The organism is Streptomyces sp. ITFR-16 (assembly GCF_031844705.1).
In the GTDB taxonomy this organism is placed as follows: domain Bacteria; phylum Actinomycetota; class Actinomycetes; order Streptomycetales; family Streptomycetaceae; genus Streptomyces.
Genome location: NZ_CP134611.1, coordinates 1 through 54,025, shown reverse-complemented (window position 1 = coordinate 54,025; position 54,025 = coordinate 1). Strand labels below are relative to the sequence as shown.

At 70.2% G+C, this 54,025-nt stretch carries 65 protein-coding genes and 3 pseudogenes; 22 read left to right on the top strand and 46 right to left on the bottom strand.

Going from position 1 to position 54,025, the window contains the following annotated elements; all coding sequences use genetic code 11:
- Positions 1–348 precede the first annotated feature (348 nt).
- Complete coding sequence (locus tag RLT58_RS36000) at positions 349–792, top strand: hypothetical protein (protein ID WP_311314941.1); 444 nt, start codon at positions 349–351, stop codon at positions 790–792.
- Positions 793–1,011: 219 nt separating this feature from the next.
- Here RLT58_RS36000 and mobF read toward each other — a convergent pair whose 3' ends face one another.
- On the bottom strand, positions 1,012–2,979 hold the full coding sequence (gene mobF, locus RLT58_RS35995) for a MobF family relaxase (protein WP_311314940.1): 1,968 nt from the start codon (positions 2,977–2,979) through the stop codon (positions 1,012–1,014).
- Positions 2,980–3,241: 262 nt separating this feature from the next.
- Between mobF and RLT58_RS35990 the strand changes: the two genes are divergently transcribed.
- The 3 genes from RLT58_RS35990 (at position 3,242) to RLT58_RS35980 (ending at position 5,628) form a co-directional block, all read left to right on the top strand.
- Positions 3,242–3,643: an NUDIX hydrolase gene (locus tag RLT58_RS35990; protein ID WP_311314939.1), complete on the top strand. Its 402-nt coding sequence runs from the start codon at positions 3,242–3,244 to the stop codon at positions 3,641–3,643.
- A 244-nt stretch (positions 3,644–3,887) separates the two neighbouring features.
- Complete coding sequence (locus RLT58_RS35985) at positions 3,888–4,625, top strand: ParA family protein (protein WP_311314938.1); 738 nt, start codon at positions 3,888–3,890, stop codon at positions 4,623–4,625.
- A 1-nt stretch (position 4,626) separates the two neighbouring features.
- Positions 4,627–5,628, top strand: a complete 1,002-nt coding sequence (locus RLT58_RS35980) for a ParB/RepB/Spo0J family partition protein (protein ID WP_311314937.1) — start codon at positions 4,627–4,629, stop codon at positions 5,626–5,628.
- Positions 5,629–5,692: 64 nt separating this feature from the next.
- Here RLT58_RS35980 and RLT58_RS35975 read toward each other — a convergent pair whose 3' ends face one another.
- The 31 genes from RLT58_RS35975 to RLT58_RS35825 all read right to left on the bottom strand — a co-directional run bounded on the left by RLT58_RS35975 (position 5,693) and on the right by RLT58_RS35825 (position 25,784).
- A complete protein-coding gene (locus RLT58_RS35975) occupies positions 5,693–6,163 on the bottom strand; it encodes a hypothetical protein (RefSeq protein WP_311314936.1) in 471 nt (156 codons plus the stop codon).
- Between the two features lie 4 nt (positions 6,164–6,167).
- Entirely contained in the window at positions 6,168–6,536 is a 369-nt protein-coding gene (locus RLT58_RS35970) for a hypothetical protein (RefSeq protein WP_311314935.1), read from the bottom strand.
- Positions 6,533–6,940 carry a ParB N-terminal domain-containing protein gene (locus RLT58_RS35965; RefSeq protein WP_311314934.1) on the bottom strand — a complete coding sequence of 136 codons (408 nt, stop codon included), beginning with the start codon at positions 6,938–6,940 and terminating at the stop codon, positions 6,533–6,535. The genes RLT58_RS35970 and RLT58_RS35965 overlap by 4 nt, the downstream gene beginning before the upstream one ends.
- Positions 6,937–7,533 (bottom strand): hypothetical protein, encoded by a 597-nt coding sequence (locus RLT58_RS35960; RefSeq protein ID WP_311314933.1) that lies wholly within the window; start codon positions 7,531–7,533, stop codon positions 6,937–6,939. The genes RLT58_RS35965 and RLT58_RS35960 overlap by 4 nt, the downstream gene beginning before the upstream one ends.
- 63 nt (positions 7,534–7,596) lie before the next feature.
- The gene (locus RLT58_RS35955; protein ID WP_311314932.1) at positions 7,597–8,313 is read right to left on the bottom strand and encodes a hypothetical protein; all 717 of its coding nucleotides are present in this window, start codon (positions 8,311–8,313) and stop codon (positions 7,597–7,599) included.
- 7 nt (positions 8,314–8,320) lie between these two features.
- Entirely contained in the window at positions 8,321–8,809 is a 489-nt protein-coding gene (locus tag RLT58_RS35950; protein ID WP_311314931.1) for a hypothetical protein, read from the bottom strand.
- A gap of 2 nt (positions 8,810–8,811) precedes the next feature.
- On the bottom strand, positions 8,812–9,618 hold the full coding sequence (locus RLT58_RS35945; protein WP_311314930.1) for an Lsr2 family DNA-binding protein: 807 nt from the start codon (positions 9,616–9,618) through the stop codon (positions 8,812–8,814).
- A gap of 2 nt (positions 9,619–9,620) precedes the next feature.
- Positions 9,621–10,181 carry a WhiB family transcriptional regulator gene (locus RLT58_RS35940; RefSeq protein ID WP_311314929.1) on the bottom strand — a complete coding sequence of 187 codons (561 nt, stop codon included), beginning with the start codon at positions 10,179–10,181 and terminating at the stop codon, positions 9,621–9,623.
- Positions 10,178–10,624 carry an ASCH domain-containing protein gene (locus tag RLT58_RS35935; protein WP_311314928.1) on the bottom strand — a complete coding sequence of 149 codons (447 nt, stop codon included), beginning with the start codon at positions 10,622–10,624 and terminating at the stop codon, positions 10,178–10,180. Before RLT58_RS35935 ends, RLT58_RS35940 begins: the two co-directional genes overlap by 4 nt.
- Entirely contained in the window at positions 10,621–11,295 is a 675-nt protein-coding gene (locus RLT58_RS35930; protein ID WP_311314927.1) for a GGDEF domain-containing protein, read from the bottom strand. Before RLT58_RS35930 ends, RLT58_RS35935 begins: the two co-directional genes overlap by 4 nt.
- 88 nt (positions 11,296–11,383) lie before the next feature.
- Positions 11,384–11,683, bottom strand: coding sequence for a hypothetical protein (locus RLT58_RS35925; protein WP_311314926.1), 300 nt, complete (start codon positions 11,681–11,683; stop codon positions 11,384–11,386).
- A 102-nt stretch (positions 11,684–11,785) separates the two neighbouring features.
- Positions 11,786–12,208 (bottom strand): NUDIX domain-containing protein, encoded by a 423-nt coding sequence (locus RLT58_RS35920; RefSeq protein WP_311314925.1) that lies wholly within the window; start codon positions 12,206–12,208, stop codon positions 11,786–11,788.
- 83 nt (positions 12,209–12,291) lie between these two features.
- Positions 12,292–13,083: a hypothetical protein gene (locus RLT58_RS35915; RefSeq protein ID WP_311314924.1), complete on the bottom strand. Its 792-nt coding sequence runs from the start codon at positions 13,081–13,083 to the stop codon at positions 12,292–12,294.
- Positions 13,084–13,225: 142 nt separating this feature from the next.
- A complete protein-coding gene (locus tag RLT58_RS35910; RefSeq protein WP_311314923.1) occupies positions 13,226–13,795 on the bottom strand; it encodes a hypothetical protein in 570 nt (189 codons plus the stop codon).
- Between the two features lie 94 nt (positions 13,796–13,889).
- Positions 13,890–14,576 carry a hypothetical protein gene (locus RLT58_RS35905; RefSeq protein ID WP_311314922.1) on the bottom strand — a complete coding sequence of 229 codons (687 nt, stop codon included), beginning with the start codon at positions 14,574–14,576 and terminating at the stop codon, positions 13,890–13,892.
- Positions 14,577–14,673: 97 nt separating this feature from the next.
- Complete coding sequence (locus RLT58_RS35900) at positions 14,674–15,057, bottom strand: hypothetical protein (protein WP_311314921.1); 384 nt, start codon at positions 15,055–15,057, stop codon at positions 14,674–14,676.
- Positions 15,058–15,117: 60 nt separating this feature from the next.
- Positions 15,118–15,693 carry a hypothetical protein gene (locus tag RLT58_RS35895; RefSeq protein ID WP_311314920.1) on the bottom strand — a complete coding sequence of 192 codons (576 nt, stop codon included), beginning with the start codon at positions 15,691–15,693 and terminating at the stop codon, positions 15,118–15,120.
- Positions 15,694–15,695: 2 nt separating this feature from the next.
- The gene (locus RLT58_RS35890) at positions 15,696–15,827 is read right to left on the bottom strand and encodes a hypothetical protein (protein ID WP_272924171.1); all 132 of its coding nucleotides are present in this window, start codon (positions 15,825–15,827) and stop codon (positions 15,696–15,698) included.
- Entirely contained in the window at positions 15,824–16,291 is a 468-nt protein-coding gene (locus RLT58_RS35885) for a Pycsar system effector family protein (protein WP_311314919.1), read from the bottom strand. The genes RLT58_RS35890 and RLT58_RS35885 overlap by 4 nt, the downstream gene beginning before the upstream one ends.
- A 94-nt stretch (positions 16,292–16,385) precedes the next feature.
- Entirely contained in the window at positions 16,386–17,078 is a 693-nt protein-coding gene (locus tag RLT58_RS35880; RefSeq protein WP_311314918.1) for an ATP synthase subunit B family protein, read from the bottom strand.
- A gap of 12 nt (positions 17,079–17,090) precedes the next feature.
- On the bottom strand, positions 17,091–17,687 hold the full coding sequence (locus RLT58_RS35875) for a hypothetical protein (RefSeq protein WP_311314917.1): 597 nt from the start codon (positions 17,685–17,687) through the stop codon (positions 17,091–17,093).
- Positions 17,688–17,819: 132 nt separating this feature from the next.
- Positions 17,820–18,257, bottom strand: coding sequence for an RRQRL motif-containing zinc-binding protein (locus RLT58_RS35870; protein ID WP_311314916.1), 438 nt, complete (start codon positions 18,255–18,257; stop codon positions 17,820–17,822).
- Positions 18,244–18,741 (bottom strand): hypothetical protein, encoded by a 498-nt coding sequence (locus RLT58_RS35865; RefSeq protein WP_311314915.1) that lies wholly within the window; start codon positions 18,739–18,741, stop codon positions 18,244–18,246. The genes RLT58_RS35870 and RLT58_RS35865 overlap by 14 nt, the downstream gene beginning before the upstream one ends.
- A gap of 146 nt (positions 18,742–18,887) precedes the next feature.
- Positions 18,888–19,070 (bottom strand): hypothetical protein, encoded by a 183-nt coding sequence (locus RLT58_RS35860; protein ID WP_311314914.1) that lies wholly within the window; start codon positions 19,068–19,070, stop codon positions 18,888–18,890.
- On the bottom strand, positions 19,067–20,566 hold the full coding sequence (locus RLT58_RS35855; RefSeq protein ID WP_311314913.1) for a hypothetical protein: 1,500 nt from the start codon (positions 20,564–20,566) through the stop codon (positions 19,067–19,069). The genes RLT58_RS35860 and RLT58_RS35855 overlap by 4 nt, the downstream gene beginning before the upstream one ends.
- A gap of 170 nt (positions 20,567–20,736) precedes the next feature.
- A complete protein-coding gene (locus RLT58_RS35850; RefSeq protein WP_311314912.1) occupies positions 20,737–22,887 on the bottom strand; it encodes a hypothetical protein in 2,151 nt (716 codons plus the stop codon).
- Positions 22,887–23,348 (bottom strand): TraA-like protein, encoded by a 462-nt coding sequence (locus RLT58_RS35845; RefSeq protein WP_311314911.1) that lies wholly within the window; start codon positions 23,346–23,348, stop codon positions 22,887–22,889. The genes RLT58_RS35850 and RLT58_RS35845 overlap by 1 nt, the downstream gene beginning before the upstream one ends.
- A 107-nt stretch (positions 23,349–23,455) precedes the next feature.
- Positions 23,456–23,668: a hypothetical protein gene (locus RLT58_RS35840; RefSeq protein ID WP_311314910.1), complete on the bottom strand. Its 213-nt coding sequence runs from the start codon at positions 23,666–23,668 to the stop codon at positions 23,456–23,458.
- Between the two features lie 255 nt (positions 23,669–23,923).
- Positions 23,924–24,130: a hypothetical protein gene (locus tag RLT58_RS35835; protein ID WP_311314909.1), complete on the bottom strand. Its 207-nt coding sequence runs from the start codon at positions 24,128–24,130 to the stop codon at positions 23,924–23,926.
- Positions 24,131–24,435: 305 nt separating this feature from the next.
- Entirely contained in the window at positions 24,436–24,681 is a 246-nt protein-coding gene (locus tag RLT58_RS35830; protein WP_311314908.1) for a hypothetical protein, read from the bottom strand.
- A gap of 698 nt (positions 24,682–25,379) precedes the next feature.
- A complete protein-coding gene (locus RLT58_RS35825; protein ID WP_311314907.1) occupies positions 25,380–25,784 on the bottom strand; it encodes a hypothetical protein in 405 nt (134 codons plus the stop codon).
- Positions 25,785–26,042: 258 nt separating this feature from the next.
- Between RLT58_RS35825 and RLT58_RS35820 the strand changes: the two genes are divergently transcribed.
- The 3 genes from RLT58_RS35820 (at position 26,043) to RLT58_RS35810 (ending at position 28,580) form a co-directional block, all read left to right on the top strand.
- Positions 26,043–26,798, top strand: coding sequence for a GntR family transcriptional regulator (locus tag RLT58_RS35820; RefSeq protein WP_311314906.1), 756 nt, complete (start codon positions 26,043–26,045; stop codon positions 26,796–26,798).
- A gap of 202 nt (positions 26,799–27,000) precedes the next feature.
- A complete protein-coding gene (locus RLT58_RS35815) occupies positions 27,001–28,014 on the top strand; it encodes a P-loop nucleotide/nucleoside kinase family protein (protein ID WP_311314905.1) in 1,014 nt (337 codons plus the stop codon).
- Positions 28,011–28,580, top strand: coding sequence for a phosphotransferase-like protein (locus tag RLT58_RS35810; protein ID WP_311314904.1), 570 nt, complete (start codon positions 28,011–28,013; stop codon positions 28,578–28,580). Before RLT58_RS35815 ends, RLT58_RS35810 begins: the two co-directional genes overlap by 4 nt.
- A 7-nt stretch (positions 28,581–28,587) precedes the next feature.
- Here RLT58_RS35810 and RLT58_RS35805 read toward each other — a convergent pair whose 3' ends face one another.
- Both RLT58_RS35805 and RLT58_RS35800 read right to left on the bottom strand, forming a co-directional pair.
- Positions 28,588–29,427 carry a DUF1932 domain-containing protein gene (locus RLT58_RS35805; protein ID WP_311314903.1) on the bottom strand — a complete coding sequence of 280 codons (840 nt, stop codon included), beginning with the start codon at positions 29,425–29,427 and terminating at the stop codon, positions 28,588–28,590.
- 4 nt (positions 29,428–29,431) lie between these two features.
- Entirely contained in the window at positions 29,432–30,085 is a 654-nt protein-coding gene (locus RLT58_RS35800; RefSeq protein WP_311314902.1) for an HAD family hydrolase, read from the bottom strand.
- 606 nt (positions 30,086–30,691) lie between these two features.
- Between RLT58_RS35800 and RLT58_RS35795 the strand changes: the two genes are divergently transcribed.
- The 6 genes from RLT58_RS35795 to RLT58_RS35770 all read left to right on the top strand — a co-directional run bounded on the left by RLT58_RS35795 (position 30,692) and on the right by RLT58_RS35770 (position 37,704).
- The gene (locus tag RLT58_RS35795; RefSeq protein ID WP_311314901.1) at positions 30,692–30,961 is read left to right on the top strand and encodes a helix-turn-helix transcriptional regulator; all 270 of its coding nucleotides are present in this window, start codon (positions 30,692–30,694) and stop codon (positions 30,959–30,961) included.
- A gap of 958 nt (positions 30,962–31,919) precedes the next feature.
- Positions 31,920–34,115, top strand: coding sequence for a hypothetical protein (locus RLT58_RS35790; RefSeq protein ID WP_311314900.1), 2,196 nt, complete (start codon positions 31,920–31,922; stop codon positions 34,113–34,115).
- Entirely contained in the window at positions 34,112–34,924 is an 813-nt protein-coding gene (locus RLT58_RS35785; RefSeq protein WP_311314899.1) for a DciA family protein, read from the top strand. Before RLT58_RS35790 ends, RLT58_RS35785 begins: the two co-directional genes overlap by 4 nt.
- Positions 34,925–35,043: 119 nt before the next feature.
- Positions 35,044–35,670, top strand: a complete 627-nt coding sequence (locus RLT58_RS35780; protein WP_311314898.1) for a hypothetical protein — start codon at positions 35,044–35,046, stop codon at positions 35,668–35,670.
- Positions 35,671–36,325: 655 nt separating this feature from the next.
- Complete coding sequence (locus tag RLT58_RS35775; RefSeq protein ID WP_311314897.1) at positions 36,326–36,553, top strand: hypothetical protein; 228 nt, start codon at positions 36,326–36,328, stop codon at positions 36,551–36,553.
- Positions 36,554–36,627: 74 nt separating this feature from the next.
- Positions 36,628–37,704 (top strand): hypothetical protein, encoded by a 1,077-nt coding sequence (locus RLT58_RS35770; RefSeq protein WP_311314896.1) that lies wholly within the window; start codon positions 36,628–36,630, stop codon positions 37,702–37,704.
- Positions 37,705–37,733: 29 nt separating this feature from the next.
- Here RLT58_RS35770 and RLT58_RS35765 read toward each other — a convergent pair whose 3' ends face one another.
- The gene (locus tag RLT58_RS35765) at positions 37,734–38,174 is read right to left on the bottom strand and encodes a hypothetical protein (protein WP_311314895.1); all 441 of its coding nucleotides are present in this window, start codon (positions 38,172–38,174) and stop codon (positions 37,734–37,736) included.
- Between the two features lie 270 nt (positions 38,175–38,444).
- On the opposite strand from RLT58_RS35765, the gene tap reads away from it, so the two are divergent.
- Both tap and tpg (RLT58_RS35755) read left to right on the top strand, forming a co-directional pair.
- Positions 38,445–40,637 (top strand): telomere-associated protein Tap, encoded by a 2,193-nt coding sequence (tap, locus tag RLT58_RS35760; protein ID WP_311314894.1) that lies wholly within the window; start codon positions 38,445–38,447, stop codon positions 40,635–40,637.
- A 3-nt stretch (positions 40,638–40,640) separates the two neighbouring features.
- A complete protein-coding gene (tpg, locus tag RLT58_RS35755) occupies positions 40,641–41,198 on the top strand; it encodes a telomere-protecting terminal protein Tpg (RefSeq protein WP_311314893.1) in 558 nt (185 codons plus the stop codon).
- Positions 41,199–41,264: 66 nt separating this feature from the next.
- On the opposite strand, the gene RLT58_RS35750 is transcribed toward tpg (RLT58_RS35755), so the two are convergent.
- Entirely contained in the window at positions 41,265–41,759 is a 495-nt protein-coding gene (locus tag RLT58_RS35750) for a hypothetical protein (RefSeq protein WP_311314892.1), read from the bottom strand.
- Between the two features lie 83 nt (positions 41,760–41,842).
- Entirely contained in the window at positions 41,843–42,316 is a 474-nt protein-coding gene (locus RLT58_RS35745; protein WP_311314891.1) for a hypothetical protein, read from the bottom strand.
- Between the two features lie 155 nt (positions 42,317–42,471).
- Here RLT58_RS35745 and tpg (RLT58_RS35740) point away from each other — a divergent pair, with 155 nt between their 5' ends.
- The 5 genes from tpg (RLT58_RS35740) (at position 42,472) to RLT58_RS35720 (ending at position 45,053) form a co-directional block, all read left to right on the top strand.
- Positions 42,472–43,062 (top strand): telomere-protecting terminal protein Tpg, encoded by a 591-nt coding sequence (gene tpg / locus RLT58_RS35740; RefSeq protein WP_311314890.1) that lies wholly within the window; start codon positions 42,472–42,474, stop codon positions 43,060–43,062.
- A 102-nt stretch (positions 43,063–43,164) separates the two neighbouring features.
- Complete coding sequence (locus RLT58_RS35735) at positions 43,165–43,956, top strand: hypothetical protein (protein ID WP_311314889.1); 792 nt, start codon at positions 43,165–43,167, stop codon at positions 43,954–43,956.
- A complete protein-coding gene (locus tag RLT58_RS35730) occupies positions 43,953–44,219 on the top strand; it encodes a hypothetical protein (RefSeq protein WP_311314888.1) in 267 nt (88 codons plus the stop codon). The genes RLT58_RS35735 and RLT58_RS35730 overlap by 4 nt, the downstream gene beginning before the upstream one ends.
- Positions 44,220–44,575: 356 nt before the next feature.
- The gene (locus tag RLT58_RS35725; protein WP_311314887.1) at positions 44,576–44,806 is read left to right on the top strand and encodes a hypothetical protein; all 231 of its coding nucleotides are present in this window, start codon (positions 44,576–44,578) and stop codon (positions 44,804–44,806) included.
- Positions 44,796–45,053, top strand: a complete 258-nt coding sequence (locus RLT58_RS35720; RefSeq protein ID WP_311314886.1) for a hypothetical protein — start codon at positions 44,796–44,798, stop codon at positions 45,051–45,053. The genes RLT58_RS35725 and RLT58_RS35720 overlap by 11 nt, the downstream gene beginning before the upstream one ends.
- A gap of 257 nt (positions 45,054–45,310) precedes the next feature.
- Here RLT58_RS35720 and RLT58_RS35715 read toward each other — a convergent pair whose 3' ends face one another.
- From RLT58_RS35715 to RLT58_RS35690, 6 genes are all read right to left on the bottom strand, one after another.
- Positions 45,311–45,697, bottom strand: a complete 387-nt coding sequence (locus RLT58_RS35715) for a hypothetical protein (RefSeq protein WP_311314885.1) — start codon at positions 45,695–45,697, stop codon at positions 45,311–45,313.
- Positions 45,698–45,724: 27 nt separating this feature from the next.
- Positions 45,725–45,913, bottom strand: coding sequence for a hypothetical protein (locus RLT58_RS35710; protein ID WP_311314884.1), 189 nt, complete (start codon positions 45,911–45,913; stop codon positions 45,725–45,727).
- Positions 45,914–45,956: 43 nt separating this feature from the next.
- Positions 45,957–46,304: a hypothetical protein gene (locus RLT58_RS35705; RefSeq protein ID WP_311314883.1), complete on the bottom strand. Its 348-nt coding sequence runs from the start codon at positions 46,302–46,304 to the stop codon at positions 45,957–45,959.
- A 29-nt stretch (positions 46,305–46,333) separates the two neighbouring features.
- On the bottom strand, positions 46,334–46,816 hold the full coding sequence (locus RLT58_RS35700; RefSeq protein WP_311314882.1) for a plasmid transfer protein KilB: 483 nt from the start codon (positions 46,814–46,816) through the stop codon (positions 46,334–46,336).
- A 528-nt stretch (positions 46,817–47,344) separates the two neighbouring features.
- A complete protein-coding gene (locus RLT58_RS35695; RefSeq protein WP_311314881.1) occupies positions 47,345–47,752 on the bottom strand; it encodes a hypothetical protein in 408 nt (135 codons plus the stop codon).
- Positions 47,746–48,363 (bottom strand): MarR family transcriptional regulator, encoded by a 618-nt coding sequence (locus RLT58_RS35690; protein WP_311314880.1) that lies wholly within the window; start codon positions 48,361–48,363, stop codon positions 47,746–47,748. The genes RLT58_RS35695 and RLT58_RS35690 overlap by 7 nt, the downstream gene beginning before the upstream one ends.
- A 360-nt stretch (positions 48,364–48,723) precedes the next feature.
- On the opposite strand from RLT58_RS35690, the pseudogene RLT58_RS35685 reads away from it, so the two are divergent.
- Positions 48,724–49,925, top strand: a pseudogene (locus tag RLT58_RS35685) (IS3 family transposase).
- A gap of 573 nt (positions 49,926–50,498) precedes the next feature.
- Here RLT58_RS35685 and RLT58_RS35680 read toward each other — a convergent pair.
- Both RLT58_RS35680 and RLT58_RS35675 read right to left on the bottom strand, forming a co-directional pair.
- Positions 50,499–51,302 (bottom strand): annotated as a pseudogene (locus RLT58_RS35680) (IS1380 family transposase); the annotation flags it as partial.
- A pseudogene (locus tag RLT58_RS35675) lies at positions 51,259–51,730 on the bottom strand (transposase family protein); the annotation flags it as partial. The pseudogenes RLT58_RS35680 and RLT58_RS35675, both read right to left, overlap by 44 nt.
- A 106-nt stretch (positions 51,731–51,836) precedes the next feature.
- On the opposite strand from RLT58_RS35675, the gene RLT58_RS35670 reads away from it, so the two are divergent.
- Complete coding sequence (locus tag RLT58_RS35670) at positions 51,837–52,145, top strand: hypothetical protein (RefSeq protein WP_311314879.1); 309 nt, start codon at positions 51,837–51,839, stop codon at positions 52,143–52,145.
- 53 nt (positions 52,146–52,198) lie between these two features.
- On the opposite strand, the gene RLT58_RS35665 is transcribed toward RLT58_RS35670, so the two are convergent.
- The gene (locus tag RLT58_RS35665) at positions 52,199–53,053 is read right to left on the bottom strand and encodes a helicase associated domain-containing protein (protein ID WP_311314948.1); all 855 of its coding nucleotides are present in this window, start codon (positions 53,051–53,053) and stop codon (positions 52,199–52,201) included.
- Positions 53,054–54,025 lie beyond the last annotated feature (972 nt).

Sequence of the window (54,025 nt, the reverse complement as noted above, 5' to 3'; positions counted from 1 at the left end):
TCGTCATCGTCTTCTCTCCTTCGCTGCCCCGGCCGGGGCGTCCGGTCCGAAGGAGCAGCGTGCAGGGGGACCCCTTGTCCGCTGTCTCACGGCGGCCGGTAGCCGGGGTGGTCAAGGAGAAACGTGGTGCTCGCGGCAGTGCGGCCGACCTGGACAAGGGGTCGGCGGCCGGGTTCGCCATCCGAGTCGGCAGGTGGACAAGGGGGCCAGGTTTGCCCCTTGTAGTCTCGTTCGTCCGATCTCGCGGGGTGGGGGAGAAATCTCTGGCCACTGTCCACAGGGCGATCGTCCGAGGCTGTTGGGAGTCGTCGCGATCCGCGCGGCGACCACCCAGTTGAGGAGACCTCCATGCCGTACCTGATCCCGTCCCGTACCCCGCTCACCGCGGAGGAAGTCGACCTCGCTTTCGACTACCTCCTCGCTCTGCAGATGGGCGGCGGGAACTACGCCTCCGGCCGCTCGTCGGCCACTCCAGAGCTGGCCTTCCTGTTGCTGCGGCTCGCCGAGAACATCGTCTTCCCCGTCACGGGGGTCCTGGGCGACGGGGAGCCGCACGCGGACTCCTTCGCCCTGGACGAGGTCGGGTGCATCTTGCTGTCTGCCCTTCGGGACTGGACGCGTGACTCCCCCGCTACGGCCGTGCTGGGCACCGCCCGCAGCATCATCCGCTTCGTCGAAAACGTCATCCCCGACCCCGACGACCACGGAGACACCGCCGCCACCTTGGAGACCGTGCGCGACGAACACCTGGAGTGGGCCCGCACCGTGCAGTCCCTGACCGCGCGCCCGTAGCCACGCGCACGAGGCGCACTGGTGCGGTGGAGTGGGCGCCGCGTTTCCCCTTGACCTGAGCTGAGGTCAAGGGGAAACGCGACGTGTGCGCACCGGGTGGAGTGGCCGGCATCGCCCCCTCGGTGTCGGCCACTCCACTCAGTGGGCTCCACTGGGTGGAGTGGACGCCGGGCATGGTCGGTGCGCACCACCGCCCGGGTGCGCGACATCAAAGTGCGTTCAGTGGCCGACCTCCCGGCCCCGCGGTCCGGGCTCCGGCCGGCGGTGCGCCTGCTGGTCGTCCTCGCGTACCGGGCGTACCGCATCGACGTCGTCCTGTTCGGTGTAGCGGGTCGCACGGGTGCGGGAGTCGTCGGCCGCCTTGGTGAACGTGTCCTGGAGGTGGCGCAACCGCTCGGCAGTGAGATCGAGGGCTTCCACGTCCGTGCGGGACTCCCTCAAGGCCCGCAGCGCCGTCAGGTCGATCGCCTCCCGGGGCCCGGCGTCCGGCTCCTGGTCGTCGTCCTTGGGGTCGACGGCCTCGGGCGCGAGCAGTTGCTCGGGCATCGCCGCCTGTTGGTGCGCGGCGATGTCGTACGCCGGGCCCCGCACGACGGAGGCGCGCAGCTTCTCCCGTACGGCCGCACCGGCGAGAACGGCACGGTCGTAGCTCAGCGGGACACGGGGTATCTCCCGCTCCCCCACCGCCTGACCCGGTGGCCGGGGAGTGGCCAAGGACAACGAGGCCGGTGTGCCCGGCGGCGGCAGTCGGTCCGGGTCGGGGACAGCGGCAGGCGGGCGCCGGGCGGTTACGAGATCGGACAGCGCCCACCGGGCGGTGTAGAGCCGGTAGTCCGCCAGCAGGCCGCGGGTGGACTTCGGCTCGCTGATGTCCACGCAGTACGTGGAGATGGCGGCGCGCACGATGTCCTCGTCCAGGCCGGGGTCGCGGCTGCGGCCGCGCAGGACCAGAGCGAGGTGGCGGCGGGATTCGGCGAGCAGGTGCCGGCGGTGAAACCGGCCGCCGCCGTTCATCACGAACACCACCGCGGCGACGTCGACGGCCGCCAGGGCGACGTCGACCACGGCGGCGACCCGGGCCCGGATCCGGGCGGCTGCGGCGCGGGCGCGCTCGAGGAGCGAGTTGATGACGCCGGCGGCCACCTTCGAGGTGTCGATCGCGCTCTGCTTCCAATCAGCGCGCAGCTGCGCGAGAGAGCGGGCTTTCTTCTGCTTGGGCGGCCGGGTCTTGTGGGCGGCGATCCGCATCAGTTCCACCCGGGCCCGTTCGGAGACCGCGGGCAGGTACTTCAGCTCGCCCTCATCGTCGACGGCGGTGACGTACTCGTGCTCCAGGTCCGCCAGGCAGGCGGCGATCTGCTCCCCGCGGCTGGCGGTCCAGCGGATCAGCTCATGGGGCACACCGGCGATGTCCATGACCGGGCGTCGCCCGGCGGTGACGACGCGCGGCTCGGTCGCCAGGCCCAACTCCTCACAGACCTCAGCAGCCACGATCTCGTTGTAGAGCGCTGACGCGGCGACCGTGTTCTCGAGAACGACCTCCGAGTGGATCGATCCCCACTTCCCGTCCAGGCGCTGCCCCTTCGCCGACAGCAGCACATGGTCGTGAAGCAGCGGCATTCCGGAGCGTGCCTCGTAGTGGCGGAAGCGGGCGGCGACCAGACCGCCGGGCGGCCGGACCTTGTAGATGCCGTCCTTGCCGTACCGGATCACCGCCGACTCGTCCTCAATCCACTCCAGGACCCGCTCGATCGCCCGCTCGTGCGCGGCCTCGATCACCTGCCGGGTTTCCTCATCACCCAGCGCCCACAGCAGGTAGATCGTCGGCTGCGGCCGGAACACGAGATCGAATCCGGTAACCGTCACCCGGCGCCCGAGAGCGCCGGCCTTGAACGCCTGCTTCGGGGACTGCCCCGCGGCGAGCTCTTCGGCCTCGATCCGGTCCGCGTACGGGTGCCGGCCCCGCTCGCCGAACAGGTTCCGCAGCTGCGCCTCGGTGACTTCCTCACCCGCGCTCAGCCCGAGCGCGGCCAGGCCGTGGCCCATCCATCGCCCGGCCGGGACACCGGCCTCCTCCTGAGCCTCGCGCAGCGGCGTGCGGGCCGGGCGGCGGCCGTCGCCGACGACGACCTGGCGCAGGTAGTAGCGGTACATCTGACCGGCTCGAATGATCGCGATATCCATCATGGAGACCACGCCACACGGCCCCGACCTGCAAGAAAAGGCCGGACAGTCGTACGTCCCGCCAGACGGGAGCAGCGGCCGAACTTTCTCCTCAGGTGGCCGCCAGGCGGGAAGCGGCTCCGGTCCGGCAAGCGAATGTCATCGCTCTCTGGCAGCCATCACGTTCTCCCCGGCTCCCCCGCTTCGCTCAATCTCTGCGAGGTGCGAAGCAGCTTCGGGAGCGGTGCAGCACCGTCATGATGGCCCTGTGACAAGCAGGCGGCGGGTGGCAGCGGTGATCATTCGGGACCGACACGTCCTGATGGTGCGTGAGCGAGGCAAGGGCCCCTCGGGTCGCCACGACGGCCAGGAGTACTGGACTCTGCCGGGAGGCGGCATCGAGCCTGGCGAGTCACCGGAGGACGCGGTGGCCCGCGAGGTGGCTGAAGAGACTGGCCTGGTCGGCGTGGCAGTGCAGTACGTATACGACGTGCCGTATCCGTCAGGATGGACCGCCTGTTACCGCATGGACGTAGCACCCGGTGAACCCTGCCTGGGAGTGGATGCCGAGCTCACCTGCGACTGCCCCCGGATGACCGGTCTCAGCTGGGTCCCCCTCCCCGGAAACCCCGCTGAGACCGGCTACATGGTGCCCCCACTACTGATGTCCACCGAACACACCGACTGATCGGCCACCGCACCGATGCGGTTCACCGTGCCCGCAGTACGCCCGCGAACTGGGCGCACAGCTCAGCGGCCAGCTTTCTCTCTCTGGGCCGCCAGGCGACTCGGGACGGTGCGCCCACTGATCGTCCTCTCGCGCCGGGTGTGGCGCGGCGAGGAGAACGACGCGCCGCGTCTGTTGCAGGACTTGGCCTGCTGTCTGGTCTGGGATAGTTGCCCGTGGCCCGGAGTACCGGAGAGTCCGGGAAATGGACGGGCCCGAGGAGTTCAACATGGCACGCGTAATCGCGTTCGTGAACCAGAAGGGCGGCGTGGGGAAGACCACCAATACGGTCAACCTCGCTGCAATCGCTGGTCAGGCGCTCGGTATCCGCTCGGAACAGAGCCAAGTCTTGGTCGTTTCCACTGACCCTCAAGCCTCTGCGGTCTGGTGGTCGGACCGGGTGGATGAAGAGCAGCTCCCCTTTGATTTTCACCAGTGCCACGACAAGCCAGAGGATCTGGCTCGGCTGAAGTCGCTGGAGCAGTACGAGTACGTCTTCGTCGACTCCCCCGGCAACATCGAGGACGAGAAGATCCTCTCGGCCACGCTCGACTCCACTGACGAAGTGGTTGTACCCATGCCCCCAGAGGCGATGGCGTACCCACCGACCAAGCGGACCATCGAGCAGGTGCTGGAGCCGAAGGGCATCCCGTACCGGGTCTTGATCACTGACTGGGACCCGCGGGACGGCACGGTGGACCTGGAGCAGACCCAGGAGTACGTCGACAACAACGGTTGGCCGCGGCTGCAGACTGTCGTTCGGCACTACAAGATTCACACCCGGGCGTCGGCTGAGGGGCTGGTCTGCACCCAGTACCCCAAGGGACGCATCGCTCTGGAAGCCCGGGAGGACTTCTTCCGCCTGGCGATGGAGTTGGGGATCGGCGGTCGTCCGCTGCCCAGACAAACCCGGAACCGCACCACCGCGAAGGGGAAGGTCTGAAATGGGTCGCCGTGTAAATCTGGCGACCATCGACGACAAGCCGGTCGCGGTCGCCGCAGATACGTCTGCAGGCGTACCCCTTGCTCTCCTGGTCGCCAACCCGCGCAACCCGCGCGAAGACCTTGGGGATCTCGAAGACCTCAAGTCCATCGCCAAGCGGCAGCTCCAGCCGTGCCTGGTGGTCACTTCCAAGGGCTATCTCGCACTGTGGCCCGAGGATGCCGAGCGCGTGGGCCACGCGCAGTACGTCGTTGTCAACGGCTGCCGCCGGCTGGCCGCCGCGCACAAGTTCGGGCGCGCTGAGCTCCTCATCGTTCACGATGAGACGGTCGCGGTGTCCCGTGGTGAGCTGCTGGGCGCGGCCGTTGAGGAGAACATCGGCCGCCAAGACTTCGACATCATTGAAGAAGCCCGGGCAGTCGAGGCGGTCGTCGCGGAGTACCCCAGTACCCGTGAAGCCGCGAAGGCCCGCGGCTGGACTCATGGCTGGGTGTCCCAGCGGCGAGCGTTGCTCAAGCTCACTCCCGAGATGCAGGGCATGCTGCGGGCTGGGGATCTGGCCGTTCGGGATGCGCGGCGGCTGGCCCGTGTGCCAGCTGCGGACCAAGTCTCCACTTGGCGTGCCGAGCAGGATGCTGCAGAGCAGCGCAAGAAGGAGCAGGCTGAGCAGCGCAAGCAGCAACCCCCTCAGCAGCGACGGCAGCTGAAGCAGCCGGAGTCTGTGGATCCGGTGGTTACCGCGGTAACCACTCCCGAGGATGGAGGCGATCCGGAGACGGACACCGCCTCCGTCGGCCCGTCAGTGGTTACCGCGGTAACCACTGACGGCGAAGCGGGCAGCGGTATCCCCGAGCCCCGGAATGACTCCACCTCTTCTGCGACTGCGCTGCCCACGGTCACGGTGGAGTGGACTAACCCGCAGGTTGTGGCGGACTTGTGTACGGCCAACATGACTCATGCCGACCTGGAAGCGATGCTCGACATCCTGACCAGCCGCCTCTGAGGCACAACAAAAAAAAGCGGCCCTCCGCCCCGGAACTTGTCCGGGGCGGAGGGCCGCTTCGTGGTCAGGGTGCTTTGGTGGCGAGGGTGTCGTCGATGAGGATCTCGGGGGCTGGGTCGGCGGCGGAGCGCGCGGTGGCGGCCTTGTCGATGGCAGGCGCGAGCCCGTCGTAGACGCGTCCGGAGACGGCTTCCTGGTCGGGGATGTCTGATCCCATCCAGCCGGGGTGTGCGTCCTGGTCCAGCTGATCGAGGTATGTGACGAGCTGGGCACCGGTGAGCGTGATCCGGACCATGCCTCGCTGACCGCGCGGGCCATCGGCGGGGGTGGTCGTGACCTTCTTCAGCCCGTCCGGGCGGGTGCTCTCCCAGATGTCCTTGTTGCAGATGATGGACAGGGAGCCGATGCCGGCGGCCTTCTTCATGCGGCTCTCGTGGTGTGCCGGGGATTGGGTGGTCGCGCCGCACGCGGTGAGCGTCAGGACGACGGCCATGGCGGTGGCGGCGAGAGTTGCGGTGCGGCGGATCTGCTGCACGGGGTCATGCCTCCAGGGTGAGAGCGGGGTCGATGGTGCGCCCGGCGAGGGCGTGGGTGAGGAGCCGGTATGGGTCGGTCCAGGCGCCGTGGATGAGGCTCCGGGCGCAGGGAAGCGTGCCGGTGAAGGTGGCTTCGGTGTCGGGGTGGATGAGGGCCAGGGCGATGGGGTCGGCGTCCGGCCGCTGGTCGGGTAGCGGCCGACCGCGCTCCAGGCCGCGTTCACCGATCCGTACGGCGGCGTCACCGCGGCCGGTCCACGGGGCCGGGTGCTGGCGGGCGGCGAGCATGGCGGTGAACTCCGCGACTGCCTTCTGGTCGCCGGGGTGCATCGGTCCGCTGCCGTGGCCGCATCTGCGGAAGCGGGCCGTCATGGGCGCGCCTCCTGGTGGCTCAGCCACGCCTGTCCGTCCCGGCCCAGCGCGTGGTGCGGGAACGGCTCGTGCTCAACGGCTTGGACGTCCGGGTCCCAGAACCACCGGAAGGGGAAGGCGCGCACCCCCAGTTCGAGGGCGATGACGGCGCGGTGGTGGCCCTCGAAGACGAAGACGAGCCGGTCGGCTGCGCGGACTCCCAGCAGGAGCGGTTCCCGGATGCCGTCCGTGGAGATCGAGGCGCGCAGCTTCTCCAGCACCTGGCGGTCGCGGCTGTGCCGCTCGTGGTACCGGCGGGCACCGGCCCACGTAGAGAACTCGGCAGGCCGGACCAGTCCCTGCCGGAGCGCAGCAGTGCGCATGCGCCCGATCCAGGGCTTGCCGTCGACGATGCGAGCCGTCACGAGCGCATCCCCCCGCGACGCAGCAACGTCCCGAGCCGGAAGCGGATCGAGGCGCGTTCCTCGCGCTCCTCGAGGACGTCGGCGAGCAGTTCCTCCAGCTCCGTCATCTGCTCTTCGGCGAACCACTCGGGCTGATAGTCGTCGCCGCGGCAGACCGGGCACACGTGATCGTGCCCAGCGAACTCGAGCCACGGCGCGCAGCCGACGTCCTGGCAGTCCGGCCGGGTGGGGTCCTCGCCGATGCCGGAGCAGTACGGGCAGCGGGTGAAGCGGTAGTCGATGGGGGCGCCGTGGTGGAGGTCGGAGTGGAGCTGGGCGAGGCCGCGGACTCCGAGCTCGCGCAGCAGGGCGTCGGCGGCGAGGACCTGGCGGTCGATGCCGGTGTGGTGGTGGTCGGCGAGCATCCGGACTGCGGTGCACCAGGCGAGGCTGGAGCGGTCGACCGGGACGGTGTAGTTGCTGGCCCACGGGTCGGCGGGGTCGGCGTCGGCGGGCGGCAGGGCCGGCGCGGTGAGCGGGATGCCCAGGGTGGTGAGCTGGGCGGTGATGTCGGCGGTGCGGCGGGTGAACTGGTCGAAGACGGTGGTGGGCATCGGCCCTCACATTCGGCGGGGCCGCCGGGACCGTGGTGGTCCCGGCGGCCGGAGCGGGTGGGGTCAGCGGGAGGTCGGGGCGAGCGCGGCCTTGTGGCTGTCGCGGTGCACGCTCTGCGCCGGTTCGGCGAGGACGCGGAGGCCGTGTGGCTCACCGACCGGGCCGCAGGTGCTACACACCACGGCGTAGTTGCGGCGGCCGGCGCACCCGGAGTCGGCGTCGCGGGGCTTGCCGGAGGGGCGGACCGCGTGGGTGCATTCGGTGCCGTCGGGGTGAAGCGGGGCGATCTTCACGGTGATGCGGGCCATGGGCTTCTTCTCCTGGTCGGGTTCGGGGAAGGGCAGCTGGTGGAGCGCCGCCGCGCGGGCACGGCCCCGGGTGGGGCGCGGCGGGGTGGGCGGCTCGGTGCGGACGAGCGTGGTCTCGGGGAGGAGCCCGAGCTGTCCGGCGGCGGCCGCGCGGGCGGCGAGGGTGAGCGAGCGGGTGACCCGGTGGTGCCCGTGGTCGATCCGCAGATGGCACAGCTGGCAGGCGGCGAGCAGATTCGTCTCTCGCACGTCTTCGGGGGTGTGGTTGAGGTGAGCGGTGGTGAGGCCGACCACGGAGCCGGTGTCCGGGTGGATCTCCTCGTGAACGGCGGGGCAGCGGCCGCCGGGGTGCGTCAGGCCGCAGTGGCCCGTGCACTCGCAGCGTCCGCCCGCCCGCTCGAACCGGATCCGCGCGCTGATCTGGGGCCAGTCGCGCGGGTAGCGGTGGAGGTTCTCGGGACGGATGGGCACGGCCGGGTCACTCGCCGCCGGTGGCCTGGCGCTGCTCGAACTCCTCGATCAGTTCGCCCAGCGCGCTCGGGTCTCCGGCGTGGCCCACCCACACGCCGGCTTCGGTCCATACCGGCACTTCGCCGCTGTCCTCTGCGTCGAAGTAGCAGATGTAGGGCCCGTACCTCTCCAGCACGGCCGTGGCGACGGCGGCCGGGTCGGACAGCAGGGGCGCGGTCTCCAGTACGGCGAGAGTGGTGACGATCAGCCACATCGGCTCGTCCGGCGTGCGGGGCAGCCGAAGGTAGCCGGTGACGCGCAGCTGGTCGCCGGGGACGAGCTCGTGCAGCACCCTGTGCGCGAGCTCCGCGTCGGCGACGCTGCACGGCAAGATCATCTCGTCGGTGCGCTCGTCCGTCGGGGAGACGGTGAGACGGAACCGCGCCGTCGACCCGTGCAGGTCGCCGGGCACGGTCTCTTCGTCCAGGAACCCGTCCAGGGCTATCGCGTCGCCCATGGTCAGCTGGCCTTGGCGACCGGCGCCTGGTGGGCGGCGTCGAACGCGTCCAGGATCTCCTTGCGGACGATCCCGGCGTTGGCGACCGTGTGGCCGTTCTTCCGTGCCCAGGCCCGGATCTCGGCGAGCTCGTCCTTGCTGCGACCGCTGCCGAGCCCGGAGCGGATCGGGGTGGGCGCGGTGGCCGTTCCCGTGTTCGCGGTGCGGGCGCCGGCCTTCGCGGTGCGCAGCTGCTCCTGTGCCGCTTCGAGTTCGGCCTTGAGCTTGGCGACCTTCTCTTCGGCCTCGCGCTGCGCGGCCTCGGAGTCGCGGCGCTCGGACAGCTCGGTCAGGTCGGCGGTGATGCGGGCGGCGCGGCTGCGGATCCCAGCGAGGCTGTGCGATCCCGCCCAGTCGAGCAGCTCCTGGATCTCGGTGGAGACCGGGACGGCGAGAGTGGCGGGCCGTCCGAGGACCTGGTCGGCGATGAGGTCGTGGAGCTTGGTCTCGCTCAGGCCGGTGGCCTCGCGGATGGTGTCCGCGCCGTCGCCGTTGTTGTGCATGGAGATCGCCATGGCGGCGTGCGCGGACAGGGCCGGGGCGGTGGTGGTCGTCATGGTGGATGCGTCTCCGGATTCCGTGAGGGGGAGCAGGGTGGTGAGGGTGGTGTCGTCGTGGGGGAGGCCGATGGCGTCCAGGAGTTCCGCGAGGTCGTCGCGGTCGTGGGAGTGGTGCGCGGTGACCCGGGCCGCGGCGGCGAGTTGCTGCTCGTGGTTCGGGTTGAGGGGCAGCGACTCGGCTTCGAGGGCTTCTTGCCAGTCGGTGAACACGGCTACGCCGCCTTGCCGCTGACGAACAGTTCCAGCACGTGCCGGTTGCTGGCCGCCTGCTCGGGGGTGATCGGCTGGCTCCAGCGGTTGTACGGCTCGGGCCGGGTCGGGATGAGCTCCATTTCGAGGCGGGACAGGGCGCGGGTGCGGACGGTCGGCGGGGCGAGCCGCGCGTCCTGCCGGCGCTGCGCACGGCGGCGGTCCTGTTCGGCGACCACCGCGACCCAGTCGTCACCGAGGCGTGCCGCGAGTTGCTTGCGCAGCTGCTTGCGGTCGCGGGCGGTGGTCGCCGCCCACACCCCGGTTTTGGTCAGGTCCTCGTTGGCGAGCGCCCATTTCAGGCAGCCCTGGACGATCGGGCAGCCGGAGCAGGCGTGCTTGGCCTGGGCCAGCGCCTTCTCGCGGGCGTGCGGGTCCTTGTCGGTGTTGTGGATGTCCTCGATGCCGAACAGCTCGGGGCTGGTGCGGCAGCGCAGGACCTCCTCGGTGTGGGGGAAGGGGATGCGGGCGTCGGCGGGGACGATGGCCGGCGCGTTGGGGACGCCGGTGCGGTTGCCGTTCATGGGGTTCCCTCCGGGGCGTGCAGGTCAGGGAGCTGGAGGCGGACCTGGTCCACAAGGTCCTCGCTGGGCTTCCACGGTCCGAGCGCGCCCGCCGGGATGGGGATCGGGAGGGGGAGCTCCTGGACGTCGGTGAAGACCAGGTGGAACGGGCTGCCGGGTTCGGCCCACGGGGTGCAGCGCCCGTCGCCGGGGTGGACGTCGGTGAGGCGGGCAACGCCGATGACCGCGCCCCGTTCCAGCTGGCGGCCGCGGATGGTGGTGGCGACCAGCGGCAGGCGCAGCGCGGCTCGTTCGACGGCGAGTCCGGCGTGCAGGAGGTAGAGACCCAGCGGCCAGCCCGGGGAGGGGCGGTTCTCGATCGTCTTGTCGCCGGTGATGAGGCAGGTCGCCCAGGGCTGGCGGACCGTGATGCCCCGGATCCAGTCGACGCGTGTCTGGCTCATGCGGCCCTCGCCGTCGCGTGGGTGCCGGGGCGTCCGGCGCGGCGACCGTTGATGCTGGCCACGTTCGCGTGCTCGGGGCCTGCCACCACCGGGGTGCCCGTGTGCTTGCCCGCGTACATCGCGGCGTCCGCACCGCGCAGCAGGGCGGACAGGTCGCGGGTGCGCAGGGTGTCGGGGGTGGCGGCGCCGACCGAGGCGGCGACATCGACCGGGTGGCCGTCGATGTCGACCGGTTCGGACAGCGTCCGGGCGAGCTGGGCGAGGCGGACTGCGCGGCGGCTGGGGCCGATCCGCGTGGCCACTGCGAACTCGTCTCCACCGAGGCGGCCGACGACTCCGCGGCTTCCGGCCCACTCGATCAGGCGCTCACCGGTCGCGGTCAGCGCCCGGTCGCCAGCCGCGTGGCCGTGGCCGTCATTCAGAGCCTTGAAGTGATCGAGGTCGATCAGGGCGACCATCACGGTGTCGCCGTACCGGTCGATGAGGTGCTGCGCCCGGCGCTCAAACCCCGCGCGCCGCTGAGCACCGGTCAGGGGATCGCGGTGAGCGTTGGCGAGCTGGCGGTGCAGGGCCACCGCGTGGACAGTCCAGCCGGTGAGCGGGACCGCGAGGGTGGTGATGAGGAGCGCGCGTTGCCCAGGACGGGCCTGGACGCGTGCGATGGAGGTCATACTGGTGACTCCCTCTCGTCTCGTACGGGATGGGTGGCCCGGGGCAGGCGACGGTTTCGACGCCTATGGCGCCTGCTCCGGGGCGTAACTACAGCTCGTAGAGCTTCTTGCTGCTCCAGCTGAACGGGTTGGGCCAGAGGCCGGCCTTCGCCGCCGCCCAGTCCAGCTCCCAGCCGTCGCGCGTGCCGCGCGCTCCCCAGCCGCCGTTCTGCTGGCCGGGGTTCTCGAGTCCGGCCTGCCGCGCGGAGAGTGCCGCGTCGTAGACCTGGTGGGCGCGGGTCAGTGCCTCGGTCACCGAGGTCGCCTGGCCGGTGAAGACGTGCAAGCCGTGCTGCGCCCGGTCGTTGGTGTGTATCGGGACGTCAACCTCGTAGAACTCCAAGTGCATGACGCCCTCTCCTTCCTGTCGCTGGTCGTGGCGGAACACCGCAACCGCCCCGGCCGGTGAGGCCGGGGCGGCACGGAGGAGCGCCGCGCTCGCGCGGAAGGATCAGCGGCTGAGGGCGTCCGCGACGATCTCAGCGTGGTCGAACGCGAGGTCCGGGAGCGCGTCCAGGCGCCACCAGCGGGCGGCAGTGGCGTCGTCTCCCGCCGTTGGCTGGACCAGCGCCGGCAGGGTGGCCGTGTAAGCGACGGTGACGTACCGACCGCGAGGGTCACGGTCGGGGGCGTCGTAGGCGCCCACCTGCCGGAGCTCGATGGCCGGGACCGGGATCCCGCTTTCCTCCTCGAGCTCGCGGGATCCAGCGGCCCGACTGGCCTCTCCCCTGCTCACATGGCCACCGGGCAAAGCCCACTGGTCCTTGAACGGGTCCCAGCCCCGCTCGATCAGCAGGACGTGACCTGCGGCGAACAGGACCACGTCGGCGGTGTAGCGGATCGTCTCGTCGACGTCGATGGTGTCGGTGATCACCAGATGTCTCCTGGTCTCGAAGAGGATGGAGGGGGCCGCCCCGGCCGGTGGGCCGGGGCGGCGCGGAGTACGTTGCAGGGTGGTCAGGCCGGGACGGGGGCCGGGGTGTCGAGCCCGGAACCGAGCAGCAGGCCGCGGATCGACTGCTCGTACTCGCCGGTGCGGATCCGGTCGAACATGAGCTGACCGGCGACCAGGCAGCGGGCTCGCAGCTGGATCAGGGCGAAGGCGCGAGGGTCGGCGCCCGCGTCGGTCGCGGCCTGGGTGGCAGCAGCTCCGGCGAGCTGGGTGGCCGTCTGTAGGGCAGCCTCGCGCCGGGAGTACTCGGCTCGGCAGCTCGCCCAGCTGGTCAGCGCGCGAGTTTCCTGCACCCGCGTCTCCCACACCTTGTACATGCGGTGCATGCCCTCGGGGTCTGCGACCCACTGGTCGGCCCACTGCCGGACGAGGTCGGGCAGCTGAGCGAGGACGGCCATGACCTGCTTGCCGCGGTGTCCGAACGCGTGCCACGGATCGGCTTCCTCGATCACCCGCAGCTGGTGGCAGAGCACCCAGTACGAGTACCCGTGCCAGGTGCCGGTCTCTCCGAGCGGCTCGACGACCCACAGCCGTGCCGGCCACTGCACGCGTTCCAGGAGCTCGCCGGGACGGGTGTAGGTCCGGAAGTAGCTGAAGGCGGTCTCGTCGTACCAGGGCCTGCCCGGAGTGGGGTGGTTGACGACCTGACCGATGTGGTCGGCGAGGTTGACGGTCGGGATCGGGTCGCCCGTCCGTACCGGGTACGCGTACCCGGCGGCGTCGCCGATGCTGGGCGGGACGGTGCCGTCGGGCCGGGTGGCCATGTAGTGGACGACGGGCCGGGTGCTGTGTGCCATGACTTCCTCCAGGTCGGTCAGGAACGTGCAGATGATGGGCGGTTCGGTGCAGGTCAGGTGCGGGCGGCAGCGGCCGGTCCGCGGAGCTCGTCCACGCGGATGGCGGCCTGCTCGGTCAGCTGGGCGGGGGGCGACGCGCTGATCACAGGCGGCGGGCGAGTTCCGTGGTGACGCGCTCGGCTTCGGCTCCGTCGGCGAGGATCTGCGCCTGGAGCTTGTTCGCCTGCCGCCTGCTGAGCGGGCTGACGTTCATCTCGTGACGGACCCAGGCGATGCGGTTCTCGCGAGCGCCGGAACGGATGAGCTGGTCGACCTCGACGAAACCGCGCAGCAGATTCAGCTTGAGCTGCTTGGGGTCGCGCAGCTTCGGAGCGTTCAGCAGCAGCCACATCTCGCCCTTCGGGGCGATCACGGTCGCGACGCGTACGTCCTTGGCCTTGCCGACGATGGCCTGCTTGACGCCGACGGACTTCCAGACGTTCTCCGGGACGCCCGCCGCTTCGCCCTGGGCTTCGTTGGCGAGCCCGAGCATCAGGTGGGGCTTGGTCAGGATGATCGTGACCGCGCCCAGCGGGCGACGGCCGAAGTGGTCGTGGACCAGGTTCCGGACGGTCGGCGCGAAGGAGGTGACGCACTGTTCGGCGGTGCGGGAGACGAACGCGCCGTAGCGCAGCACGCTGAGCTGGGAGGGCCTGTTCTTGGTGCGGGGCATCGGGGTGGGTCCTCTCGGTCGCGGAGCAACAAGGCGGGCTGATTGACCACCGCACCGCCCCGGCCGGGAGGGCCGGGGCGGAACGGGCAGTCCGTCAGACCGAGTGGATGCCGGTGAGGTCGTCGTCCAGGGCGTCGGCCTTGGCACCGTCGACGTCTCCGTCGGCGGTCACCGGAACGGTGGGGAGGCCGGCGGCGCGGGCGGCGAGCTGGTGGCGGATCTGCTCCATGCCGGTGATGGCCACCGGCTGCTCGCCGTCGCCAGTCAGCAGCGTGAAGTGGTGCTTGTACTCCTCCCTCTCAGCGCGGTGGTGGAGCACGACGCCGGGGGCGAGGTAGAAGGACGCCTCGCCGTCCTCGTAGCCGCGCCACCGGTCCTGGTCCCGCAGGAAGTTGTCGCCGTCGTCGATACGGAAGGAGGCGTTGGCGGCGCGGCGTGCGGCGTCTTCCTCGGTCGCGGTGACGACCTGGGCGAGGGCCTCGTCCAGCGTGGCGGCCGGGGCCGGTGCCGATGCGCGGGTGGTCCTGAGCGGGCTGGTGGTTCGCATGAGGCGGCGCAGTGGAACGAGGACGAGTTCGGCGAGCCCGTCGATGGCGACGGCCCCGACAACGGCGACGGCTCCGGCGAGCAGGATGCGGGTGCCGTCGGACCAGGAGGCGGGGGCGAGCTCGTAGCCGAGGTAGGCGCCGGCCGCGCCGCCGATCAGCGCGGACGCCATGCTGGCGCCTTCGATCATCGAGTTGGCGACGGTGTTGGCCGTCTGGCGCAGGGTTGCGGTCATGATGATGGAGCTCCTTCTTCTTCTCGATGCGCTCTGGGAGGGGAGGGGGTGCTGCTCCGGGGCGGCCGGGTTCGATGCCTGCGGCCGCCCCGGGCGCTCAGTGGCCGACCGTGTGGGCGGCGGCGGTGGTGCGGACGGTGTCCGCGAGGATCACGGTCAGCTCGTGGCCGTGGTCGACGGCGTCCTCCAGGCGCTCGATGAGCTCCGGGGGCAGGCCGCGGTTGCGGGCGCCGGTCAGGACGCCCTCCAGGTAGAGGACGTCGGCGAGGATGCGGCCGCGGACGTCCAGGACGCCGGGCTGCACGGCGAGGACGTCGGTGTTCTTGGCGGTCGCCAAGGCCGCGTGGTTCGCGGCCCCGGTGTACGCGGTCTCGGTCTGCTCGGACAGCAGGCCGTCAATCTCGGTGGTGTCGCCGTAGGCGCGGCGCCATCCGAAGCGGGCGGCGGCGACTTCCTTGAGGGAGCGGCGGGCGAGGGACACGGTGACCTCCAGGGGAGGGCCGGTCGTCCGGTCTCGGCTGACCGGGCGGAGAGCGTCCGGTCAGCTCTTGGGGAAGCGCAGGATCGTGAACTCGGTGCCGGTGCCGTAGGTGCGCGGCTTGGCGGTCAGGATCTCCGGCTGCTCGTCCGCGAGGCGCTGCAGCTCCTCCTCGATCCACTCGGTGGAGCGCTGGAGGGCGAGGCGGTCCAGGTGGAAGCTGGTGAGGTAGACGATGCCGTCGTAGTCCGAGCGGCGCTCCGAGTGCAGCCGCCGGCGCACGATCTCGCGGGCGGCGTCGTCGTCGGGACGGGTCGGCAGGTCCCGGGGCAGCGCCCGGCACTGGGCAGCGTGGGCGTTGGCGATCTCCCCGCCCGTCTGCTCGGTGTAGATGGGGTTGTCGCGGTCCTTGTAGCGGGCGCGGTACGAGCAGCCGAGGCAGGCGACCGCGTAGTAGGTGCCGTTGACCCCGGCGTCGGCGGTGTAGACGAGGACGACGGCTCCGGCCAGCCCGAGGAAGCGCTGGGAGATGATCACGCCTTCCGGCTTCCAGGTCTCGCCGATCTCCGGCCACGGCTCGGGGGTGAACTCCGGCTCGTCGGCGGCGGTGCGGGTGCGGGAGAAGAGGGTGGGTGCCATGGTTACTGCTCCTTCTGGTCGGCCTGGGCGTGGATGCGGGCGGCGGTGCGGCGGGCGGCCGCGATGACGAACGGGATGGCGAGTGCGCCGGCGATGCTGGCGTAGGAGATGACGAAGCTGGCGGCGGTGCTCACAGCAGCGCCCTGATCGCGGCGACGGTCAGCAGGGCGAGTGCGGCGAGGATGACGTCGACCGCGAGGGTCAGGCGCTGGAACTTGCGGGCCGCGAGGGTCGACAGCGCCTTGATGCGGGCGAGTCGGTGGTCCTGCTCCATCGCCGCCTCGAGGTCGCTCTCCTCTAGGCGCGCCCACTGCGGGAAGGTGCCCGGCGCGGCCGTGCCGACCGTGAGGCAGGGCCGGACGACCAGGAGGAGTAAGACAGCCGCGGCGGCGAGGGCGAGCACGGCTAGGGCGCCGACGACCTTCGTGAACCCGGGCAGGTCCTTGTCGGCGAGGCTGGCCAGACCGGCAAGGACCGCGCCGTCGAAGGCGAGCAGGAGGCTGGCCTTGCTGTCGGTGCGGGCGATCTCACCGGTGACGGCGGCGCAGGCCGCGTCCCGGTTCCGGTCGCCGACGATGGTGAGGGGGGCGGTGGTCACGTGCGACTCCCATCCGGGCCGGGCTGTCCGGCTCCCCGTCACCACCCGGCCCGCAGGGTGCGGGGCGGGTGGATCAGGCAACCGTCAGACCAGGTCAGGCAGCGGCGCGCTGGAGGGGGAGGGCGACGGCCCGGCACGTCTCCGCGTGCTCCTGCGCCCAGCGCTTGAGCTTGACGCCGTCGTAGAGGCCGTCCAGGAAGCTGGTCCGGGCCTCGGGGGTGTCGTACACCTGATCGCGGGTCTCCTCCTTCCGGTAGCCGCAGCCGGAGCAGAGGCTGACCAGCTTCAGGTCGACGCACTTGGAGGAGTAGCCGTAGCCGGGCTGCGCGTTGGTGTCCTCGGTGACGAACAGGGTCAGGTCGATGAGCGCGCCGACCAGGTTCTGGAACCGGGCGACGACCCCTTCCGGGTTGGGCGTCGGGTGCGGGAGCTTGGCCTTGAGCTGCTCGATCTCGGCGTTCAGCTCCCGGACCTTCTGGTCGGCCAGGCGCTCGATGCCGTTCGCTCGCTCCACGGCCGCGTTGATCAGAGCAGTGGAACGCTGCTCGGTCCGCTGTGCCGAGGCCCTGGCTTCGGCGACGCGGGCGTCGGCCTGCTGGTTGAGGTTGGCGAGCTCCTGGTGGAAGCGGGCGGTGGCCTGCTCCGCTTCCACAGTCAATTCCGTGGTGCGGCGCCGCTCGGTCTCCAGATCCTTCTCCAGCCCGTCGCACTTGCTCCGGACCATGGGAAACGCGGACGCGAGGTTGTCCAGCTCAGCGAGCCGGGCCGTGGTGATGATCCGGAACATGACGACGTCCTCTCAGCGAGCCGGGTGGTTGTGGTTGTGCAGGTGGATCAGCGGGCGAAGGGACAGGCCGCGCAGGGCGAGGAGGCTGCCGATCGTCCAGGCCAGGACGGCGAGCGCGGCGGCGACCGGGCGGCCGGCGGCGGGGGCGGCGTCCCACACCATGAACACCGAGCAGGCGCCGTGCGCGGTCCAGGTCAGCCGGGCGCCGACGGCACCGGTGAACCAGGACAGGGCCAAGGAGGCGATGCCGACGCCCTGCCAGATGACGAACGCGCTGCTGGCGGTCAGCGGCAGGCCGACTGTGTGCGCGCTCAGGTAGGCGTGGACGGGATCGGCGACGGTGGCGGTCCACTGCGTGAACCACGCCCAGTTCTGGTGGTGGTACCAGTCGATGCCCTTGGGGATGCCCCACTTGAGGAAGAGCAGCAGGGCGACCAGGGCGACGACCCCGAGGGCGGCGATGGCGCCGGGCGGGATGTCGTCGGCGGCCTTGATCGGGTGCGGCCGGGGCGGGGCCGGCCGCCGGGGCGGCGGGACGCGCTGGCTGTCGTCGATGGTGTCCAGCGGCGGGACGGTCGGGTCGGGCTCGTGCTTGTCGGGCTCGCTCACCGGGTTCTCCTTCACGGTGGTCGACGGCGTGGACGAGTGGTGCTGTGCGCGGGCGGACCGGGCTGGCCGACTCCCCTTCACCACCCGCCGACGGGCGGGTGGGTCAGGCAACCGGCAGACGCGGGAGTGGGTTCATGCCGCTGCGGCGAGGTGCTCGCCGGGCTGGCGCATGTAGCTGTCGGGCTCGGCTGGGGTGCCGTCGTAGCACTCCAGGCAGGACCCGAGGGATTTCAGGGGGAGGCAGTGGTAATACCGCCTCGAACACGACGGGCAGGTCTGGCGCTTGGCCATCGCCTTGTCGAGGGCGACCTCCTTGGCGAAGGTCATCGGCCGGATCGGCTTGGCCTTGGCGATCTCGTACAGGAAGGCCATGCGCTTGCCGCCCCGGCACTCGATGACCGCGACCGGGTCCTGGCCGCCGGGCCGTAAGCGCCGCTCCCGCAGTTGCCGCCTGGTCGCGAGCCCTTTCGGTGCCTGCCTCCAGCGGTGCACGGGCAGGGCCCCGGTGGGATCGGCGTAGATATCGACGTCCCGGACGGCCGACGGGGACGTCGCCTCAGCGGCGGCCACGGCCTCGGTTGTGTCCGCGGCCGGTGTGGACCTGCACCTTGGCGCGGCCGCGGGCGTTGACGTTGATCGACCGGCCGCTGCCGGGGCCGGTAACGAGCATCTTGAAGAGGACAAAGCCGATCAGCGCGACGCCGGCCAGGATGGCGAGCGCCTTGGCGAGCTCCAGCAGCGCGGCGGCCAGGAAGTAGACGCCGACACCGGCGATCCCGAGGATGACCGCGACCAGGGCGGCCTTCACCAGGAGCGGGGAGACGTAGGGCTGCGGGGCCGGGGCGGGCGGCGCGGTGTAGTAGGCGACGTACTGCCCGTTGGGGCCGGGCATCATGACGACGCCGTCCAGGCCGGCGGTCGGCGGGTAGACGACCGTGTTCTGGGGGAGCGGGGCGACGTGCTGGCCGTACTGCGGGGCGGGCGCCTGTCCGTACCGGGGCGGCAGCGGCTCGGGGTAGGAGGTGGGCTGGGGCTGCCCGTCGTAAGACGGCATGATGGGTCCTCTCCTCGATGGGGAGCTCGGGCGGATGTCATGGCGTGAGATCGCCCGGGGAGGCTTCGGCCTCTTCACCGGTCTCCGGGGGTGCTTGATTCATCCCCGGGGGCCAGTGGAGCCGTCGAAGCTCGGTGGGTGCGTCTTCAGTTGGTGAGGTGGCGCCACCGAGTGGGCAGCAGCTCGTCCCGGCGCATCAGGATCGTCGTCGGGTGGCCGGGGCTGGCCTTGGGGAGCAGGGCGACCGGCTCGGTGCCCAGGTGGGTGAAGTCGAACTCGAAGTCCGTGTCCACGGTGTCCTCTTCCTCTTCTTCGGGCCGGTGGGTCATGCCGCACCGACGCTGTCGCTGTCGTCGTCCTCGAAGACGTCCAGGGCGTCGGCGATGACCGACTCCTCGAATCCGTCCTCTTCCGCGAGGCGCTTCTTCGCGGTGCGGACGCGGTCTCCGACCCACGTCTCGCCCTTGCCGTACTGGTTTCCGAGGCGCTCCAGGTCCGGCGCGAGGCCGGACAGCGAGCACTTCGCGATGTACCGCTCGGCTTCGTCACGCTGCTTCTCGCGCACTTCGCGAGGGACCCGACCGCCGTTTTCCGAGGCGGTCAGGGCGGGCACGGCGCTGAGCGCGGCCCCACTTTCCGAGGCGCGTCCCGCAGAAATCGAGGCGCGGGCGACTGCACTTTCCGAGGTTCCGCGAGCCTTGGTGGCGGCTCGCTCCAGGGCGCGCTGTCGCTTGAGCTTCTCGGCTTCCTCCAGGGCGCGCGCCTCAGCCTCAGCCTTGATCCGCTCGGCCTCAGCGGCGGCGTCGGCCTCCTTGCGGAGCGCCTCTGCCTGGGCGTCGGCCTCCTTGCGCAGCGCCTCTGCCTGCGCTTCTGCCTTGACGATCTCGGCCTGGCGGGCGGCCTCACGGTCCCGTTCGGCCTGCTCCCGCTCCCACTGCTCGCGGCGGCGGCGGTCTTCGATCTCGGCTTCGGTCTTGCGCCGCGTCGCCTCGATTTCTGCGGTGCGCTCGGTCAGCGCGAGCCGCTCGCGTTCTGCCTCGATTTCTGCGCGGCGGGTACGGTCGGCCGCCTCGATTTCTGCGGTGAGCCGCTCGTTTTCGAGCCTCGCGATTTCCTCGCGTTCGCGCCGGGCCGCCTCGCGTTCTGCGTCCGCACGCTTCGCGGCGGACTCGCGATCTGCCGCCTCGCGCTTGTCGGCCGCCTCGCGTTCTTCCCTCTCGCGGGCTCGCTTTTCGGCTGCCTCGCGTTCCGCGACCTTCACGCTCTCGAACTGCGCGATGATCGCGGCCAGTTCACCGCGGCGCCGTGTGGCGTACTTGCGGTAGCCGGTGGCGGCTTCCGCGAGCAGGATCAGCAGGGCCGGGGCAACGGAGTGGAGCAGGATTCCGCCGGCGTCCGGCTTCTGCGGGATGAAGTGGAAGTGGCCGTCCGGGTAGAGCGACGTCCAGCAGTTCATCACCCAGGTGGAGAGGCCGGCGGTCCAGCGCAGCAGGAACGGCCAGCCGCCGGGCTTGTAGTCGCCGCCGTGTTCCGCGAGGACACCGTCGACGTACAGGACGGTGATCAGGGCGAGGCTGGCCAGCGGGTCCAGCATCCAGGCGATGTACCAGGGGATCTCGTGGGAGACGCCGAACCGGGTCACATTCACACAAGTGAAGATCAAAGCGCCTCCTCCGAGGGTGAGGAGCGCCTTGGTGACCATGGCCAGGACCTCGTCCAGCTTGGCGATGGACTTCTTGGCCTTGGCGGCGTCGTCGGCGTTGACGGGTGCGGGGGTCCTGGGCTGCCCGGCCGGTGTCTGCCGGGGCACGGTCGGGGGGCTCATTTTGATTACCTTCCGTAATGTGCGGGGGAGGTGTGCGGCGCACACTGCACAGGGCGCAAACCAGGATCAATCACCTGTGTGCGGGCCTGCACAGTGGAAATTCCCTAGAGAGGGGGAGGGGCCGCACAGTGCGCTGTGCGGTGTGCGGCCCCTCCCGCTTCCAGCTACTCTCAGTTGCCGTTTTCGAGCGGGGAGCGGATCAGGTCGTACGATCCGTAGCCCTCCTCGGACTCGTCCTTGGCGATGACGCCGTCGTCCAGGAGCTGCTTCTTGAGACGGTTCCACCAGTCGCGGGCGCCCTTCTTGTTGACCCGCATCCAGAGGTCGTTGAGCTCCTTGGGCTCGAAGCTGTCTTTGCCTTCGCGCACCCAGGAATCCAGGCGAGCAAAGATGGCGTCCTTGGTGTCCTCGGGGGAGAGCTTGTCCTCGTCGGACACCGCGCCGGGCAGCTGGAAGACGGGGGCGTCGTCGGCCGGGGCCTCGATCTCGGTGTCGACGCTGAGGTGGTCGTACGCGCCGGGCTCGGGGTCGGCGGCCAGGATCTGCCGCAGTTCCTCGTCCAAGTCCTCGGTCTCCTTCGCGAGCAGTTCGGGGTCGACCTCGATGTCCACGTCCTCGTCCTCCTCGTACTCGTCGTCGGCGTCGTACTCGGAGGCCGTGTCCGCCGCCGGGGCGGCGGGTGCGGCCGGCTGCTGGGGGAAGGAACCGACGCCGTCGGTGTCGCCCTCCAGGAGCGGGGTGGTGTACGTGGTGCGGTTGGTCCACAGCGCGCCGAACGCTTCCGCGGTCGTGGCGTCCATGGGGGTGCGCACGTTCATGCCTGCGGTGACGGCGGCCGCCAGGGTGGGGCGGTCGGCGTTGTAGGTGCGAGCGGTGACCGCCCAGCGGTCTTCGGCGATGCCCATTCCGGCCGCGTACAGGTAGCCGGGCTTCCTGTTCGCCCAGCCGGGGAAGGCGCCGGCGTCGATCGCCTCGGGCGGCAGGACGTACTGGGCTTCCGCGCCGTCGGACAGGCCGTAGGCCATACCGGCGGGGTGATTGGAGCGCGCCGTGGTGTCCATCTGGTCGTGCGTGGCGCGCTGGATGGAGGAGAGGAACCAGCCGCCGGTGGAGCGCAGGGTGCGCAGCACCTTGCTGTACGCCTCGCCGTCGGCGAAGTCGGCGGCCTCCTCACCGATGATCAGCAGGAAGTTCAGGCCGCAGCCCGGCTTCCACTTCGAGAGGCCCTTGGCGGCGAGGTAGTCGCCGCGGGCCTTGATGACGGTGTGCATCTGCTTGAAGAACCGGCGGGCGTCCTTCTCGTTGGTGATCACCATGTCGGCGGCGTGCCGGACGTGCCCGTAGTCCTGCATGAACTTCGAGCAGTTGATGACGATGACGGACACCTCGCGGCGGGTTGACGCCTCGGTCACGATGATCGAGTTGCCGACCGTCTTGCCCGCGCCGTTGACGCCCTGGGCGACGCAGTGCTCAACGTTCTCGCCGCCCTTGACCTCCTGCGGGTCGTTGAGGATGCCGGGCAGGTTGAGCTTGAGCGTCTCGCCGTCCTCGTACCGTCCGAGGTTGATCGGCAGGTCGCCGAACCCTGCGCCGAACGCGGAGGGGCCGGGCCACGCGAACCCGTCCTTCAGCAGGTCGGCGACCTGGACGCGCATGGTGATCAGCGAGGCGTCGTCGTCGTCGACGGTGTGGGTGATGCGGCCGGACCCGAGCTTGAGCGCGGAGGTCATGGCGGGGATACGGCGGGCGAACTCGTCCGCCGTAGCCCCGTCCTTCGCCTCGACCTTGGCGACGACCGTGCCCTTGCCGTTGGACTTGGCCTCCTGGAGTTCGTGCTTGGCCAGGCCGATCTCGGATTCAAGCTTGGCCCACTTGCCGTCGGCCTTCTCTCCCGCGCCCTTCTTGTGCAGCGCCGACCAGAGGTGGTTGGCGATGCACAGGCCGGACCCGGCGAGTGCCCAGGCGCCCATCGTGGCGCCGGACTCCAGGCCCACCACGGTGCCGAGGGTGATCCCGGCCGTGGTGGCGATGGAGTTGACCTGGTGGAGGTAGCGGACGTCCTTCTCGCGCTTGGCCTTGACGTCCATGTGGTTGATCAGCTTGGACAGGGCCGCGCCGGTGCCGGCCAGCCCGAGCGCGGCGAGCGCCAGGGAGGCCGGGGTGGTGGCGAGCAGCACGTGGGCGGTCTCAGCGACGATGCAGCCGCCGATGTTGATGCCCCACGGCCCGCCGTAGGTGACCCACGCCTTCCTCGAGGAGTCCTGCTCCTCTTCGGTACGGGTGTCGATTTTTTTTGCTCGTGCGGAGATACGGCGAGCCATCACGCTGCCCTTCCGGCCTCGCCCGGACGCCCGGCGGCGCCCTTGGGCTTGTCACCGATGGAGAATCCGGGCTTCTTCGAGCCCTTGCCCTCGCGCGCCTTCCGCTCAGCCTCGATCTCGGGCTGGATGAAGTGCTTGACGAAGGAGGCGTACATCTTGATGCCGCTCAGCCCGAGGACCTTCGCGGCGGAAGCGCCGCCCTTGAGGTGGGCGGACACCAGCTTGGAGCGGATCTTGGACTGGGCACCGAAGGTCCACCATTTGCCCTTGTACTGGGCGAGGATGGCGCCGACCATGTCCGCGTCCATGCCGATCCGCATGTGGAGCTCCAGGCCGATCGCCCGCAGGATCCGGGCGTACTGGTAGAGGTCGCGGTCCGTCGTGAACTCGATCTTCTCCAGCTGCTGGATGAGCTGGGAGAGGTTCGAGCCGAGCTTCTCGCCGCTTTCGCTGTCGCTCATATCGGGGTGAGTTCCTTCCAGGTCGGGGGTCGTACGGACGGGTCGGGGGCTGTCACCTCCCCGCGGGCCCGCACCTCGCGGTACGGAGCCACGGGCAGACGGCAAAATCACCGACTGCTGGTGCTGGCCTGGTCGTCTCCGGCGTTCTGCACGGCCGTGCTGATGCCGCTGCCCATGCCGTTGATGGCACCGGCGAGCGGGGAGGTGGCCAGGGCGTAGCCGCAGACGAGCGCGGCGATCATGACGCCCGCTCGCATGTCGGAGCGCCAGAACAGGTACGTGGCGCCCCCGGCGAGCAGGAACAGGGGAAGGCTGATCACGAGGTCCTCCAAGGACGGGGGAGTCGGGGAAGTGCTCTCCAGCCGCGAGGGCCGAACCGAGCGGGGAAGCAGGTGCTCCTTCGCTCTCCACCGCCACCGGACCGCGCGGGCGGGCCGGTGGCGACTGGGCAACGCAGGAAGCGCGGTGTGCGGGTCAGCGGGCCAGGAGCACCGTGGCGATGACGATGAACGGGCCGGCCATACCGAGCAGGTAGATGAAGCGCATAGCGCTTACCTCCGGGGTCAGTTGGTGGATCAGGGGGCGGATCGCGGCGCCGGCCGGGGGTGATCCGCGGGGGCGTGCAGGCGGTGTACCGGGTGTCCCGCCGCCCAGGCCCTGGCGGCGGCCGCGGCTGCGGCAACGAGCAGGGCCTGGGCGAGCGGGTGGTGGATGCCGTGAGCGGTGAGGGCCCGGGCCGCGGTGTGCTGCGCGGTCCGGGCCCGGGTGATCCAGAGGGTCACTTCTTGCCAGCGTTCGATCCGCTCGACTGCCGGTTCTGTTCCGCGTTCTTCCGCGAGAGCTCTGCGCGTTCGGCGTCGGTCATCGCTGGCCACCGCCCTGCGCGTTGCGGCGGTCGGCTTCCTGCGCCCTGCGCAGTGCCTCGTCGGCCTGGTTGCGTGTGATGATGTTCATTGGGCCTCCACATCAGGTCCTGACGGCCCCGGGGGTGCGATCCTCGGGGCTGTCCTTGTGGTGCGGGACGGGCTGTCCAGCTCCCCCTCACCGCCCGTTCCGGCCGGGCCGGTGCGGGCGGATCAGGCAGCCGTCAGACCTGCTCGAACTCGATCGCGCTCATCACGCTGGTGCCGTGCAGCGCGACGACGGTGAGGCGGTTGCCGTCCCGAGTGCGCAGCTGCTCGCCCTTCGCGGTGCGGTTGTGTACGACCGGCTCGAAGCCGGCCATCGTGTTCGCACCGATCAGGCGGTACGCCTCCTCCGAGCTCAGACCGGCGACGTTGTAGCGGGTCGCCGGGGTCGCGCCGAAGAACTGGTGGTTGATCAGGGAATCCATGGGCTCTCCTGCCGGGTGGGTGGTGGAGCGGGAGTCCTCCGCGCTCTCCACCGCTCACCGGACCGACGAAGCGGGCGGTGAGCGACTGGGCAGCGCGTGGCTGCTGGAACAGAGAGGCGCGGTAGCGCGCCTGTCGCCCTCTGCGGGCGATGCCGGGTCGGATCCCGGTGCGTCATGTCGAGCTGTGACGCGCGCCGTGTTTGGTCCGGCGCATCAGCTGCGGCGTCACGTCACCGAATTGGTGGGTGCGACTGGCAAAGTCGGGCCGCTGGGGGACAAGCTTCACCCGGCTTGTCTCGGAGGCGATCTGTCTCATCTCGCCACATGCGGTGGGGCCACGCTGGTCGATCCGCTTGCCATCCAGCCGGTGGTGCATCGAACTGGTCAGCGCCCGGTCCTTCCCCCCGTCCCCGGTGAAGGGAACGGCGTTGCCGTGCGTAGGGGGAGAGTTCAGCTCTCCGGGTGGCTCGCCCTCGTCCATTCGTCTCGGATTAGGCACCTGCCCGGCGCTGCGCTCTCGCGTCAGCCCCGCATGATCACTGTTCAGTTCTCAAGACAACGGCCGCTTCCTTGGCCCCCTCCGAGGAGGAGAACTTCCGGGCGGTAAATCGGGGACCGAGGGTCCGGCTCCCTCATCCGGCGCCGCCATCAGGCGGTTCCGGGTGGGGGAGCCGGGTCCGTGAGGGACCCGGCTGGAGCTAGGCCGCGAGCGGCACGGGCTCAGTGGCGGCGACCGGCGGCGCGATGCGCAGCTGCGCGGCGTAGGGGAGGAGCACGTCGACCAGGCGCTCGCGCACCAGCTCGGTGATCGACGGGTCGGCCGCGAGGATGTCCCGCGCCGCTTCCCGCCGCGCCCCGGACTCCGCGATGACCTCGTCGCGCGCCTTGGTCTTGCCCTTCGTCATTGCGGCCGCGGCGTCCCATCGGGCCAGCTCGTCCGACGTCACCAGCCCGTACATCTCGAGCGGCGTACCGAAGGCGATGTCCAGGTCGATGTCGCCGAAATCCGGCAGCGCCACGTCGATGGCGTCCAGCAGCTCCTGGGTCTCCGTGTCGAAGTTTTCGGTGGCGAGACTGGCGGCGGGGCGGCGGGTGACGTTCATGGGGTGGTGCTCCTCTCGGAAAGGCAGGGCGCGGGAGGCGTCCCAATGGCGGTCAGGCAGGGCTGAGCAATCCCGAGACGAGGTCTCGTTCACCTCGTTAACGAGGTTGATGGACTCAGTGAAGCGGCGTTCGTTAGCGATGTCAAGCTGCTCGCTAACGAGGTAGTCTCCTCGAGTGGCTCTTGCCTGGATCAAGCCGTCCCTACGGCGATCCCGATAGCTGGCCGCCATAGGATCGCTAGCGAGATAGGGAGACACATGGCGAAAGATGCGGGCAGCCAGTTGCCCAAGTACCGGCGGATTGCAGACGACCTGAAGGCAGCTATCGAGGCCGGGGAGTACGGTCCCGGCGATCGACTGCCAGGCGAAAACGCACTCGCCGCGCAGTACGGCGTCGCTGCGCTTACCGCCCGCCAGGCTCTTCGCACCCTCAAGAACCAGGGGCTTGCTGAGTCCCGGAAGGGCGCGGGCGTCTTCGTTCAGTCGTTCCGCCCAATCCGGCGACAGGGCATTCAGCGACTGGCACGTGACCAGTGGGGCGCAGGAAAGTCGATCTGGTCGGCCGACGAAGACCGGCCGCTTGCTGTTGATCAAGTAACCGTCGACCAAGCAGTTCCGCCGCCGCACATCGCTCGTGTGCTTGAGCTGGGGGAAGGAGAAACTGCCTGTGTGCGCTCCCGCCGATACGTGCTGGACGGTCGCGCAGTGATGATCGCCATTTCCTACCTCCCCTACGAGTTGGTGGAAGGCTCGGCAATCACGCAGGCGGATACAGGGCCGGGTGGCATCTACGCGCGGCTCGCAGACCTCGGTCACACGGTGGTGCGCTTCCGTGAGGAGATCCGAGGCCGGCTGCCAACAAGCTCCGAGGCTGCGGCGCTCGGCATGTCGGACGAGCGGTCCGTGATCAAGCTCTGCCGTACTGCCTTCGACAGCGAGGAGCGCGTCGTCGAGATCAACGAGATGACCCTCGACAGCGCCTCGTACGTTCTGGACTACGAATTCGATGCCTAACCGTTCGATGCCCTGCATCGCCGCCCCCTGACTGGTTGTCTTGTGGGGCCAATCACACCGGCGACGGCAGAGACGGAACATCACAGCGGCTTGTCGAAGCTCGTGCGCATCGCTGTTCACGGGTTTTCAACATCCACGTACACATGGGATTTGGGGACCGAGCCCTAGGCTCGCGCCCATGCATATGACGGAGGGGCAGAGGATGGCGAAGCAGCGAGCGGGATGGAGGCCCGACCGGCTACTCGAGCAGCGGGAGGCTCACGGGCTGACCCTGGAGAAGGCCGGCGAACGCCTCCGGGAGGTTGCCGAGCGGGCCAAGCTGAAGGGCATCCCTGCTGCGAATCCTCAGACGTTGTGGCAGCACGAGCAGGGCGAGGTCTACCCGGGTCCGCACTATCGGCGGGCCTACTGCCTCCTGTACCGCGCCACCGAGCCTGACCTTGGCTTCCGGACCGCTCTGCCGGGTGAGGAGACGTCTTTCAAGCTCACGCCGATGGACGATCGCCTCAACGGATCGCACGTCCTGGCTGTCGAACGTGCGATTCACCGCATCGCTCCGGGCTCGGGGGAAGCTGATCACTTCGACCTCCAACAGCGCATCATCGACGCTTGGAAGCGGAGGCACACTGGCGGCGATCCGCACCGCCCGGTCCTCATCCTGGTCGGCGGTTTCGCGGGCAGCGGGAAGACCGAGCTGGCCCGGTTCTTCGTTCAGCTCACCGGCTGGCCGCTGCTCGACAAGGACCCCCTCACCCGTCCTCTCGTCGAACGGCTGCTGGTTGCGCTGGGCGGCGACGCGAACGACAGGCACACCGATCTCTACCGCGAGCAGGTCCGCCCGGTGGAATACAGCTGCCTGATGCAGTCGGCTATGGCCAACATCAAGTGCGGGATCAGCACCGTGTTGACCGCGCCGTTCATCGGCGAGATGACGGATCCGGAATGGATGGAACGGCTGACGAACCGGTGCTCCGCGATGGGCGTCGACGTCTTCCCCGTGTGGGTTCGTTGCGATCAGGAGTCGATGCGGGAGTACATCACCTTCCGCTCCGCTGCCCGGGACGCGTGGAAGCTGGCCCGCTGGGAGGAGTACCTCGAAACGATCGACCTGGAGCTGCGACCGGCCGTTCCGCACCTGGTCGTCGACAACCGGATGGGCACCGCAGTCTCGCTCGCTGACCAGGCCCGCCAGGCGATGGGGTCGATGTACGCATGAGCCAAAAGCAGGGCGTCATCCTGTACGGACCGCCGGCCTCGGGGAAAGACACCATCACCCACGCCTTGGCTGAACTCGATCCGCGGTACAGCCAGTTCGCCCGCCTTAAGGTCGGCACGGGCAAGAGCGCCGGCTACCGCATGGGCTCGGAGGAGCAGCTGCGGCAGCTGGAGGCCGTGGGCGACGTCGTCTACGTGAACGCCCGGTACGGCAACACGTACGCGATCGACCGGCCCGGCGTCGACGCAGCGTTCGCGGCCGGGGTGCCCGTGGTGCACCTCGGGCAGGTCGACGGCATCCGCGCCCTGGTCGACGGCTACCCGGCCGACTGGTCGGTGGTGCTGCTGTGGTGCCCGCGCGAGGTGACCGAGCAGCGGTCGGCGGGTCGCGGCGACAGCGACACCGCGGCGCGCCTGGCGGCGTGGGACGCGACCCGCGAGGACCTGGGCACGCACCCGGGTACGACCTGGGACCTGACCGTGGACACCACGACGACGACCCCGCAGGACGCAGCGCGGCTCATCGACCAGCTGCTGGCGCAGCGGGCAGGAGCGCCGACGGTATGAACGCGGGTTACGGCTGCGCGAGTCGGTCCAGGGCATCGGTGAGCGTGAGCTCGCTGTCGTCCTTGACGTCGTGCCACCGTGCCAGCGTGGACGCGGCCGCGCGCAGCATCTCCGGCGGAAGGCCGGCGGCCGCGAGCGCGTCGGCAGCTTCCTCCAGCTCCGGGCCCCAGCGCCATGCGCGCGCCGCGGTCTTGGCGACGTACTGCGGCTCGGACAGGTACGAGTCAGTGCGCTTCGAGGCGACCTCAATGAGCTCCTGGTCGACGCCGTGCTCACGCGCCATTCCGACCGCGAGCGCCACCAGCACCCGCGAGGTCTTTTGGAACGTGGCGTACGACAGCTTCAGCGCAGACGCCTTCCCCACCTCCGTGCCCAGCACCGCCGTCCGGACCACGGTGCCCGCGAACAGCGCCTCGATGCGCTCGGTCGCGCCGACCGGGCCGGACAGGTACAAGGTCGGAGTCTTGCCGCGCACCGGCGGGGAGCCGACGACGCCGCCGTCCACGACGGTCGCGTCCGGTGCGAACAGGGCGGCGATCCGCTGCGTTCGCACGGGGTTGATGGCGTTCGCCTCCACGTACACCCCGGCGAAGCGGTGCCCGGCGACGTCGCGGGCCAGGTCCTCGGCTGCGGCTGGCGGGCAGAGGCTGATGACGATGTCGCTGCGGTCCAGCAGTTCGGCCAGCGTGGCCACGGGCGTCAGCCCGAACTGGGCGGCCCGTTCCACGGACGCGGTGCTGCGCCCGGTCTCGCACCACAGGGCCTCGGCCGCGTTGGTCGCAGCGCAGGCGGCGACGGCGGCGCCCATGCTGCCGGGGTGGAGGATGCCGACGGTCGGCTGGTCCACGGTGCTACTCCCAGGTTTCGTTGAGCAGGATGGTGATGGCGTCGGTGACGTCGTCGACGACGTGGTGAGCGGCGGGAAGTCCGTCGGGCCAGGGGCGTCCGCGCAGCCAGATGGTGCGCAGGCCGGCCTGGTGTCCGCCGCCGATGTCTCCGGTCGGGTTGTCGCCGATCATCCAGCCGCCCTCCGCGAGGCTGACTCCGCACCGAGCGGCACCGAGTTCGAAGAGACGCCGGTCAGGCTTGCGGATCTCCAGGTCGCCCGAAGCGGCGACGCCGTCAACCAGGGGGGCGAGGCCGGTCCTGGTGAGTTTGGCCCGCTGGATGTCGCCGGCCCCGTTGGTGATGATGCCGATCGTCCAGGCGGCCGCGCGCAGGCGGGCCAGGCCCTCGAGGACCTCGGGGCGGCAGGTGACGGCGGCCGACATGAGGTCGACGTACTCCTGCCACAGGTCCGCGGCCGATGCCTCCAGGCCGAAGGCGTCCCGCAGCCGGGCGAAGTCGTTGGCGGTCGCGCGGTCGGCCAGCTCGATGCGCAGCCACTGTCCGGCGTCTGGGGAGAGGGCGCGGGAGCGGCACAGGCACGTCAACGCGTCGCTGAGCGCCGACTGTCGGTCGGTCAGCGTGCCGTCCAGGTCGAAGAGCGCGAGTTGGGCGGTCACGGTCACGGACGATACCCGGCTGCTGTCGACCGGGATCCGTTGGCTGCCAGCTTCATTGTCTTGGGGGAGGAGTGCCATGGCAGAGCTGCGTGCATGCGGAGGTCGCGTGACGTTGGGGGAGCGGGAGGTCCGCTTCCTTTCGGAGATCCCGCACGGGTCGCCGTCGCTCGATGTGGACCTGGAGTGCGAGCTGGAGTGCGGACACAGGGGTCCGCACCACAGCATTGGGGACACGTCGCATTCGTTTGGTGCGGGGCGGCTAGCCAACGGCGAGGCCGTGGCCTGGTGGGTGCGTTGGGACGACTCCACTGGTCGGCGCGACGTGGTCCCTATGGGGAACTGCCCCGTGGAAACAGCTCGGGGTCAGGTCTTGTCCGAGGTCTGCATCTTGTTCGACAGGCACCCGGGCCGTCACACCTTCGAATGGGAGGCCCCGGGGTGATGGGCACGTTCGCGATGCTCCGGCCGCGTAGCTCCGGGTTCCGCAACAGCGGGGAGCGATCGAGAACAGATGTGACCTCCGCAGGCACCACGCTCGTTCTAGGTACCGAAGATCGCTTGGGTGATGTATGTTTTCGGGGATGGTTGCCTACGGTGGAGGTTCCAATGTCTGACCCGCTGAGGCGAATTGACGCCCTGGTGGAGGAAGACGTCCTCCCCGAGCCAGCCGTTCGGCAGCGCCTCAGGCTTGCGGCCGGCCTCACCCAGACCGAGGTCGCCGACGCTATCGGCGTGAAGCGCCTCGCGATCTCACAGTGGGAGGCTGGGCGAGCACAGCCGCACCGTGGAAATCGCCGTGCGTATGCCCATCTCCTTCGGCGGCTGGCGGAGAAGCATCCCGAGGCCGCTATCGAAGTGGCGTCCGATGAGGGATGACTTCACGGCCGTGGCCGCTTCCGCACATGCTGACGCCAGCCTCCGAAGGGGGGTTGGGATGACCTAGCGGCCATCGACCGCGCAGCCGAGAAGCGGATTTACCACCCGCTGGCCTCGCGCGGCCCGTCTACCGACCGGCTTACCACCGTGTCGGTCTCGCCCAGGTCCCAGTTCGCGCTGGTCCTGAGCTGCGGCTACCAAGCCGCTCGTTCCACAACGGCCCCTAACCAGGGCCATCCACAACCGGCCACTAACCACGGCCACCACAGCCAGATCAGTACCGCCCGCTTCACCGGAGCCCCCACCACAGGGGTCTTCGCGATCCGCAAGCAACCAAGAGAGAGGAGAAATCTCCCCCACCCGGTCGGTGTGTGCCCGCTTCTCACGAAGGGGGCGGGTCTCACCCATCTGCAAAAACATCCATCCGGCGATACGCCGACTGATACAGAGAGGCGGTCGCTCTCATAGTGCACGAGAGTGGTGTCCCCTGTCAGCTTGACCCTGTCCGTTTCACCCCAGTTCAGGCGCGGCGGTCGTCCCGTGTGACGGAATCGCCGTACGGTTCATCCCCTCTTTTCCTGTTCGTACAGGAAGAGGGTCTTCCGGTAGGAAGCTACAAGCACGGTACTTTCGGGGCGGTCTCGCCGGGTTCGCTCGCGGCGCTCGTACACCCGCTCGCGGACGTCGTCCGCAACTCCGTCGACGGGACCGTCCTCGGGGGCGGCTTCCCATGTGACGGGACGCGATCTGAAGTTGTTGCCCGCCGTGCGGGAGCGACGGGGGCAATCGGGGTTCGCCGGCCTCTGTCCACAGGCCGCCTCGTGCAGGCTCGGCAGGTGGATGACAAATCGAGCGTTTCGGCTGCTCAGGGGGGTGTCCGCTTTGGCGTGTACACCGGCCCCATGCAGACGCAGAAGATCGCGGCCCGTACGGGTTCCACTCTCGCCGGGGCGGGCCGGTGAGCGCCGTGGCGGCACCGGCCGCGCCCTCGCGCCCCCGTACCTTCGTCGGCGGGGCTGCACACCGTCGGCTGTGGTCGGTCCCGGCACAGGCCGGGCCGGTCGCGCGGCTGGAGGTGGGCAACCCGCTCCAGCTGACCGAGACGATGCGCACCCGGCTGCTCGCGGCTGTGCGCGCCCTGCTGTCGGACCCTGGCCTGAAGGGTGCGTCCGACCCGGTGCGCCTGGCGGCCGTCGTGCTGATGGCGAAGGCCAAGGTGGCGACGAACTACCGCGCGACCGTCACCGCGAAGGAGCTCGGTCGGTGGGTCGGGCTGAAGCCGTCCCGGATCGGACACCACGTCCTTCCGCAGCTGCGTGACCGTGGCGTGCTCGGCTCGAACGAAAAGGTCAGCCCGATCGGGCGGGTGACGGGCCTGAAGTGCTGGGTGATCCCGATGTACCGGGCGCAGCACGGCGGGGACCGTCGGCACGCCCTGGCGCTGTCGCGGGTGGAGCTGGTCGTGCTCCTGGCGCTGATCGAGGCGTTGTTCGCGCCGGGCTGGAATCACAAGGACGGCCGGGTGACCCCGGCCGGGATGCTCGCGGATCGTACGGGGCGCGGGGCAGCGACCGACCGGCTCGGGCTGCTGCTGATGGTGCTGTCCTCGAACGCGAAGGGCTGGCTGCCGTTGTGCTCGGGCAGCGTGGACACCGAGCGGGGCCGTCCAGCGGCGACGGTGGCGCGGCTGCTGGGCTGCTCGCCGGCGGGCGGGGCGAAGGTGCTCTCCCGGCTCCAGGAGCAGGACGTGCTGTCGGTGGACCGGCGGGATACGGCGTCGGGGCTGAACGCGCGCAGCCGGGTCCGGCTCCTGCCGGTCGCCAAGGCACACGGGATCGCCGTCCGGGAGGCCCGCGAGGTCGCCGACGCGGTGTTTTCAGACCTCGCCGTTACTGCATCCGGCGATCTTGAGGCGACGATGGAGGCTGTGACCCCTGTGGTTACTGGGGTTCAGGGCGCCGGGGAGGACCTGGAGGCAGGTTCGGCAGACCGCGCCGATGCTGCACACCTTCACGCCTCTCACGCTTCTGTGGTTACTCCCGGTGGGTCTCTCTCGCTCTCTGGTGGCTTTTCCGGCGAAGGCCGTGGTGGGTCCGGTGATCTGCCGGACCGCGCGTGCGTGCGCGAGGACGGCGGCCCGCTCCGCGGGGAACAGCCGAAGAAGTCCCCGTCGATCAGCAGCGAGAAGCCCGGCCTCGGGCCGGTGGCCGGTGCTCCGGTGCGGGTTGTGGACGGTGCGGGCCAGGGCAGGCAGCAGCGGGGGAGGGTGCCTGGGCCGCCGAAGGATCTGCGGGTCGTCCTGGCCCCGGTCGACCTGGTCTGGGCGCGCCTGGAGCGTCCGGCAGCCCGGAAGCTGGTGGAAGCCGCGGCGGGCAGCGAGCTGGAGCGGGTGATCGGTTTCGCCGGTCGCACGGATGCGCCGCAGATCCTGGCCGACCGGCTCGCCTGGCGCCTGGAGGAGCAGATGCGGCTGGGCAAGCCGATCGATGACCCGGTGGGCTGGCTGATCGGCCGGGCCCTGCCGCAGCGCCAGTTGTGCGCGGAGCCCCGGTGCGATGAGGGCGGGCTGCTCGACTCCGGCCGGGAGTGCCCGCGCTGCGAGGACCGGCAGGCCGACCGCCGTGCCCAGCGCCGCACGGTCGCGGCCGCCGTCGACGCCGCGATGCCGCACGCCTCAGAGACCGAGCGCCGTACGGCCACCGAGCAGCAGCTGCACCAGGACGTGAGCGCCGAAGCGTGGGCCAAGGCCCGGCGGTGGGAGCAGGTCCGTGAGCAGCGGGCCGCCGCAGCTCAGGCCCGTGTCGAAGCCCCGGCCGCGCAGCCGGCCGACGACGTCCCGGCCGCGCCGGTGGCTCCGGTCGTGCTGCCCGCGCCGCGCCCGGTCGCCGTCATCGTGGCTGCTCCGGAGCCGGAGGTCGCCGACGTCGACGACGACCAGGAGCTGGTCCTCGAGGAGCTCACTCGCGAGCAGGTCCTGGACTGGCGCTACCGCGCCGCTGCCGACCACCAGCTCGTCCACGACCACATCGACCGGTACGGCGAGCTGTCGGCGCAGCGGTTGTTCACCCGGGCGTTCGTTTCCCAGGTGCAGCGCCTGTCCGGCCTCGGGCACCTGAATCTCGGCTACTCCTACACCACCTGGGGGCAGGCGTGAGCGGCGGCGAGACGTCCGGCGTCGACCTGGCCCGGGTCGCGCTGCGGGCCGCGATGGAGGCGGCCCGCAAGAACGGCATCGGCCAGAAGGCCAAGTCGAAGCCGCGGCCGGTCCGTACGGTGCGGCGCGACGGGCGCGAGCCGATGGGCCTGGGCGCGGCGATCGGTGCGCTGGTCACCGAGCGGGCCTGGGAGCTCCCGGCCGCCGGCGCTTCCCTGCGCGAGCGGTGGGCGGCCATCGCCCCCGGCCTCGCCGGGCACGTCGCCGCCGTCGCGTACGACCCCGACTCCGGCCGGCTCACCGTGTGCCCGGAGACATCGGCCTGGGCGACGCAGGCCCGGCTGGAGCAGACCCGGGTCATCGCGGCCGCCAACAAGGCGGCGGGCCGCACCGTTGTGAGCTCCCTGCGGATCCTGCCCCCCGGCGCCGCGCCCGTCCCCGGCCCGGCCGAAGCTGCCCCTGCCCCGGCCCCGGCTGCGCCCACCGGCCCGGCCAGGACCCGGGAGACCGCGTGCGAGGGCTACCGCCGTGCGCTCGCCGCGCACCAGGAGGTCGCGCCACCGCGCCGGGTGGACCCGGGCATCGCGGAAGCGGTGGAACGGCAGAACGCCGCGCTGCGGGAACTGTCCCGCCGCGCGTTCCCCGAGGCCGACGTCGTCGTGCCCGACGATGCGCCGACCGCGTTCGACGCCAACCGCTCCGAGCGGCGCCGCCAGGCCGCGGTGACCCAAGCTGCGGCACTGCGACGGGCCCGAGCCGAGAAGGCCGGCCGTCAGATCGTTCCGCAGCACCTGGAGCGCACGGCGTGAGCGGGGCCGCCGTGCTGTGTCGGTTTCCAGTGGCTGAGCCGGTATCCGGTCATCTACCGGAGGTACGGATGGCTGATCACCCTCTCGTGCTCGGCAGCCGAGGCAGCCACAGTGGCCCGATGGACGCAGGACTCGCCGCCGTGCTCGGTGCCACCGTCGGAGCTCTCGGTACAGCGATGACGGGAGCCACGGCCGCGTTCCTCAGCCGCAGCACCGCCCGCCACCAGGTTCGCACCGACACTCTCCGGACCCTGCGGGACGCACGGCGAGCCACGTATGCCGGCTACGCGAAGGCCATCGACCACTACCTGGACAAGCTCGGAACCACACTGATCCTCTTGGAGCGGGTGGAGCGCCTCCCGGAGCAGCGCGAAGAGTGGGTGGAGAGTGCCCACAGACGCTGGATCGAGGCCCTCAGATACCGGCAGACCGAGGTGGACACCCAGAGGATCCTCCTACAGCTGGACGCCACGCCACAGGTGTCGGAGACGGCGTTACAGGTGGCCAAGTGGTGTGTCCTACTGAGCCGGTCGACCGGCCGCGCGATCGCGGATCTTAAGGGGCGCGACCTGGACACCGGCCCCCTTTCGCCGCCGTCGCCGGGGTACGCCCAACTGCTGGTGGCAGAGGGGTTCGACCCGGAGAAGCCCGACCTGGACCGTCTGCTGTCGAGAGCACGCGACGCTTACGGGGCCTTCCTGAGCATGGCGGCCGCTGACCTGGGGGAGTACGGGGTTCTGACCTGACGAGTCAGCCGCAGCGCGCCGTCGCCCGTTGTACGGACAGCAGGGCCTGGCGGAAGGATCCGCCGGGCCCTGCCCTCTTGCCGTACGCCCTCCGGCCCGCGAGAGTCGTCATCGTCGGGGTGGGGAGGAAGTCCAGTGGATGACCTGTTGGCCGTGCCACCTTGCGGAGGTGCCCCGCTGCAACGGGGCCTCCTGCGTTCTGCGGTGCGTGTCCGGACCGTTGGACCTGCGCCTCTCTTGTACGCGTACGGGCGGCCCGCGGGCCGCCCGTGTGCACGCGCACGTGGGAACGAGTCCAAGAATGGTGGGGATAATTAACCTCCACAAGGACTGTAGGCAGACAGTTCCCCGTGTCCAACCCGCACCGGGTGTGACCTGCGATTATGTGGCAGGTTCGTGGGTTGTTAAATGCGGTGGCGAGCCATCCTTTGAACAATTCCGTTCCGGTCGTTAAATAACAGGACGGCGCTTTATTTACGGCTTGCCTCCAATGGGAACTGAATCGGCATTGTCATGCGTAAGCGTGGGTAACGTGGGTTTCGCTGGCGCCCGTGGCTGCAACCACTGGCGTGAAGTCCCGTGCCCTGCAAGGCACTTGAGCACCAAGTTCCGGACCGCTAGCTGACCATCCGCCTTCTGTTGGGAGTCAACTTCCTTGTCGTACCTGCTTCCTGAGCCCGTTCCTGCTGCGCAGAACGGGCCGTGCGCGCACACCCCGGCGAGCACCGCCAAGTCCTCGCCCCTGGTCTCCTTACTCCTGCTGGTCATACTTCTGGCCGCGCTGTTCGTCCTGCTCGCCCGCGGGATGAAGCTGGAGGAGGCCCTCGCCGTCCTGGGGGCCGGCGGTCTGCTGGCCGCCGAAATGCGTCAGCGTCTGCTCTGACCCGATGCCCTGCCGGGGCCCGTCTCGCCGACGGGCCCCGGTCCTGTTCCGGGCTCGGGAAGGAGATGGACGCCGTGGCCCGTCCCATGAAGCAACTGCCCCGCACCAACGACCCACTGGTGGCCTTCGCGCGCGACCTCCAGGCGCTGCGCAAGGAGGCTGGCGACCCGCCGCTGGCGCTGATGGCCGAACACAGCGGGCTGTCCACCGCGACGCTGTCGAACGCCCACGCGGGCAAGAAGCTGCCCACCTGGGCGACCGTGAACGGTTACATCCTGGCCTGCGGCGGCAACCCCGAGAGCTGGAGTGCGCGCTGGGAGAGCCTGCGCCTGGCCGCCGCCGGGTTCTCCGGTGACCTGTGCCGCGAGGCCCTGAGCCGCTGGGAGCGCACCGGCCACCTCACCCCGCCGCACGCCGCCGACGAGGGCGAGCTGCTTGAGCTCCTGAAGACGCTGCTGGACTTCAACGGGCTCAGCCACCGCACCCTCGCCCGGCAGGCGCCTGGCTACTCCCATGTCACGTACGGGGCCGTCCTGCGCGGCGCACGCCCACTGAAGGCGAAGATCCTCTACCAGATCCTCATCGGCTGCGGCGTCTACTCACTGCAAAGCCAGGAGGCATGGTTCCACCTCCTGAGCAGCTTCTCCTGGAGGGAAGGCGTCGAAGGGGGCAAGCTGCTGGCGCGGGTGGACCAGCCCCTGCGGTTCGCCGGCGACATCGACCTGAAGATGCTCAAGACCATCCTCGAACGCCTCGAGCGCGGCCGCGGGCTGTTCGCCGCCGACATCGTGTCGCACGACAGCGTCAATGCCCTGCGCACCGCGTACGAGGACATGCTGGCGCTGCTGCTGTCCTCGCTGCAGCGCTCCCACGTTCAGCTGCCACCCAAGCTCGGCTACGCCTTCAACCGGGTCGTGAACGAGCTGCGCAACAGCTCGATCCCCAACCCGGCCGCCATCGCCGCCCTCGTCCCGCTCGCCATGCCGTTCCACCCCCGCCTGCGCACCCGGGTTGTCATGGCGCTCAAGAACGCGGGCGAGCTGCTGCGCCGGGCAGAGGCCGGCGAACTGAACCTCCGGGGGGTGGCAGGGCTCCGGCTTCCGCTACCGCCGCCTTTGCAGGTTCAGCGCACCACGCCGACCGCCTCGTAGTTCCCGAGCGCGTGACCGGCGCCGCGGTCTCAGCCGGTGACCGGCTGCGGGGTGCCGGTCCTGCTGTGCTGGGCGTCGAACCCGTCCAGGGCCGCGCCCAGGCGGGCGGCGACCTCGGGCAGGGTGCCCCTGCGGTTGGCGAGTGAGCGCAGGTACGGCTCCGCTCCCTGGAGCAGGCCGGAGCGGGGATAAAGCGTCACCAGGGCGCGGTGGGTGCCGCGCTCCAGGTGATGGCTCCAGGAGTCGACGTCGACTTCCCCCTCCGGCGCGGCGACGTGGCCGTCGACGAAGCCGCCCTGGGTGGTGGTGCAGCAGTTCCAGCCGTAGTCGATGACGCACCGTTCGCAGGCGAGGGTGCCGCGCATGTTCGGGTAGCGGCGCTGCCACTCGCCATCGAGGGCGATGACGTCCCCGGCGAGCGGGATGTTCTTGGTGCACAGACAGCACCTGATGCGGAACGCGACGGACACGGTAGAGCTCCCAATCACCTTGCGGGCCGGACCTGCTCAGCCTGGCAGCCGGCCCCGGTGCTGCTCCGTCGCCATGCCGCGCCCGGCACCTGCAACACGCGGTGCAACAGCCGCGTGCAACGCACCCTCTGTTTCGGCTCTGACCTGGACGAACAGTTGTTGCGCCGCTTACCCGCCCCCGTGTTGCACTCAAATGCGCGCGATTCAATGCGCGATTGAGCGCGCGAATCAATGCGCGATCGGGTATGCTGTCTATTGGAGGTGACCTCTGTGTCCACTGAGAACGAGCTGTTCAGCGCCGTTGATGCGCTGCTGGAGCAGGTTGCGCAGGACGATCTGCCGGACCCTGCGGAGCGCAAGCGTCTGCGGGAGGCGGCGGGCCTGAGCCAGGCGCAGATCGCCACGGCGCTGGACGCCCGCCGTGAGGCCGTAGGGAACTGGGAGACCGGCCGGACCGAGCCGCGGCCGCCGAAGCGCGCCGCGTACGCCCGGCTCCTCGAGGGCCTCGCCGCCCGCTTCCCCGTCCCGGCCTCCGAAGCGCCCGCCGCCGCCCCGGCGCCCGTGGTCCCGGAGGCGTTCACCGGCCCGGCCCTGGAGCCGGCCCCCGCGCCCGCCGCTGTGCCGCCGTCCCGTCCGACGAAGGAGACGGGCAGCACCGCCAGGCCGTCGACGACGTCGCGGCGCCCGGGTGCGAAGAAGGCGGCGGCGAAGACCACCGCGGCGGCCGCCAATCCGCGCTTCGAGAACGGTCCGCTCGCGGTCATCGACTGCGAGGACGGGCAGGTGTCGGCGTACTGCGTCGGCGGGCTGGTCCTGGACGTGCCCGCCAAGTCCATCCCGGCGCTGGTCGACTGGACGCTGGCCGAAGCCCGGCTCGGGCAGGCCCGGCTGCACCGCAACGGCCGCGACGCCGACCCGATCCTCGTCCTCACCGCGTCCGCACTGGAGCGCTTCGGCCTGCCGGTCGCCCTGTCGGAGGAGGAGCGGCACGCGAGCCGACTCCCGTCCGGCCACAAGGTGGTCAAGCAGATCGAGAAGGCCGGACTCCAGATGAGCCAGCGCGGCTTCGGCCCGTGGGCCCGGGTCTACCGCGACCCCGAGGGTTCCCGGCGCCGCTGCGTCCAGCTGTGCATCCTGCCCTGGAACGCGCTGGACGCCCGCGAGTGGGACAAGAAGGACGACCCGCAGCTGCCGACGATGCACCCGGCCGAACTCGTCCAGTACCTCGGTCTGTACGCGGCCCGGGTGATCACGCCGCGCGGCAGCACCGCGACGACCGGCCTGGAGCTGATGACCGCGCTGCGCCCGCCCACCCGCGCGCAGAAGGACGAGGCGACCGGCGAGTTCAAACCGGCGTACAACGACGACGCGATCACCGCCAAGTACGACGTCGTGCCGTGCGAGGTCCCCGACGAACACCCGATCCTGAAGGACGCGGGGTTCGCCCGGCACCACCTCCGTACTCCGGCAGAGATGCTGATGGAGGAGCCCTACGACTGGTGCCGGCCGCTGACCGATGAGGAGTGCGTCAACAAATACCTGGTCGTCGTCGACCTGAACATGTCGTTCGCCGCGGCCGCGAACGGGCTCACGGTCGGGCTGAACGGGCCGACCCACCTGGAGAACAACCCGGCGTTCGACCCGGCGCTGCCCGGCTCGTGGCTGGTCGACCTGAGCCACGTCGACCTCTCCCGCGTACGGGTCAACGGCCGCACCGTCGACGGCACCCTGCTTCCCTCACCGTTCACGCCGACCGGCGAGCGGCCCGAGGGCCCGGCCTGGTACGCCACGCCGACCGTCGCCTACGCGGTGGAGCTCGGTTTCGACGTCGCGCCGATCGAGGCGTACGTGCGCACCCAGACCGGCCGCTACCTGGACGCCTGGTACAAGCGCCTGCGCGACGCGTACACCGCGACCATGGCCGACATGGACGTCACCACCGACCTCGGAGAGCAGGAGTTCCTGGAGGCGATGGGGCGGCGCAAGCAGGTGGACCCGACGATGGCGCTGCTGGAGACCGCGATCAAGGCGACCGCGAAGGGCGCGATCGGCAAGCTGCGCCAGCGCAGCCGGGGCCAGGTGCCGTACTACGAGCCCTACCCGGCGCTGGACCGGTGGACGTGGCGCCCGGACATCCGGGCGGCCGTGCTGGCCAACCAGCGCACCGGCCTGCACCGCAAGCTGATGAAGACGGCGGCCGCCGCCGACCTCTACCCGGTCGCCATCGGCACCGACGCGATCGTCTACCCCTCGCCGGGCCCGTCCCCGCTGGACGTCCTGCCGCGCACCGAGGAGGGCAAGCCGGCGCCGGGCACGTTCCGGCTCGGAGTCTCGCCCGGGATGGTGAAGCACCAGGGCACCCAGACCACCTTGTGGGCGGAATCCCAGTTCGAGGAGCGCGGCGGCGTCTTCAACATCTCCAACCTCATCAAGACCGACCAGAGCGCAGGAGAAGGGGAGTAGACCGTGGTCGATTCACTCGGGGACAGCCTGGACCGCGCGCTGGAGGGGGCGTTCACCCGCCGTATCCCGCAGAGCGCTCAGGCGCAGATGAAGTACCTGGTCAAGCAGCTCAAGGGCACCAAGGCCGCCGCCCAGGCGCTCGGGATCTCCCAGCGCACGGTGGAGCGGTACGTGTCGGGCAAGCTCAAGCGGCCCCGCCAGGACCTGCGCGGCCGCCTGGAGCGCGAGGTCAAGAAGAGGTGGCAGCCGCAGATCCGCGCGAAGGCGAGGAAGAAGGCGGCCTCCACCGGCGGCCTGGTCGTCTCCACCCGCGCGCGGTTCGGGTTCACCGCGGCCTCGGGCACGACCGACGACGCCCGGATCCGCGACATCACCCAGGCCCTGCCGCCCGAGTTCGCCGACCAGCTGTTCAACGCACGGGAGCAGGGCAAGACCGAGGACCAGCTCCGGCAGATCGCCGCCGACGGCCTGGCCCGGATGTACTTCCGCGCCAACAACAGCAGGGCCCATGGCCTGGGCGTGGAGTTCACCGACGTGGAGCGGCTCGAAATCGATCTGTGATCACCCGCCCACGGCAGGGGCCCCGAACCGCGTGCCGGTTCGGGGCCCTCGTCATCTGCCGACGGGTCAGCCGGTGTCGGCGTGCCGGTCGGCCGCCCTCTTCCTGGCCTGCTGCAACTGCTCGTACGTCGCGGCGTGCAGCGTCTCCATCCGGCTCAGCGCCGTCGCCGTGTCATCCGGCTTCATCGCGCCGCCGGCGAACTCCACCAGGAGCTCCACCATCAGGTGGTTCTTCCAGTGCCGCAGTTCCGCCTCGTTCACGAGCTCCGGACCGGCGGCCATCATCAAGTCGGCCAGGCGCCCCTGCGCCCGCCACGCCCGTCGCCGACGCCACCCGCCGCCGCCCGGCCGGTTCAGATTCCGCAGCTTGCGGATCTGCTCCACCATGGCCCTGATCTGCGTCTCCTGCTCAGGCGTCCACTCCTGCCCAGCCCTCTCATGGAGGGCCTGTACGGCCTCCTGAGCGGCCTGGACATCGTCGCCCGACCCGTCGCCGCTCAGCTGCTCCACGGCCTTCCTGAGCGACGCCTGCGCCGCAGTCGCGTCGTCCTGTTCGGACATGCTCACCCCTCGTTCTCCGGAACGCGCAGCATGCCCGCCGCGCGGCGCCCCGGGCAATCGGACCAACCGGCCGGGACGGCGGGCTACTGCGGGTCCACCTCACCCGGAGCAGCCGTCGTACGGCGTCGGCGGATGACGTCCGGCAGCTGGCGGGAGGCGGCGGCCGGGATGAAGAACAGTCCGGTCATGCCGAGCGCGGTCACGGTGGCGCTCAGCAGGCCCACCGAGAACGACGGGTCGTCGACCGAGGCCACTCCGCAGAACACGGAGAAGACGGCGACGAACGCCAGCGAGGCGAGGATCCACCGCTCCCGCAGCGGCGAGCGGGTGCCGGCCACCACCGCGCCCCACCACACCCAGCCCGCCGCCACGCAGAACAGCACGGCTGCCGGCGGCAGCAGGACCGGCGGCGCCCACCGCGCGATGTCGCCGCGGGGCAGCTGCTGCCCGGCCTGGTAGCCGACCTGGACCAGCCACACCAGGTACACCGGCACCTCGATCGCGATGACCACCCACATCAAGACCCGCAGACCCCGTAACGCGCCGCGCTCGCTCATCCCTTGGCCCTCCCCCTCGATCATCAAGTCCAGGGGAACGTAGCGGCCTGGCACCGGCGCTCACCAGGGCGCGTCACCCGCAGGGGTGGAGATCAGCCGTAGGAGCGTTCCGTCGTCGTCCTCTGTCCACAGGTCCGGTCGGGCCTGATGATCACATGACTGATGACGACGTGAAGCGCGCGGCCCGGACCCGCGCCAAGATCATGGAGGGCTTCGCCCGTGCGGAGCGGAAGCTATTCACCCGGCCCGCACCGGCATCACCAAACGTGCAGATGCGATTTCTGCGCAAGCGGGAACGAGGTTCCACCAAGTCCCTGGCGGAGCGGCTGGGCGTCTCCCGCAAGACGGTGCAGCGCTACCTCTCGGGTGCCTCCACCAAGCCGAACAAGCGGCTCCAGGCCGCTCTGGTGCAGGAGACCGAATCGGAGTGGCAGCCCCAGGTCAGGGCACAGGCAAGGCAGCGCGCGGCGTCCTCTGGCGGCCTGGTGATCTCCTGCCGGGCGTACTTCGGCCTCGGTCCGGAGGGCACCTCGGACGCGGGCCGGGTCCGGGACATCACGGTCGCCGTCACCCCCTCCCACGCGGCCGCCATCATCGCCGCACAGGAGGAGGGTGCGACGCTGAGCGATCTGCACGACGCCGTCGCTGAGGCCATCGCGGACGCCTATTTCCGTCAAGGCGGTGGCGGCCGGGCGGGCCTGGAGGTGAAATTCGCCGACGTGGAGTGGTTGAACATCACGTTTTAGCCGCACGGAATTCGCGCCTGCGATAAACCTGTCTGTGAACGCGGCGCGGGTGCGCGGCGTCCGAATTCCCCGTCCCTTTCCTATGCCGATTGAGAGGCCCGCGTGAGTACCCCTGTCTCCCCATCCCGTCGCCGTTCCCGCGTCCCCGCGCCCGGCGCGGCGGCGCTCCGTCAGCCCGTCGACCGGGCGAAGGTCGGCCGCGGCTCGGTCCGCCGGCGCGCCACCGGGATGACGGCCACCGAGGCCGCGGCCGCCCTCGAGGACGCCCGGCTGCAGCAGCACCTCGACCGCGACCGCGAGGACCTGGCCGCCGACGAACGCGGCCCGGCCGAAGTCGGCGAGTGGGAGCGCATCGCGCAGCTGCTCGCCACCACCGGCGGGACGTACGACCCGGCGTCCGACGCCGCCGTCCAGGACGAGCTCGCCGCCGAAGCCGCCGCGGCCGCCGAAGCCGAACGCCTGGACCTTGAGCTGGAGCAGGATCTGGAGCGCCAGGAGCAGCTGCACTCCAACGGGCTGCCCGAGCGCGCCCACCTGCTGATGGCCCTGGAGAAGGCCGGCCTGCTCGGTACGACCGGCACGCACTACGGCGCCGAAGGCCCGCTCGTGCTGCACGAGCCCGAGGACCGCCACGCCCTCGACTACCTGAACGAGTACGGCGAGTTCTACGAGATGTTCCGCATCCTGGAGGGCTACGGCATGGCCCCTCCGAGGGATCCGGACGCCGTCCCCGCGTCGGTGCGGGCACACAGCGCGCTGCTGAGGGCCATGGCGAAGGCCGGGACGCTGGAGGGCTTCGACGTCGGCCACGCGGTGCGCCTGGCGCAAGCCGACCCGGCCGCCGTCCTCGCGCTCGCCGCCTGGATCGAGGCCCGCGGCCGGAGCAGCCGGTGAGCGCCGCCGGCCCCGTGGTCGCCACGTGGGTGCAGTCGACCGGCTGCGGCACCCGGCACGAAGAGCTGACGGCCGACGGCCAGGTCCACGTCGACTACACGCCGCCGCTCGGGGAGCCCTGGTTCGAGGGCGACGACGACCCCGATTACAACCCGATCTGCTCGTGCCCGCGCTTGCCGCGCCAGTTCTGCATGGAGTGCGCCGGCTGCGCCGCCTGCGGGCAGTGCACCGGCCCGCACGTCTGGCCCCCGCTCCAGACCTGATCGCCCCTGTCACGCTCACCGAGCGTCACACTCAGGTGTCACGCTCCCCTGTCACGCTGCCTGTCACGTCGCCGGAAGGCCGCGTGACAGTGCCCGCTCGAAAGCCGTTCAATTCGGACATTAGGGCGCGGGATCGGCCCGGAACCCCCTCTCCGGGCCGTTTCCGCGTGACAGGCGCGACAGCGTGACACCCCCACCGGGCGGTGATCACACTCCGTGTCGGGCGGCATCGAGTCTGACGCGCCGGCCCCGCGCCCTGCAGAGCCCGCCGGGCCCGTTCGTCCGTACCGGGGTCCGGTGCCCCGGCCCGGCGCTACCGTGGTGGCACACGCCAGAGAGAAGCCCAGGAGCCCCGGATGAGCCAGCAGCCGGCCCCCGCGCCCGCCCGCCAGCCCCTCGATGAGCACGCCGCCGAATCGGTCCGCGCGTACGCGGCCGACCAGCGCGCGAAGGTCGACACCCTCGCCTCGGTGCTGGAGGACATCGCCGCCAACGGCTACCCCTCGCCCGAGTCCGGCGTGCCGTGGGAGACGGCCCGCGACGCGCACCTCGCCCGTCTTGCTGACGAGCAGCCCCGTGTCGCCTGAGCACGGCGCGCGCCGCTCGCGCGTGATCACGGTGGAGCCCGCGCTCACCCAGCTGTCCAAGCTCACCGCGTCCGAGACGCACCGCCTGGACCGCGCGATCGTCGCGATCAGCGTCAACCCGGAGCTGGGCACCGAGGTGCCCGGCACCCTGCTGCGCGACTACGCGGACGAGATCGACGGTGTCCGGGTCATCTACTTCGTGACGGCCCTGCGGACGATCACGATCGTCGCTTACGTTGAGGCGTAGGGGCCTCCCGAGCACCGATAGCAGCGCCCCGGACCGCGAAGGTCCGGGGCGCTGCTGTGTGTGTGCTGCCACCGTGCAGCACGTGGTGCTGCACGGTGGTCGTGGGGTGCTGCTCGGTGAGTGGGTGGTGGTGTTCTGTGGTGCCGGAGAGCGATGACATTTCGAGGCCGGCCCCGGGCGGGACACGGGTGCTGCACGGGTAGCGGCCCCTTGCAGCAAACGGTCGTTCGTCTGCTGCAAGGGGCCGCTGCATCGGGTCAGCTGGTGGTGCCGGTGGCCCACCGCTCCAGGTCGCTCACCGGGTTCCGCAGCAGGGTGCGGCGGCGGGACTGCGCGGTCGCCCGGCTCTCCAGGTGCATCGCCGCAGCCAGGTCGGCGTGCGAGACGTCCTTGGCGGCGGGCTGGCGCAGGGAGGCGTCCCGTACGGCCTCCAGCCGCTCCAGGAGCCCGGTGGTGCCCTCGATGGCGGCCGCGAGTTCGGCGGCGCTCGCGCGGCCCGTGCGCAGCAGCGCCAGGCCGTGCAGTGCGGTGGCGAGCAGCGCGGCCAGCTGCTCGCCGTCGCTGCCGAGCGCGGCGACGTCCTCGGCGGCGAGCGGGACCAGGAGCTGCTCCTGGCGGTGGTTGTCGGACGCGGGGTCGGTCACCGCGGTCTCCTTCCTCGGGTGGCTCGGTCAGCGGTCGGCGACGGTCCAGCCCTGGCCGGGCCGGTTGCGGATGATGCCGCCGGGGGTGTGCAGCTGCCCGCCGCCCGCGCCCAGGCCCAGCGCGTCGATCTGGTCCAGCAGCGCGGCGGCCTGCTCCGCGAGCTCGCGGGCCTGCGCCTGGCGGGCGCGGAGTTCTTCGGCGGTTCCGGTGAACACGGTGTCTCCTTCGTGGGTGTCGGGTGGTGGCCGGCGGGCGGGTCTACAGCCAGCGGAAGAGGTCGCGGACCTGAGAGGCCGCGCCCGAGAGGTTGTCGGCGTCCAGGCGGGCGTCGAAGTCGTACGGGTCCTCGCTCTCGTCCATGACGTCCTCGGACGCGGCCGCCAGGACGTCGGCGAACCGCTCGTGAACGGCCGCCTCCTTCAGCGCCTGGACGACGGTGTCGCGGTCGGCGGTGCCCCGCTTGATGGCGTCGGCGAGCAGCCCCAGCGCGGCGGCGGCCGCCGGGGCCAGGTACGCGAGCTCGCTGTCGACGGCGCCCCGGTCGGCGCGGGTCTCGATGGCGGTGATGTCGGCGACCTTCACGATCTCCGTGGACGTGCGCTCCATGACGGGACTCCTGTCTCTGCTGGAAGGGCTCAGGCGGTCCGGCTGAGGTAGCCGGCGGCGACGTCGACGAAGGAGTCGTGGGCGACCTTCGCGGCTTCCCGGGCGGCGGTCAGGTCCTCGGTGGTGGCGTACGCGTCGCGCAGCGCGTACGTCCGCGCGATCATCTCGTCAGCCGCGGCGCGTACCGCCTGGTCCGCGAAGAGGACCCGCAGTGCGACCAGCGGGCGGGTGACGGCGGACCGGGTCATGTGGCTCTCGCCGCGCAAGGCCTCGATCCGCTCGGAGCCGGCCTGCTTGAGGACGGCGTCGCCGCGCATCCACATCGCACGGCGGTGGTCGCTGGCGGCGCAGGCGAGAGCGGTGACGGCCTCCAGGCGATCGCGGCGGATCGCCTCGCCGTGGGTGACGCGGACGGACCGCTCCGCGGCGCGCTCCTGGAAGCGGCCGCTGACGATTGAGCCGAGCAGCGTGCCGACGATGGCGAGGGCGGCGGTGACGAGGGTGACTAACACGGTGGGTTCCTCCCCTGTATGAACTTCAATACATGTATTGAAGTTCATACAGGGGAGGCGGCACAAGAGGGCCGCCCATGATTCTTTTCGTGAGGCTGTGAGCTGCGCGTTTCCCGCCCGCGGGAACCGTGTACGCGTATCTGACATACGCGTCCCATGCGGGAGGGGAGAGCCGCGCCCGGCCGCGATGAAGGCCGGCGCCAAGCTTTCCCCTCCAGGGGAACGATGTGCGCCGGCCCCGTGCTGCCTCCAGCGCAGGGGTTGGTCTTGGTGTCGTCTGCGCGCCCATGGCAGCCCGCTCACCTGCGGCTTTCCCCTCCAGGGGAACGTTGTTCCACCTGGGCGTGGACAAGTTGGCCAACCCTGCGTGGACAAACTTCCGGCCGGGGAGGGCGCCGACCTGCCGGCTTCCCGCCCAGGGGAACGATGTACCGCCCTCAACGCGCACGAGAGCGGCGCCGCCCCCACCGAAGGGGGCGGCGCCGCTGATGTCGTGTCACCCGGCCGGGCGGGCGGCCGGGCGGCCGGTCAAGCGCTGCGACGTGCAGGCACGGCGGCCAAGTGCCGCTGCGGGGCAGGCGGGGCGGGGGGCGGTGCCGGGGCGGCCAGCGCGCCGGCCTTGATGGCGTTGGTCGCCTCGCGCAGCGCCTCCTCCATCTCCTCCTGGGAGGCGTACCCGGCGAAGTACGGGTGGATGAAGTAGCTGCGGTAGCGGCCCTCGGGCCGCAGGACCACGTTTCGGTCGACCAGGTGACTCATCGCGATGGACGTGCGGTTCTTGCTGAGGCCCACGCGCGCCCGCAGTTCGGCCTGTGAGGCGTTCACCTCGCCGCCGGGGTGCTGGACCTCCATCATCGCGCTGAGCAGGTCGTAGTCGGCCTTGGAGAGCTCTAGGCGGTGCAGCTGCGCGAACCCGAGGTGAGCTTGGATCAGCATGCCTCTTCCTCCACGTCGTTGTCGCCGAACGCCAGCTGCCGCGTGCGCGGTGCCGGTGGGGCTGGGGCCGTGAACTCCGGGAAGCTCTCGCTCGCCGCCTTCTCCAGCGCCATCACATCTTCCCGCATTTCCGGGAAGTGCTTCCTGAGCGCGGCCCTGGCGTCCTGCCGCAGCTGCTCCAGGGCCTCCTGCTGGAGGTCGCCGTTGCCCTTGAAACAGATCAGCGGGTTGACCACGATCAGCGAGTTGGGGCGGCGCTGGAGCATGTGCCAGTTCTCCAGGTTGCCCAGCGCCCGGGTGACGTTCGCTCGCTCGACTCCGAGGTGCCGGGCCACCTTGATGTGGGTGATCTTCAGGCGTCCCTCGACCTGGCGGCCCATGCAGAACAACAGGACCGCCGACTGCACGGGCGACATCCCGTACCGGGCGATCAGCACGGCCAGGACGTCGGAGAGGAAGGCGTTGCTGACCATGCTGTAACCGCTGCGGCCCCACGCGTCGTGCGGAGCCCGGTACGTGTAGTCGACCTTCGCGGACCGCACCGGCCGACCGGGCTTCGGCGGCGTACGGTCCAGCGCCTGGGCGAAGCTGTCCGCCAGCGGCGACGTCACGGGCTCACCGCGGTCCGCTGACCGCCGGCCCCTACTGGTGGAGCGACTCGCGTCCCCGGGCACCTTGGCTCCTGCTGCTCGATCTCGTGTGGTGCCCCGGACCCTAGCCGAGATTGTCCCCGCCCAGAGGGACCTTTGTCCCTGTCGGCGTGGCCCCCTGGTGTCGACGCCGACACATGCCCCTCCATGAGCTGACGGCCGAATACGGGCCTGACCAGGCCGAACGCATTTTGTACCTCTTTCCGGGGCCAAATCGGGTCCGGCTGTGTCGGAGGAGGCACAAAACCGCAAGGATGGGCCTTGACCCTGATCCTGGACACACGAGACACTGGATCCTGAGGATCTGAGAACGGACATCTCGTGGTCATGAAGAACTACCCGCTGGAGTTCAAGGCGGACGCGGTCGCGCTGTACGAGTCGCGGCCGGAAGCGAAAATCGGGTCGTCGCGGCCGATCTGGGGATCAACCCGGAGACCCTGCCGGAACTGGGTGAGGGCAGCCGGGGTGAGCCGTCCCAGACGACGGACGCAAGAACCGGCCCAGCCGCCGGTACCGCTGGAGGCGGAGAACGCCGCCTTGCGAAGAAGGTCCGCGAGTTGGAGGAGGAACGGGAGATCCTGCGGAAGGCGGCGGAAATATTTCGCCCGAGAGACGCGCTGGTGAACCGCTTCCAGTGTGTCGCCGACCTCCAGCGCCGTCACGGCGTGAAGCGGCTCTGCAGGATCCTCGGCGTCAGCCCACTCGAGCTTCTACTACTGGCAACGGACAGCCGCTGACCAGGCCGCCCGGCAGGTGGCCGACGCCCGCCTGGCGGCCCGGATACGGGCGGTGCACCAGGAATCGGACGGCACCTGCGGAGGCCCGGGGATCACCGCCGAGCTCCGCGAGGAGAACGGTGTCGCGGTCAGCCACAAGCGCGTCGCCAGGATCATGCGGGCATCCAGGATCAAGGGATCCGGTTGCGGCCTCGGCACCACACCACCGTCTCTGACCCGGCCGCGGCCAAGGCCCCGGACCTGATCGGCCGCGACTTCACCGCGGACAAGCCGAACACGAAGTACGTCGGTGACATCACCTACCTGCCCGTCGCCGGCGGGAAGTTCTGCTACCTGGCGACCGTCATCGACCTCGCATCGCGCCGTCTCGTCGGCTGGGCGATCGCCGACCACATGCGCGCGGATCTCGTCACCGACGCCCTGGCAGCGGCGATCCGCACCCGCGGCAGCCTTGCCGGATCGATCATGCACACCGACCACGGGGCCCAGTACACGAGCAGGAGTTTCGCCGAAGCCTGCGGGTCAGCAGGGGTGCGGCGAAGTATGAGCGCGGTCGGGTCCAGCGCGGACAGCGCACTCGCCGAGTCCTTCAACGCGACCTTCAAACGCGAGACCCTGCAAGGACGAAAGAGCTGGCCGACCGAGCGCGAGGCCCGACTCGACGCCTTCCGATGGCTCCACCGCTACAACACCCGACGCCGACACTCCCGCCTCGGACAACGACCACCGATCACCTTCGAAAACGCCCTCCGCCACACACCAACTACGCTGGCACAAGCCGCATAACCCGTGTCCAGAATTCGGGGTCAAGGCCCGGGCTCGGTCTGGGCATCTATGCTGCGATACGCGCCCATGCCCAGGCAGCCACGTCGTGTGCCGGGAGCCTGCCGGCCATACTCAAGAAGCTGACTGAATGATCGCTCACGACGAAGGGAACAGTGCCGTGACGCCGCGTGTGTGGGAACGACTCCTTGGCGGTGGCCTTTTGTTCGGTGCCTTTCTGATGCTTGTGATCAGGTTCGGCACCTCACGGTCGGACGGCTCGTTCGGCACATTCGCAATTGCTGTGGCCCTCGGGGGCGCAGGCGTGTGGCTGATCGTGGAACCCACCTCTTCAGGAGGTGGTGGCTCCCTCCCAGCCATCGGATACCACACGAACGAGGACGACCGGGCCACCACCCCCTTGGCCTCGATCGTTCATGAGTCCTCGTCGGTTCACTGACGGGGACTCTTGCTTGCGAGCTGCGGAATTTCGAGGCTGGGGCAGGTTGGCGGCCCGGCTGTCGCGTCAGGTGGGCGTCAGGGTTCCACGGCTCCCGGGATGTTGCTGTGGCTCGTCGGGACGGTCGGAGTTGCTGGTCAGCCGGGGTTCGGCAGGGCTGCGAGTCGCTGGATCGCGCGGGTGATCACATCTGTCCAGGGCCATTGGGCGGTGAGGCGGAGCCAGCGGCGGCGGCCGGTGGTGACCAGTTGGGCGGCGGCGGAGAACAGCCGCAGGCGGAGCTTCTTGGGTTCCCAGCGGCGGGTTTTGCTGGTCAGGGCGAGCATGGGCATCCAGGCGAGGAGGCCGAGTGCGAGGGAGACGATCTCCAGCCAGATCTGGTTCTGCGCGGTGTCGTGCAGAGGCAGGTTGCGCAGGCCGGTGTCGCGGGCGTTTCGGATCCGGTCCTCGCAGCGGGCCCGCCGGCGGTGACGTAGTTCCAGGTCGGCGAGCTGGCCGCCCTTGGTGTTGGTCGCGAAGCAGGTCAGCCGTAGTCCGTCGAGGTCGGTGAAGCGCAACTGGGCGCCGGGGTGGGGCCGTTCCTTGCGGACGATCAGCCGCATGCCCCTGGGCCACGTGCTCAGGTCGGGCATGTCGGTGATCTCCGCGACCCAGGCGCCGGGCCGCTCGGTGCCGTCGGCGTCGTAGGCCGGTGTCCATGCCTTCTTCGGGATCTTCAGGACGGCTTGGTGGATGACGTCGGTGATGGTCATGCCGACGGAATACGACAGCCACCGGCCCCGGCGGGTGAGCCAGTCGAGGAAGGCGTGGGTGCCGCCGGCGGAGTCGGTGCGGATCAGTGTCTGCCGGCCCCGCCGCAGATGTTTGGGGAGTTGGGCCAGGGCGAGTTGGGTGGTCTCGATGTGATCGCTCGCGGTGTTGGAGCCGGCGTTGCCGGCCCGGCAGCGCGGGCGAGATCCACAGGATCTCTCCGGCTGGGTCGGTGACGACCTGCACGTTCACCCCGTGCCGCTTGTGCTTCGCCGAGTAGTCGGCCTTGCCGTCGCCGACGCGGTCGCACTCGGCGAGCGTGCCGTCCAGGAGGACGAATTCCGGGTCGTGCGAGCGCAGCGTCTTGAGCAGGCCCGGTGCCTGGTCGGCGAGCAGGCCGGTGACGGAGGTGACGTAGGCATGGGCGGTGCCGACGGATATCCCAAAGCCGGCGGCGATGCGGGCGAGAGTGTCGTGGCGGCGCAGGTACACGAGTGCGACCAGCGCACGACGGTGCGGCGAGTTTGCACCGGCGGTCACCCTCACGGATGACGATGAGCATCGCGACCCACTCGACCAGGGCGTGAGGCAGGTCGAGTGCGGCAGGATACGGAACCAGCAGGGCTCCTGTGCTGCTGAGTTGAGACGTCGAACACCTCCCTCAACGGCGCGGGAGCCCTGTCCGTTGCGCACCCCGACCTTCACACCGCTCCGTCACCCGATCGGTGGCCACGCTGAAAACGCTCAATGAACGCAAGGACCTGACCAGTTTCCGAATCGATGACCGCTCGGAAGCCGGGATCAACAACATCTGGATCGAGCGGACGATCAAGAACAACAGCGGTGAGAAGTCCAATTACTCCTGGGACTGGGAGGCCGTGGACGCCAGCGGTACCCGTGTCGCGCACAGCACTCAGTTCGTGACCGACGTCCAGCCCGGCCAGACTTCCAAGGGCGAGATGCCCACCGTCCTCCAGAGCACCGACGGCGTGAAGCTGAATGTCACTTCCTTCCAGCGCACCGCGGCACCCTGACGGTTGTTCTGAGGTTCGGGATCTCACATATCACTGTCGTGGGAGCTGGCCGCTTACGCCGCCCATTCCAATCCGAGGTTGGCGAGGGCGGCGAGCTGGGTGGTGTCGAGGCGGTCACGTCGGGATTTCTGGTTGCTGACCCAAACGCCCAGCCGAACGGCGGTCTCTGTGCCGCTGCCTGCCTCTACCAGAACCTTTGTGTGCTCCCTGGGCACGACGGTCTTCCCTTCGCGTTGGATGTACTGGCGCAGGGCTGCCACGCCTCGTGTGAACGCGTCGGAGCCTTTCGCTGCTCCGGTCTTCGTACCGGCCGGCACCGGGGCCTTCCGCACCCGTACAGTCGCTGCTCGCACACCGAGTTCGCCTAGGCGCCGCTGCTGCTCCGGATTCGGCCGTGCCCAGTCCCGGGCTTGCCGGGCGACCCAGCGCCCGATGTCGTCGCCCCGGTGGGTGACGCCGGGCTGGACGTCCTTGAGCGCGCCGCCGACGTTCAGGAGGCCGGCCAGGCCGACGTAATGGCGTTGCCAGTCGACGGTCCAGCCCAACTGTCCGGGGTTCCAGTCGGGGTCGATCGCCGTGAGCTGCTCGGCACGCCGCTGCGCGTGAGCAGGGTCTTTGCCGAGTCCTTCGGGCCGCCGGAGGTTGGTCAGCCATTGGCCCACGGGCTTGTCGAGGGCGACCGCGTGCCGTGGAGCGGCCAGTGCCTTAACCTCCCGGTAGTAGGCGCGGGCCGCGGCGAGGTTCTCCTCGAACTGGGCATCAGCGGTGTCCCAGATCATGCCGAGTTCCTCGAGCTCGGCTGCGCGGAAGGTGCTGTTCATGGTTCCGGCCCGGTAGGCGCGCCTCTGGTCGGACAGCCACCTGCCCAGTGGATACGCGCCTTCCTGGTGTTCGTAGGAGACGTCCAGGTCGTGCTATCCGCGTCGCGGTAGCGGCGTTTGGCGTACGGCTTCGCTGGTCCAGTCCTGCCGTTCGGTGTCCAGGACCTGGAACTTGATCCATTTGGCGATCATCACCGGGTCCCGGGGGGCGGCGAAGTGATGGTACGGAACCAGGCACTGCCCCGAACACCGCTAACCACACCACCCCACACACGACACCAGACCTTCGGCGGGAAACGACACCGGCCTTCAGCAAAGAGCGACACCCGGCACCAGTCGAGGTGTTCGTGGGCTTGCGCGTCGCCTGTGGCGGCGAGGGCTGCCTGGCGTCGTAGGAAGCGTTTGTAGGTGATCACGCCTGCTGCGGGAGGTAACTCATCGCGATGCTTCCGGGTATGGCGACGGCGAGGTACAGGGTGTTGTTGTCCGCAGTGGGCGGGATGCGTTCAGACCACAGGTGGTGGGTGTTCGCCCCGCCGGGGTGGGGGTGGCGCCGAATCCGGGATGCTACACAGCTCGCCTGCTGATGCACCCCGGACCCTGGAACCGCCAGGAAGGCGGCTGTACGCCCGCCTCCGCCCTCGGCTCCCGTCTGGGCAGAAACCAACGCCAAGAGCGCCACGGGAGGCCGGGAGGCGGGCACGCAGAGGCTATGGGCTGGTTCTGTCGAAGCTACATGTGCATCAGAAGTGATGCAGACTGGCTCCAGACCCCATCCCCACCCCCGAAGAGAAGCACACTCCGTCACCACACCCCCGGGGCAGTCCACCCCTCCACCTGGCCAGCCGCCCGCGCAGTCTGCGTCCTGGAGGCGCGGCCGGAAGGACGCACCGGCAGCGTAGTGGCCGGTCAAGGCCCAGAGCGCAGCGGCGGGCCGCCCACACTCCAGGGGCCTGGAGCGAAGCGCGAGCCCCCGCGGAAGGCGAAGCCGAAGCCGCCGAGACGAAGCCCGGACCCATCACGCTCCGCGAAGCGGAGCGTGTCTCTGTCCCATCGCGC

Excerpts from the sequence above, each read along its gene's own strand:
- RLT58_RS36000 (WP_311314941.1), top strand. The coding sequence starts at position 349 with ATGCCGTACCTGATCCCGTCCCGTACCCCGCTCACCGCGGAGGAAGTC.
- mobF (WP_311314940.1), bottom strand. The coding sequence starts at position 2,979 with ATGATGGATATCGCGATCATTCGAGCCGGTCAGATGTACCGCTACTAC.
- RLT58_RS35985 (WP_311314938.1), top strand. The coding sequence starts at position 3,888 with ATGGACGGGCCCGAGGAGTTCAACATGGCACGCGTAATCGCGTTCGTG.
- RLT58_RS35980 (WP_311314937.1), top strand. The coding sequence starts at position 4,627 with ATGGGTCGCCGTGTAAATCTGGCGACCATCGACGACAAGCCGGTCGCG.
- RLT58_RS35970 (WP_311314935.1), bottom strand. The coding sequence starts at position 6,536 with ATGACGGCCCGCTTCCGCAGATGCGGCCACGGCAGCGGACCGATGCAC.
- RLT58_RS35960 (WP_311314933.1), bottom strand. The coding sequence starts at position 7,533 with ATGCCCACCACCGTCTTCGACCAGTTCACCCGCCGCACCGCCGACATC.
- RLT58_RS35950 (WP_311314931.1), bottom strand. The coding sequence starts at position 8,809 with ATGGGCGACGCGATAGCCCTGGACGGGTTCCTGGACGAAGAGACCGTG.
- RLT58_RS35940 (WP_311314929.1), bottom strand. The coding sequence starts at position 10,181 with ATGAACGGCAACCGCACCGGCGTCCCCAACGCGCCGGCCATCGTCCCC.
- RLT58_RS35935 (WP_311314928.1), bottom strand. The coding sequence starts at position 10,624 with ATGAGCCAGACACGCGTCGACTGGATCCGGGGCATCACGGTCCGCCAG.
- RLT58_RS35930 (WP_311314927.1), bottom strand. The coding sequence starts at position 11,295 with ATGACCTCCATCGCACGCGTCCAGGCCCGTCCTGGGCAACGCGCGCTC.
- RLT58_RS35925 (WP_311314926.1), bottom strand. The coding sequence starts at position 11,683 with ATGCACTTGGAGTTCTACGAGGTTGACGTCCCGATACACACCAACGAC.
- RLT58_RS35915 (WP_311314924.1), bottom strand. The coding sequence starts at position 13,083 with ATGGCACACAGCACCCGGCCCGTCGTCCACTACATGGCCACCCGGCCC.
- RLT58_RS35910 (WP_311314923.1), bottom strand. The coding sequence starts at position 13,795 with ATGCCCCGCACCAAGAACAGGCCCTCCCAGCTCAGCGTGCTGCGCTAC.
- RLT58_RS35905 (WP_311314922.1), bottom strand. The coding sequence starts at position 14,576 with ATGACCGCAACCCTGCGCCAGACGGCCAACACCGTCGCCAACTCGATG.
- RLT58_RS35895 (WP_311314920.1), bottom strand. The coding sequence starts at position 15,693 with ATGGCACCCACCCTCTTCTCCCGCACCCGCACCGCCGCCGACGAGCCG.
- RLT58_RS35880 (WP_311314918.1), bottom strand. The coding sequence starts at position 17,078 with ATGTTCCGGATCATCACCACGGCCCGGCTCGCTGAGCTGGACAACCTC.
- RLT58_RS35865 (WP_311314915.1), bottom strand. The coding sequence starts at position 18,741 with ATGCCGTCTTACGACGGGCAGCCCCAGCCCACCTCCTACCCCGAGCCG.
- RLT58_RS35860 (WP_311314914.1), bottom strand. The coding sequence starts at position 19,070 with ATGACCCACCGGCCCGAAGAAGAGGAAGAGGACACCGTGGACACGGAC.
- RLT58_RS35855 (WP_311314913.1), bottom strand. The coding sequence starts at position 20,566 with ATGAGCCCCCCGACCGTGCCCCGGCAGACACCGGCCGGGCAGCCCAGG.
- RLT58_RS35850 (WP_311314912.1), bottom strand. The coding sequence starts at position 22,887 with ATGGCTCGCCGTATCTCCGCACGAGCAAAAAAAATCGACACCCGTACC.
- RLT58_RS35845 (WP_311314911.1), bottom strand. The coding sequence starts at position 23,348 with ATGAGCGACAGCGAAAGCGGCGAGAAGCTCGGCTCGAACCTCTCCCAG.
- RLT58_RS35830 (WP_311314908.1), bottom strand. The coding sequence starts at position 24,681 with ATGGATTCCCTGATCAACCACCAGTTCTTCGGCGCGACCCCGGCGACC.
- RLT58_RS35825 (WP_311314907.1), bottom strand. The coding sequence starts at position 25,784 with ATGAACGTCACCCGCCGCCCCGCCGCCAGTCTCGCCACCGAAAACTTC.
- RLT58_RS35820 (WP_311314906.1), top strand. The coding sequence starts at position 26,043 with ATGGCGAAAGATGCGGGCAGCCAGTTGCCCAAGTACCGGCGGATTGCA.
- RLT58_RS35815 (WP_311314905.1), top strand. The coding sequence starts at position 27,001 with ATGGCGAAGCAGCGAGCGGGATGGAGGCCCGACCGGCTACTCGAGCAG.
- RLT58_RS35810 (WP_311314904.1), top strand. The coding sequence starts at position 28,011 with ATGAGCCAAAAGCAGGGCGTCATCCTGTACGGACCGCCGGCCTCGGGG.
- RLT58_RS35795 (WP_311314901.1), top strand. The coding sequence starts at position 30,692 with ATGTCTGACCCGCTGAGGCGAATTGACGCCCTGGTGGAGGAAGACGTC.
- RLT58_RS35780 (WP_311314898.1), top strand. The coding sequence starts at position 35,044 with ATGGACGCAGGACTCGCCGCCGTGCTCGGTGCCACCGTCGGAGCTCTC.
- RLT58_RS35750 (WP_311314892.1), bottom strand. The coding sequence starts at position 41,759 with ATGTCCGAACAGGACGACGCGACTGCGGCGCAGGCGTCGCTCAGGAAG.
- RLT58_RS35745 (WP_311314891.1), bottom strand. The coding sequence starts at position 42,316 with ATGAGCGAGCGCGGCGCGTTACGGGGTCTGCGGGTCTTGATGTGGGTG.
- tpg (WP_311314890.1), top strand. The coding sequence starts at position 42,472 with ATGACTGATGACGACGTGAAGCGCGCGGCCCGGACCCGCGCCAAGATC.
- RLT58_RS35725 (WP_311314887.1), top strand. The coding sequence starts at position 44,576 with ATGAGCCAGCAGCCGGCCCCCGCGCCCGCCCGCCAGCCCCTCGATGAG.
- RLT58_RS35705 (WP_311314883.1), bottom strand. The coding sequence starts at position 46,304 with ATGGAGCGCACGTCCACGGAGATCGTGAAGGTCGCCGACATCACCGCC.
- RLT58_RS35695 (WP_311314881.1), bottom strand. The coding sequence starts at position 47,752 with ATGCTGATCCAAGCTCACCTCGGGTTCGCGCAGCTGCACCGCCTAGAG.